We start from the raw sequence: 48,047 nt of genomic DNA, 5'->3' as shown, positions 1-48,047 counted from the left end.
GGTCAGTGCTGGTTTGATAGCGAGTTTTGAGTTCCTCACTACTGAGATGTTTTTCCAGTGTCAGTGTACGTGCCATGCTCCTATTTTATAGTGTTACTGCTTAGCCGGATTTCGTATGAAGCAGATGGCATTTTTGGTTAAAGCTTTTCTGACGCTGTTTGTGGTGATTGATCCGGTCGGGCTAACGCCGATCTTTATTACGCTGGCTGGCAAGTATTCGGCGGCTCAGCAAGTTCGGATTGCCCGTCAAGCAGTGTTAGTCGCTGGGGTAATTCTGCTCGTGTTTGCGCTGGTTGGCAACTGGCTACTGCGCTATCTGGGGATCACGATCGAGGCATTTCAGGTAGCGGCGGGGCTGCTGCTGCTCAAGATTGCGCTAGACATGGTATTTGCCCATCGGGAGCGCGAGACGGAAGAGGAAGAGCAGGAGGCACAGCTCAGGGAAGATATCAGCGTTTTTCCGCTGGCGATTCCGCTGTTGGCAGGACCGGGAACTCTGGCAAGCGTTTTGATTTTAACGAACGATCGGAGTGTGCAAAATCATAGTTTTGGTGTGGTAGTGATTCTGGCGATCGCCGCCTTTGTGCTTTTCATTGCCTACACGCTCTTTTGTCTATCAAAGCAGCTTGCTAAAATGCTAGGGCAAACCGGGGTTAATGTCGTAACCCGCGTCCTAGGAATTTTGCTTGCTGCTTTAGCGGTGCAATACATTACTGACGGCGCAACGGCTGCAATCAAAATGGCAATGGTTCGTTAAAGATTAGGCATCCCTATGTTTATTACCCTCATTGCGGACTACGGAACCGGAGATCCTGCCTTTGCAGAAGTTAAGCAGCGGTTGCTGATGGCACTGCCTCAAGCGCAAATACACGATCTTTCCGTGCCGCCCTTTAGCACCCTGGCGACCGGATTTTGGATTGCTCAGCTTGGACTCAATCCTGGCTCAGCGAATCGCCTGATTTATCACAACTGCGCTCCCCGGCAGGATGATCCCGAAGCCCGACGCGACAACGAAGGCGAAGGCTTAACCTATGCGTTGCTGCCCAACGGGGTGAAAGTGGTCGGCGTGAATGCGGGGTATACACTGTCGTTTATCAAGTCGCAGGCAAAGGGATTACATACGGTAGATGTGTCGCGGGGCGGTTCTCAGTTTCGATCGCGGGATGTGTTTCCGCCTGCGGCTGCGGCAATTGCTCAGGATGATTTGAGCGTGTTAGGCGATGTGCTGAAACCCGATCAAATTCCCGATGTGCCGTTCGATCGCATTGCCTGGATTGACGGCTACGGCAACATTAAAACCACGATCCCCGCAGACACAATTTCGCTACCCACCGAGACCAAAATTGCGATTCGACTTGGCGATGTGGTGAGCGATGCAATCTATTCAGACGGCAGTTTCCGCGTTCCCGAAGGTACGCTTGCGTTTGCACCAGGTAGCTCTGGCTGGAAAACAGTAGAGGGTAGAACGCTGCGCTGGATGGAGCTGTTCCTGCGGGGTGGAAGTGCCTGGGAGCGGTTTGGCAGACCAAGAGTAAATCAGAAGATCGCGCTGTTGGGTTGACCCTCCTCATCTCCCAGCCCCTTTTCGCTTCTACCGGGTTTTCTCTTTTACAGCGAGACGAAGGAGAGCCGGAGCCGTTTAGCGTTTTGTAAGCACCATTTGTGAGCACCAGGAGTTTGGACTGACCAAGGAGTTTGTACAAGCAATTTGTGCTCACTTCAATCTCTTGCGCTTACCTTATGCTTATGTGCCTACCTTGTGCTTACAAGGATTCAATCAGGATAAATCACATCAATCTCGCGCTGTACCGAGAGCCGCTGCCGATCGACTGCCGACAAAATTGCATTAGTGACGCGATCGGACGAAAGGCACCGACAAACCAGCTCTGCCACGTCTCCGCGGGTGATTGACCCAGCGATCGTGTGATCCGGGGTTAAAATGCCCGACCCTGAAGGTGGCTCGGAGAGCAGTCCGCCCGGTCGAATAATTGTGTAGGTTAAACCGCTTTTGAGCAGGTGCTGTTCTGCCTGGTCTTTTTCGGCAAGCACAGGTCCGAGTGCCTCCAGCACATGAGGCGGCAGAGCTACTTTGCTTTTACCTGCGCCGATCGACGTAATCAGAATAAATTTTTGAACGTTAGCTTTGATGGCAGCATCAATCAAGTTTTTGTTGCCTAAATAGTCCGATCGCTGTCCTTCCGGGGGTTGACCGCCGATCGTGCTAATTACGGCACTGATGGGCTGATTCAGCATCGCGGCTTCTATCTCTGCCGGATTGAGGGCATCTCCCATGACCGTCTTGATCCCCAAAGCTTCAAGCTGAACCTGAGCGGCAGATGATCGCAACAGGGCGACGACAGGTTGGGATTGCTTCGCTAATCGTTGGGCAACTTCCCGCCCGACTCCTCGACTTGCCCCCGCCAAAAACACAGCACCAGACGTAGCACCAGACATCGTTTAATCTCCTCGCGACTCACACTATCCCTAATCTACCGAATTTTTACCGTTAAATCGGCAATGTAAACTCCGGGTAAACCCCTTGCGCTGCCTTTTTTCTCTCTCTTTAGATGGATTAAGCGATCGTAAGGATATGGATACCCTCCAAGCAGGGGCTTAAGGGACTAAAACACTAGGCTCTTATTGGTTATTCAAAACTAAACCCCGTTCTGACCTCTGCTGCATCAGGCAATTGTGAGATCCCGTGTTTAACTACCTTCCACCGCTCAACGAGCATAACCTCCCTTATCCTGATCCCATCCATCCGATCGTCATCCATTTTGTGATCGCGATGGTGTACTTTGCTGTTCTTTGCGATTTCATCGCTTATTTCAACAAAAACTCTCGCTTGTATGAAGTGAGTTGGTGGAATTTAGCCTTTGCAACCGTCTCTATTTTTATTGCCGTTATTTTTGGTTCGATCGAGGCAGGTTTGGCAGAACCCTATGCCGCATCTGCTTCAACGCTCAACGCTCACACTGTTTTGGGATGGACGCTTCCGGCGATTTTGTCAGGAATTACTGGATGGCGTTATGTGCTGCGGCTGCAAAATAAACCCAAATTGCCTGTTGCTTATATGGGAGCAAGCGTCGTGCTGTTTGCCCTAGTCACGGTTCAGGCTTACCTGGGAACGCTGCTCGCCTGGGTGTATGGCTTGCACTCGGTTCCTGTTGTGGATGCGATTCGAGGAGGGCTAACATGAATCCCGAACTGCTTCAACAGTGGGGCGATCGGATTGGCATCAACGGTTTGCCCTACCCCGTTCCACTTCATCCGCTGTTTGTTCACCTGACGCTGGGGCTGTTTATAGTAGCGATCGCTTTTGATATTGTCGCTGCGCTATTTCCGGTGGAAAAGCCTGTGTTTAAGTGGCTCGCAATTCCGGCAACGCGATCGGGCTTGTTTGATGTCGGCTGGTACAACATGATCGCTGCTGCAATTATCACCTTCTTTACCGTGACTGCAGGCTTTTTTGAAATTTCCCTGGCAGTGCCGCTCGCCGACGTGAAAAGCACCTGGGGCTTTCAGGCGCTCGAAACCATGATCGCCCACGGGTTTGGTGGGGTCACAATCCTATCATTGATTGTTGGCATGACTGTTTGGCGGGGCTTTCAACGTTTCCGCTGGCGCAAAGATATGGCTCGACAGGTGCAGTGGAGCTATTTGCTAGTGGGGCTACTGGTCTTTGGCTTGATGTTTATTCAGGGAACGCTGGGCGCGCACTTGGGCGGTGAATTTGGGATTCACGTTACGGCAGATCAAATGCTGCACCTGGGAATCGATCCCAACAACATTGAACCCTCTGAGCTACTGGGTCTCTAGTTGGTTTTCTAACCGGTTCTCTGATTGGTTTTCTAATTGCTTTTCTAACTGGCTCTTTAAATTGTCTAAGTCGGTTTCGGTTTTCTTTTGCGATCGATTGCCCACGGGTAGGAAGATATGAAACTCCGCGCAGTGATTACCATCACGATTTACTCCATTCTAGTTATCCTGTTTAGCTTCTGGATGGCAAAGCAGTCCTATTCCTGGTTGCCGCCCGAAGCTTCGGCAGAGTCGAAACTGACAGACGATTTGTTCAGCCTGTTTACCGGACTGGGAACCGCCGTTTATTTCGGCACAATGGGACCGTTCCTTTACTCGCTGATTTTCCACCGGGCGGGTAAGTATGACATGGAAGATGGTCCGCACATTGAGGGTAATAACATTCTGGAGATTACCTGGACGGCAACGCCCCTGCTGATCGTGCTCATGCTCGCAGCCATTAGCTATCGCACCTACGAGAAGATGGCGATCGGTGGTCCAATGGAGCTGGTGCATTTGCATGTGCCACAAGTTGTCGAGCCTGCCTACGCGGAACCCTTCGATAGCACCCCACAGCAGCAAATTCAGGAAGCCGTTGAAACCGAACCCATTGAAAATATTGAAGTGACGGCGCGGCAGTGGTCTTGGACTTTCTATTACCCGAAAGAGAAGGTCACCAGCACCGAGCTTCACCTTCCGGTCGATCGACGGGCAAAATTTACGCTGCGCTCTGAAGATGTGCTGCACGGCTTTTATATTCCGGCGTTTCGGGTGGGGCAATACGTGGTTCCCAATCAAGAAATTGAGTACGAATTGACTCCCATCAAAACCGGAACCTATCGCCTGCGAGACTCGATGCACAGCGGCACTTACTTTGCCTCAAACCAGGCAGATGTTGTCGTCCAGCCTCTGGATGAATACAAGCGATGGCTTGCCGATGCAGCTGCCCAAACCCCCAGCTCAGCCTTTAACCAGGCGGTCTACGAGTACAGCCAATCTAACGAGCCGGGCGCAGGCAACACGAAAGATAAAGTTGCCATTCGCGGCTGGGAAACGATTCCCCCTGCCCCACCCCCCGTTGTCAACTTCTCCCCCAAACACTCCCCAGATAGCCCTGCCACCGGAGGCAATGCTGCGATCGGACAGACGACTCAATCGGCCTCTCGCCAAGTCCCTGATCCCTCTACCCGCAACTAACCCGCGATCGCAATCCGAAGCGACTGATCCACAGAAACGCGAGCGAAACCCTCCCCAACTTCTTCCCACCCCCTGTTATCCACAGAACCCATGACCAACATCTCCATTGACCCCACTGAGCTGACCCGTGGACAGCCCTACCCTGGCGCACCGGATAACTGGAAGCGATTTTTTACCTTTAGCACCGATCACAAAGTCATTGGCATTCAGTACATCGTCACGTCCTTCTTTTTCTTTTTGGTGGGCGGCGCGTTTGCGATGATTATGCGAAGTGAGCTGATCACGCCAGAAGCCGATCTGGTTGATCGCACCGTATATAACGCGCTATTTACGATGCACGGTTCGCTAATGATCTTTTTCTGGACGTTTCCGGTCCTGGTGGGGCTGGGAAATTATCTGGTGCCGCTGATGATTGGGGCGCGAGACATGGCATTCCCCCGACTGAACGCCGTTTCCTTTTGGATGGTGCCAATCGCCGGATTTTTGATGCTGGCAAGCTTTCTGATTCCCGGAGGTCCGGCTCAGTCGGGCTGGTGGTCTTATCCGCCGGTGAGCTTGCAGAATCCGACCGGGAATTTGATCAACGGACAGGTGATCTGGATTCTGGCGGTGGCGATTAACGGCGTGTCCTCGATTATGGGCGCGGTGAATTTCGTTACGACGATTTTCAAAATGCGTGCCCCTGGCATGACCTGGTTTAGAATGCCTGCGTTTTGCTGGGCAGTGCTGGCGGCACAGTTGATTCAGCTTTATGGACTGCCTGCTTTGACCGGGGGTGCGGTGATGCTGCTGCTGGATCTAACGATCGGCACGAGTTTCTTTACGCCAGAGCGCGGGGGAAATCCGATCGTCTATCAGCACTTCTTCTGGTTTTATTCCCATCCGGCAGTGTATGTGATGGTGCTTCCCGCCTTTGGGATGTTTTCAGAAATTCTGCCGGTTCATGCCAGGAAACCGCTGTTTGGTTATCGGGTGATTGCGGCTTCGTCGATCGTCATTACCCTGATTAGCGGCTGCGTCTGGGTCCATCATATGTTTGCCAGCGCAACGCCCCCCTGGATGCGGATGTTTTTCATGGTGACCACGATGCTGGTTGCAGTGCCGTCTGGAATCAAGGTGTTTGGCTGGGTGGCAACGATCTGGGGCGGCAAGATCCGATTCACGACACCAATGCTGTTTGCGCTGGGTGGCATTAGCAACTGGGTCTTCGCAGGCATCACTGGAATCTTCCTCGGATCAGTTCCGATCGATCTCCACGTTCACAATACCTATTTTGTTGTCGGTCACTTTCACTATGTGTTGTACGGAACGATCGTCATGGGTATCTACGCAGGTATCTATCACTGGTTCCCCAAAATGACCGGACGAATGTATTACGAAGGGCTTGGAAAGCTGCACTTTGCCCTCACCTACATTGGAACTCAGCTTATCTTTTTGCCGATGCACCCGCTCGGACTCCAGGGAATGCCGCGCCGCGTTGCGTCCTATGATCCAGAGTTTGCCTTCTGGAATGTGGTAGCAAGCATTGGCGGATTTATTTTGGGAATGTCAGTGTTGCCCTTCCTGCTTAACATTGTGAGTGCCTGGATTCGGGGCGAAAAGGCGGGAAATAATCCCTGGCGGGCATACGGTTTAGAGTGGCTAACGACCTCGCCGCCCCCCGTCGAGAACTTTGAGGAAATTCCGGTGGTGGTGTCTGGTCCTTACGGCTACGGCAGAAATCAGCCGCTCGTGGCAAATCAGTCTTTGTTAGGGACGATCGAATCTCCAGAGCCAGCGCAGTAGGTATAGCTGTAGGTATAAGCAATAGGTCAAATCGGTTGAGCGGGTCGAGCAGGTCGAACACGGAGAGCAAACAATGACAGCAGAACGAGCCATTGCACAGGATATCGAATCAGAAGTCCGGCATGAGCAGGAGCATGACGAAGCAGGCAATAGTAAATTCGGCTTCATTGTGTTTCTGCTGTCGGAAAGCGTAATTTTCATCAGCTTTTTTGTCGGCTACGCGATTTTCAAAACCACTCCTGTCGGGGATTGGTATCCCCCTGGCGTGACGGGAATCGAAACCAGAGAGCCGCTAATTAACACGATCGTCCTAGTCTCCAGCAGTTTCGTCATTTATGTCGCAGAACGATATTTACACGATAAAAAGCTGTGGGGCTTTCGCATCTTTATGCTGATCACGATGCTGATGGGCGGCTATTTTCTCTATGGTCAGGCAGTGGAATGGAGCGGGTTGCCCTTTACTGTTCAGTCGGGCATCTTTGGCGGTATGTTCTACATGCTCACCGGGTTTCACGGCTTACACGTTCTCACAGGCATCATTCTACAAACCACAATGCTGCGGCGATCGTTTGTCCCTGGCAATTACGACAATGGTTATTTTGGTGTAGAAGCAACGTCGCTGTTTTGGCACTTTGTCGATGTGATTTGGATTGTGTTGTACATCCTGATTTATGTGTGGCAGTAGGGAGAAATCATGATTATTGACGATCAGGTTTATGACGTAATTATTATTGGCACAGGTGCGGGTGGCGGAACACTGGCGCGAAAGCTAGCTCCCACGGGAAAGAAGATTCTCATCCTGGAGCGGGGTGAACTGATTTATCGGGAAAGCTCGGAGCTAACCGGTACAGAGGTGTTTAAGAAAGAGCAATATCACGCCCCGGAACCCTGGTTTGACAAAGCCGGAGAGCCGTTTTATCCGCAGACGAAATACGGAGTGGGTGGCAATACCAAGCTTTGGTACGGCGTGCTGATGCGAATGCGCGAACGCGACTTTGAAGCCGTTCCCCATCAAGACGGGCTTTCGCCAGAGTGGGCACTGAAATACGCGGATTTTGAGCCTTACTACACCGAAGCCGAAAAGCTGTATCAGGTTCACGGGCGATCGGGCGAAGACCCCACCGAACCGCACCACAGCGAAGCCTATCCCTGTGCAGAAGTGGCCCATGAGCCGTTCCTTCAGCCCCTATTCGATACGCTTTCCAAGCAGGGATTGCATCCGGCGCATTTGCCGATCGGATTAGGCGATCAGGGCAGAACGGACTCAGAAGATACAGGTGTTACGCCCGCCCTCAAATCGGACAATGTGACGCTAAAAACCTCGGCGAACGTCCTCTGGCTTCATACCAATCCGTCTGGGACGGAAATTAAGGCAGTTCAGGCGAAGATTGGCGATCAAACGTTTCTGTTTATGGGTCATCTTGTGGTGCTTGCCTGCGGCGCGATTAATTCAGCGGCACTGCTGCTGCGATCGGCAAACGAAAAGCATCCCAAAGGCATTGCCAACGGCTCAGATCAGGTGGGGCGCAATCTGATGAAGCAGCTTTTGTCGGTGGTGGTGCAGGTGACTTCAACCGCAAACTCAGGAATGTTTCCCCGCACGATCGGCATCAACGATTTTTACGGGGGTGACGATAACTTTCACTATCCGATGGGGCACATTCAAAACTCCGGCGGCATCTTCCAGGACGTGCTGTTCTCCGAAGCTCCACCGATTTTATCGGGACTGTCCCGTTTCTTCCCCAACTTTGGCTTGCGGCAGCTCGCCACGCACTCGATCGGCTGGTGGATGCAAACAGAGGATTTGCCGAATTCCAACAATCGCATTTACTACCTTAACGATCGAATGCGGGTAGAATACGAGCCGAATAACGTGGAAGCACACGATCGCCTGGTGTACAAATGGTTTGATGTGCTCAAGAGCGTGGAATCTGCCCAGCCTTCTATGTTTAATCGTGGCGCAACTCATCCCCGCAGCGATATGCCGATGTCGGTCGTTGCCCATCAGTGTGGAACTTGTCGCTTTGGCACTGATCCAGAGACTTCGGTGCTGGATCTCAACTGCCGCGCCCATGAGGTCGATAATCTCTATGTCGTAGACAGCAGCTTTTTCCCGTCCAACACCAGCGTCAGTCCGGCGTTAACCGTGATGGCAAATGCGCTGCGCGTCGGGGAGCATCTGATCGATCGATTGGGATAGGGCTTGAGCTTGAGGATTTGCTGACGAGCCTGCGGAGGATGGGTTAGGCATCGCCGGAATGCATCCCCTTGATCTGCCGGATTGATGTGCTACGCTGCGTTAGCTCATCCTTCAACTCCTATCTTGCTGGGGATTACAAACTCGTAGAAATCGGTAAAATCTCTTTATCTAGCCCTGATCAATCCTCATTTATCTATCTGCGAGTCTGAAGCCATGCCCGGTATGCCCCTTTTGCCTGACCATGCTCAAGCGCAATTCTTTCGTCAGCTTCAGTTGCAGCTTCGCGATCGATGGCAGGCGATCGAGCATTCCGAAGAAGGCGACTGCGACATCTTGGTGATTCCGTCGCTCAGTCTAGATCAGCAAGAGCTGCACAAGATCAAAGGCGTGTATCACTACGAAGAGCGGCTGCTGTTTTCTCTGATTCGGCTGCGCCATCCCCGTACCCGACTGATCTACGTCACCTCTCAGCCGATTCACCCCAGCGTCATCGAATACTATTTGCAGCTTCTCCCCGGCATTCCCTTTTCCCACGCCCGCGAACGGCTGGTGCTGCTCTGCACCTACGATGCTTCCCCTAAACCCCTAACCCAAAAAATTCTGGAGCGTCCCCGCCTGCTGGCTCGACTTCAGGGCGCGATTCGGCGCGATCGGGCCTATATGACGTGCTTTAACTCCACAAATCTGGAGCGTGAGTTGTCGGTCAAGCTGGGTGTGCCGTTGCTGGCAGTCGATCCCGATTTGCTTTACTGGGGCACGAAAAGCGGTAGCCGCGAAATTTTCAAAGAGGCAGAAATTCCTTTCCCAGACGGCAGCGATCTGGTCTGGAGTAGCGAAGACTTAGCTGCCGCCGCCGCCGACCTTTGGGAACGCCAGTCCCACCTGAAGCGAATTGTGGTCAAGCTGAACGAAGGCTTTTCCGGCGGGGGAAACGCGCTACTCGATTTGCGTCCCTTAGAAAACATGGCTCCTGGCTCGGCTTCAACCCGTGAGCGCACTCAGGCGATCGCCGATCGGTTGCCCAAACTCAGCTTTCAGTGCGAAACCGACTGGGAAAACTACAGCCGCCAAATTCCCGAACTGGGAGCGATCGTCGAAGCGTTTGTGGAAGGCAACGAAAAGCGATCGCCCAGCGTCCAGGGACGAATCACCCCCCACGCCGAAGTCGAAATTCTTTCCACTCACGATCAAATTCTGGGCGGACCCGATGGGCAAGTGTTTCTCGGCTGTAGTTTTCCCGCGGATGATGCCTATCGCCTACAGCTTCAGGAATACGGCATGCGCGTCGGTGAGGTTCTCGCCCGCAAAGGCGCACTGGAGCGATACGGCCTCGACTTTATCGCCGTGCATCAGCCCGAAAATGTTCAGCAGCCCTGGGACTTGCAGGCGATCGAAATTAACCTGCGCAAAGGCGGCACGACTCACCCCTTTATGACGCTCAAGCTGCTGACCTACGGCGTTTACGACGAAAAAACCGGACTCTTTTTCAGTCAGCAGGGCAAACCCAAATACTACATCGCCACCGACAACCTCTATAGCAAGCAATACCACGGACTGCTGCCCCGTGACCTGATGGACATCATCGCCCAGCACCATCTCCACTTCAACAGCACCACGGAGACTGGAACCGTTTTTCACCTGATCGGCTGCCTCTCGGAATTCGGCAAACTTGGCGTGACCAGTATTGGCAACTCGCCGGAAGAAGCACAGGAGATTTACGATCGGGTGATTGATGCGCTGGATAAGGAAACGCAGTGTGGGGATGAGGGGTAATCCGTTTTCAAAAAATCCTGATCGCCCGGAACCTTTCTTGAAAACTGATCGTCAGAGCTGTCGGGTGTGCGGTAATTGCTCCCCCTAGTTCGTGTATGGCAGTTCAAACGCAGGTTTGAATTTCCGGCGGGACAAGTCCTTTCGCGAGGGCTGCTCTGGCGAGATTGTCCTGCACTGACCGAATCTGTGGAGGAAGGAAAGATGCTAATTCGTGAGCTGGTTCATCAGGCTTTGGCAACGGGTTATCTGAGCGTGATGGCAGAAAATAAGCTGCGATCGCTGCTGCAAAGCAAGTATGAGCATGAAGATTTGTGTGCTTTCATGCAGCTTCAGAAGGCGGCGATGGAGGGTTTGGTCAAGCAGGAATCTCGCGATCGAATTCAGGCTTGTGACTAGTTGCCAATAGGTCGAAGGTCATTTGTCTGTAGGATAACGGCATCACCCCGGCGAACGGTCAGGGTAGTCGCTTTCGTTTGCCGTGCAGTGCTGTCTACAGCTTCGATCGGGCTTTGCAAGCTGTAGAAATAATCTCCGTTTTGCCAGCCGATCGCGCAGATTCCATCGCGGCAGCTCATGCGTCCGCCCTGAAGTTGCAGGCATTCGTTCTGGCGGTTGCAGCCATTGTAGGTGAGATCGCCCGTGTTGTTCACGCCTGACCAGGACTGAATATTGCCTACCGTAATGGTCCATTCGCCGTTCGTGAGGGTGTAACGATCAGCGGATTGGGCGGGAGGTGTGCCGGAGGTGGCATCTGGATCAATGCGCTCCATCCGGCTGATTAACAGGGCGGGGCGGCTGTTGCCACAGGGTTCTGCACTCTCGCAATCGCTGACTGAAACAGGTTCATAGAAAAACCGCACGCGCTGGTTTAAAAAGCTGGTTTGCTCACACACTTCAAAGGTTGCACCCAGCCGACGGGTCGTGCCGCGATCGTCTTGCATTGTCAGATAACACATTAAGTCGCCTGCGACCATTTCTTGAACCGTGCCCGTGCTGGGTAGCGTTGAAGTTTGAAAGATGTCTACGGTTTGCGGAGTGGCTTGAGCCACAGGTGAAGGGGCAGAAGCTGCGGTCGGCTCAGGTTTTGTGGAAGGCGCAGAAGGGGCACTCGCCCCAGCAGATAAGGTCTGGACAGGTTGTGAGGTGACTGGCTCAGTCGATCGTCCGTGGGATTGTAGCCCGACTGCCAGACTAATTAATCCTCCACTAAAGATTGACGCTCCCAGAAGAACTGGCATAAACCGCTTTGAAGACGACTCAGGATGGTGTGACATAAGATGCTGTGACGATGCCTTAACAAGTTTGAACAGGAGTAGTGCAGCTCAGCATGGCTACCGATTCGCAGCGATCAATTCCAGAATTCTACTAGGGTCAGCGATAAAGCAGCTGAAGCAGCAAGGGCTGGTTTAACCAGATGTTTGGTTTGACTAGATGTTTAGAGAGTCCTAACGCTTACCCAAACCCCCTTTTGCATGAGAAGCCATAGGAAGTGAATCGACCATTGGCAATACCTCTTTAGGCTGAGTCTGAGCGTACCCATCAAGTGATATATCTACCCTGTATCGATCAGTTTATTTTTGCCGTATTTTGCCTATGAAAAGTCAATTTCTCCAAAGTACTACCGTAGAAGGGGCACAAGTTGTTCTTCCAGGTTTAATTCGCCAAACTCGGCAGTGTTTAGGGCTAACTCAGACTCAATTTGCTGCAAAGTTAGGCGTTTCATTTTTGAGCGTCAATCGCTGGGAGAACGGACATCATCAGCCGTTGCCGATCGTCCTAAAACAAATTGAGGCATTGCTGCATGAAATGGGGGCAGAAGGGCAGGATCTGCTGAAGCAGTATTACGCGAGAATTGCGGGTCTCAATATCAGTGATTAGCATGGAAAAAAGTTGGGCATTGAAGCGATCCCAGCATTCTTTCAGCTCTTCACTTTCGGTGCTCTAGTTCGTGCCTGTTTTCGCTGCGGCTTGAAACGCTGTGCAGCCTTCAGACTCAGCTACAGCTCTTATTGAAAAATAATTCTTCAAAAATAGTTTAGTTTCAACACTCCTCATCGCATTCAACTCTATATCAACTTTATAAATCTAAATTTTAGAGACTTTGATCTTGCCCAAGTGCGACCAGCATGACTGATTCCCTGAACAATTCTGCCAGACAAACCGCTATTCAAGCATCGCTCCAGCCGCCAACAGAATCGTTGACCGATGTTGGAATCGTTTTGCAGTGGGCAGATGGTCTTTGTTTTCCGACTGGGCACTGGAGCCGATTCAATGTTGGTTCTGAGCTTTTGTTTGCAGCCAGTCAGCTTCAGGAAAATCAAGCTGTTCCTTATGCGATCGTCACGACGTTGGCCCCGATTTATCCGATCAATCAACTAACTAATCAATCAACTAATCAATCAACTAATCAACAGATTGATCAGCTCATTGATCAGCTCATCGATCGCTCAATCCATCAGCAAGCTCTCCAAGCCAGGTTCCAGCGACCCATCCCCAAATCCATCGACGCCAGAGCCGTCATCCCCCCCATCCTTGACCTCATCTGCTCCTCGCCACTCCCGCAAAGCAACTAACTCCACCCTCAACCCCTCAACCCCTCAACCCCTCAACCCCTCCTCCAAAATGCTGCAAACCCGTCAGGGCAACAACTCCTTTTACGCCACGATCGCGCTTGCCCTTGCCATTTCAGCCACGCTGCTCTACCCGGGACTGGCGCAAAATTTATTGAATGCGACTGGATTCATTCCGCACGGTCACTGCTATCTGTGGAAGCCGGAGCTGGTTTGGCTGCACGTTAGCACAGACACAATCATTGGCGTGTGCTATGTGTCAATTTCCTCGACGCTAGCTTACCTGGTTTATCGAACGCGGAAGGAAATCCCTTTTCACTGGATGTTTCTGGTGTTTGGGGCGTTTATTATTGCCTGTGGCACAACGCACTTTGTGGAGGTCATCACGCTCTGGCATCCTATCTACTGGCTATCGGGTGACGTGAAGCTGATTACTGCGCTGGCTTCGGTCTCTGCTGCGCTAACGCTGCCGCCACTGGTTCCCAAGGTGGAGGGTTTGCTGGCAACACTGAAGCTGGCAGAAGAACGTCGTCAGCAGCTTGAACTGGCAAAACAGAGCGACGAAGAGCAAACCTGGCTCAAGACCAACGTGGCAGACCTGACCCGAATGCTGCAAGGACAGCGCAATCTAACCAACGCTGCTTCCCTGATCCTGACGCGGATCTGTTCGCTCTTAGAGGCTCAGCAGGGCGTGTTTTATTGGCTTGATCGCAGTGCCAACCCTCCGATGCTGGAGCAACTCAGCCAATATGCAACGCCAGAATCAGCTCAGTTAAAGCCTCGCTTGCATTTAGGGGAAGGCTTGATCGGGCAATGCGCGATCGATCAAAAACCGTATTTGCTCAGCAATGTGCCCAGCGAGTATGTGCGAATCGGGTCGGGCTTGGGCGATGCGGCTCCGCGTCATTTGATCGTGCTGCCAATTTTGTTTGAAACGCAGGTGGTGGCAGTGATCGAGCTGGCTTCGCTAAAGCCGTTTAGCGAATTGTCGTTCCAGTTTCTGAATGAATCCTGTGATTTGCTCGGTGTGGTGCTGACAACGATCGCCGCAACGGCTCGCACCACAGACTTACTGATGCAATCCCAGTCGTTAACCGAGGAACTTCAGCAGCAGCAAGCTGAACTCCAGGAAACCAACTGCCGCCTAGAAGAACAGGCAAACGAACTCCAGCGATCGGAGGCACAGCTTCGAGAACAGCAGGAAGAATTGCAGCAAACCAACGAGCAGTTGCAGCAGCTCAATCTGGAGCTAGAAGAGAAAGCCAATCAGCTTAAGGAACGCAATCGCGAAGTCGAGCGCAAAAATCGGGAGGTGGAACACGCGCGGCAGGCACTCGAAGAAAAAGCTACCCAGCTTGCTCTGAGTTCGCGCTATAAGTCAGAATTTCTGGCGAATATGTCGCATGAACTGCGAACCCCACTCAACAGCTTGTTGATTCTTGCCAATTTGCTGAGCCAGAACCGCGATCGAAATTTGACGGAAAAGCAAATCGAATACAGTCAAACTATCTATGCGGCGGGGAATGATTTGCTGGATCTGATTAATGATATTCTCGATCTCGCCAAAATTGAATCGGGCAAACTGTCGATCGAGCCGCAGATCGTTCTGTTTACCGAGCTAAAAACCTCGCTGGAAAACATCTTTAATCAGGTAGCGCATACCAAAGGACTGGATTTCGCGATCGCCCTCGATCCCCAATTGCCGACCTCCTTCATCACCGATTCAAAACGGCTACAACAAATTCTCAGAAACCTGCTGTCGAATGCGTTTAAGTTCACGGCAAGCGGCAGCGTCACCCTGAGCATGATCCCGGTTACACCCGATCCCAGCTTGAACGAACGATCGCTTGTCGTTGCGTTTTCAGTCACCGATACGGGAATCGGCATTTCCCCAGAGAAACAGGTGGCAATCTTTGAGGCATTTCAGCAGGCAGATGGAACCACCAGCCGTAAATATGGCGGTACCGGACTAGGACTCTCGATCAGTCGGGAACTCGCGCATCTGCTAGGCGGACAGCTCACCGTCAAAAGCCAGGAAGGACAGGGCAGCACGTTCACGGTATATTTGCCCAGCTACGACACGCTTTATTCTGCTGCGATCGAAGTATCATCAAAAACTACATCAGAATCATCAGAAAACTCATCAGAGCTGCCATCAAGAGATGTATTTCAGGAATCATCCCAGGAATCCTCGATAACGAAACAAATGTTGATCGATCGCATGAGCGATCCGATCGCTCCAAATCGTTCGGAATACGCTGTAAATGGCTCAGCAAATGTTGTGAATCGTTCTGATTATTTCAGCGGCAATAACAACGGCAATATTAATGGGGATATCAATGGGAATAACAACGGCAATATTAATGGGAGTATCAAAGGTTATACGAACGGCGATTCTCTAGCTGATCATGCCATTGAGGACGATCGGGCGGATCTTCAGTCTGGAGATAACGTGTTGCTGATCATTGAAGACGATTTAAACTTTGCCCATAGCCTGCTTCAGATCGCGCACCAGCAGGGCTTTAAGGGCTTGGTTTCAACGCGCAGCGATACCGGACTGGAGCTAGTGCGGCATATTCAGCCTGTGGCAATTATGCTGAATATTCGTTTGGCAGATGGCTGGGGCTGGCAATTGCTGGAGCAGCTCAAAAGCAATGCCCAAACCAGAGGCATTCCCGTTTATGTGCTTTCAGTAGATGATCATCTAGAGCGCAGTTTGCAGCTTGGAGCCGTTGCCTATTTGCAAAAACCTGTCACACCAGAGTCACTGAATGACACCTTTTCAGCCTTGCGGCAGTTTATGGAACAGCAGGTTAAACAGCTTCTTGTGGTTGAAGACGATCGCACTCAGGCACAAACCATTTGCGAGCTGCTCGGGCAAAACAGCCTGCAGCCCACGATCGCCGCATCAGGGGCGCAGGCACTCGACTTCCTGCAGTCGGGCGAGTTTGACTGTGCCGTGCTGGATCTCATCCTGCCGGACATGAATGGATTTGATTTGCTGGAGCAGATCAAAGAGGCTTATCCTACTCTGCCGATCGTGGTTTATACCGGAAAGGAACTCACGCTAGAAGAAGAAACCCACCTGAAGCGATTCACCGAAACGATCATCATTAAAGACGTTCGATCGCTAGAGCGGTTATTCGATGAGATAATGCTCTTTCTGTATCAGGTGCAAACGCGATCGTCTCAACAAACATCACCAATTTCATCACCATTGTTACCGTCGCCATCATTAGCATCGCCACTGTCAATGTCAGTACCGTCTCCGTCAATTCAGACGAACGCTGCAAGTCGTGCTTCTGAAGGTAATCCAAACCGCTTGGCTGCTAGGGATGCAGTGTTGGCAGGCAAAAAAGTGCTGATTATCGATGATGATGTGCGCAATATTTTTGCAATTACCAGTTTGCTAGAAGAATACGACGTGGAAGTGTTGTACGCGGAAAATGGTCAGGCTGGTCTGCATGTGCTGAATCAGCATCCGGAAATTCATCTGGTCCTGATGGATGTGATGATGCCCAAAATGGATGGTTATGAGGCAACCCGCGCAATTCGATCGCAAAATGCCTTTCGATCACTGCCGATTATTGCCCTGACCGCCAAAGCCATGCAAGGCGATCGAGAAAAATGTCTGGAAGTGGGAGCATCAGACTACATCACAAAGCCTGTGAATCCTGACCAGCTCATTTCGCTGCTGCGGGTTTGGCTTTATGGTTGATATTAAGGTTAATATTTAGGGTTGATGGAAGGGGTTAGAGCATGGTTTAGAAGCTCTGCGAAGAGTAGCTTAATCGGGTTCAATCCTCCTCAATCCCTCTTGAAAAGCAGAACTAAGAATGGTTCGGTTCCCGCCTTTCGCAGGGGGCTAGGGGAGATCAAAAGCATTTGAAACATGCTCTGGGGAAAAGCGATCGCGTTTTGCGGAAAACCTTATGCAGTCAGATTTTACGGTCAATATTCTTCTTGTAGACGATCACCCGGAGAACCTGCTGTCGCTGGAGGCTATTCTGGAACCGCTAGGCGCGAATTTAGTGCGATCGAATTCGGGTGAGGAGGCTCTGCGGGTTTTGCTCGAACGAGACTTTGCCCTGATTTTGCTCGATGTGCAAATGCCAAGAATGGATGGGTTTGAGACGGCAAGCCTGATTCGCCAACGTCGGCGATCGCGCCAAACGCCGATTATTTTTCTGACGGCATTTAGTGCCACTTCTGAGATGCTGTCGAAAGGCTATTCGCTGGGAGCGGTGGACTATTTACACAAACCGATCGATCCGGTCATGCTTTTATCGAAGGCAACGGTATTCGTCGATCTGTTCAAAAAAACGCAGGCAATTCAGCAGCAAAGCCTTGTGCTCGAACGCCAGGCTGCCCAACTCGCAACGGCAAACACCCAGCTTAGACAAAGCGAAGAACAGTTTCGGCTGCTGAGCGAAGGTTCACCGATTGGCATTTTCTTAACGAACCCCGCTGGAACATTGACCTACACCAATCCGCGCTTCGATGCGATCTGCGGCATCAGTGCCCCTGCTTCGCTGCAAGTCGATTTGCTGCAAACGATCCACCCTGAAGATCGATCGCCCATGACAGCACAATGGATGGCTTACCTGAGCGGCGAGCAGGAATTGTCAGCCGAATTCCGATTGCTCAATCCAGACCTGCACTGGATTAATCTTCGATCGCGCCCTCTGTATTCAAAGCAGCATTCAGAGCAGCGTTCAGGGCAGTCATTTTCAGAACAGCGTGAACTGCTCGGACATTTAGGCACGATCGAAGACATCACCGAGCGCAAACAGGCAGAAGCGATACGCGCCGAAATGATTCGAGCACAAATTGCCCGCCAGGAAGCCGAAGCCATTAACCGCATGAAAGACGAATTTCTGGCAGTGCTGTCCCACGAGCTTCGCACGCCGCTCAACGCCATGCTAGGCTGGGCAAAAATCCTGAGCGATAGCTTTGTTCCACAGAGCGTTCGTCGTCTAGATGAAGCAACCGTCGCTCGTGGCTTAAGCATTATCCAGCGCAACGCCCAGTCCCAAACCCAGCTCATTGAAGATTTGCTCGATGTTTCGCGCATTATTCAGGGCAAATTCTCCCTGAAAATGGCCCCAATCCAGCTTCCGCCCGTGATTGAAGCGGCGATCGAATCTGTGCGTCCGCAGGCACAAGCCAAAGCCATACATCTCCCGGTTCACCTCACGCTTGACGAAATTCAAGTGATGGGGGATGCCGTCCGCTTACAGCAGGTCGTTCTAAACCTCCTCTCCAACGCGATCAAATTTACGCCCGATGGCGGCAAAGTCAAGGTGGAATTAGAACGAGTCGAGGAGGAAGATTGGGAGATCGGGAGATCGGGAGATCGGGAGGTGGAAAGTCATGAACTTGGCTCAACCGCTGACCCAATTTTCTCTCACCCCTCACCCCCTCCACTCCTTTGCCCTTACGCTCAAATCACCATCACCGATACAGGCATCGGCATTGCCCCCGACTTCCTGCCCCACGTCTTCGATCGCTTTAGGCAGGCAGATAGCTCCACGACGCGATCTTATACGGGGTTGGGGCTAGGGTTGGCGATCGTGCGACATTTGGTTGAGCTGCATGGCGGGGTGGTGCAGGTAGAAAGTGAAGGCATCGATCGAGGAGCGGTGTTTACGGTTGGGCTGCCGCTGCATCAGGCGATCGATTATCAAAAGGACACTTTAGAAGCAGTTTCACCGATCGAAGCGGGAATTGCCGGACAAAAAATTTTGCTGGTCGATGACGAAGCCGATAGCCGCGAGTTGCTGGCGTTTATGCTGGAGCAGCAGGGCGCAGTGGTAACAGTTGCTGAGAGTGCCGCGCAAGCGATTGCGGCTTTAGAAGTTCAGCCATTCAACGGTTTGATCAGCGATATCAGTATGCCGAACTTAGATGGCTATAATCTGATCCAGAAAGTTCGATCGCTTCAGGACAATCTGAATGCAGGCATTCCCGCAATTGCGCTTACTGCCCACGCCAGCGAAGCCGATCAACAGCGTGTTCTTGCGGCTGGATTTCAGGCTCACGTTGCAAAACCGATCGAGCCAGAACAATTTTTGGAAACCCTTGTGGATCTCCTTCGTCCTCAATCCGGAAATTGCGGTCGCTAACTTATTACTCAAGGAATATTAGCGACTCATCCTTAGGGTGTATTCTCATCTTAGAAGAATGATTGTTCCGCTGTTTTAGGAACCGATGGGATGAGTAGAACTAGGATTGACAGAATGATGAATTAGATGATGAATTCGCGAAATCTACATCAATTCGCATAGTTTACTAAATTAACAGCTCAGTTGCTGAATGGGTTTTGTCGCTGTCTTCCCGATCGCCGCCAAGGAGTCCTGTGTCCTGATTTCGACCCGCCTTAAACCACCCGTGGCAGATGCTTTAGACCCATCGTGACTTAATCTTTTCCCGGAAAATCTCTATGGCAGTCCCCCCCTGCACCGTCCTCATTGTTGAAAACTTTCTGCCAGACCGAGAACTCTATCGCCGCTCTCTGCTTACCGATACAAGCTGCGGTTATCGTTTGCTAGAAGTGGATACGGCAATGGAGGGGCTGGAGCTGTGCCGCACCGAATCAATCGACGCAATTTTGCTGGACTATTTGCTGCCCGATTGCGATGGGCTGGAGTTTCTGCAAGCCCTGCATGCCCAAAATAGCGAAGACAGTCCGCCTGTGGTGATCGTCACCGGACAAGGCGATGAAAGTATTGCGGTGCAGGCACTCAAGCTGGGGGCGGAAGATTATCTGGTGAAGCGTCGGCTCACGCCCGATCTGCTGCGGCTCACGGTGCGAAGCGCGATCGAAAATGCCCGACTGCGGCTCCAACTGCGCGAGAGTGACGATCGGTTTCGGGTGTCGATCGAAAATATGCTCGACTGCTTTGGCATCTTTTCAGCCATTCGAGACAGCGGGGGGCAGATCCTTGATTTTCAGATTAGTTATCTGAATGCCGCTGCTTTGCAAAACCATCAAATGACTACCGCAGGCATCAATGTAAAACTGGGTGAAGTGCTGCCCGCCACTCGAGAAACGGGGCAGTTTGACCAGTATTGTCGCGTCGTGGAAACCGGAGAACCGCTCGTCAAAGAAGAACTGACCTACATCGATGGCTTTGGCACACCGTTGCTGTATCGTGCCTTTGATATCCGTGCCAGCAAATTTAATGATGGCTTTGTTGCCTCCTGGCGCGATGTCACTGCTCGAAAACAGGCAGAACTGGAGCGGCAGCAGCAGCTTGAGCGAGAGCAAATTGTCCATCAAATCACGCAGCAAATTCGCCAATCGCTGGATCTGAAGGACGTGCTGCATACGGCGGTTACTGAAGTTCGCGAGTTTCTCAGCACCGATCGCGCCTTTATTTATCGCTTTAACCCCGACTTTAGTGGCACGATCGTGGTGGAGTCGGTCAGCAATGGGCTGCCTGCGGCGATCGGTGCCCGCGTACAAGATACCTACTTCCTCGAAACCCACGGTGAAGACTATCGCCAGGGCAGAATTCAGGTGGTCGAAGATATCTACACCGCAGGGCTAACAGACTGTCATGTTGAAATGCTGGTGCAGTTTCAGATCCGGGCAAATCTGATTGTGCCAATTTTACAGGGAGAGCAGCTCTGGGGCTTGCTGGTGTTGAGTCAGTGCGCCTGTCCGCGTCAATGGCAACCCGTCGAAATCGATCTGCTCCGGCAAATTGCCGCTCAGCTTGGCATTGCGCTAAAACAGGCAGAGCTGTACGAGCAGGCACGGGCAGAACTGACAGAACGCCAGCGAGCAGAATCTGCCCTTCAGCAAAGCCACGATCGCTTTGAGCTAGCGGCGGCGGCGGTCAATTGCCTGATTTATGACTGGGATTTACAGTGCAATCGCGTCGAGCGTACCCAGGGACTCTACGAAGTCACCGGATATCTGCTGGAAGAGGCTGATCCGTCTCCTGAGTGGTGGCTTGACCTGATCCACCCGGACGATCGCCCCAAGAAAAACGATGAAAGCGTGTTTTCAGACCTGGCAAAGCTCGGTCGCTACTGCAATGAATACCGTGTCCTGCACAAAAACGGGCGTTATCTCTGGGTCGAGGACTGGGGCACGGTTCTCAAAGACGATTCTGGGCAACCCGTTCGGATCGTCGGCAGCACCAGAGCGATTCACAAACGCAAACTCACCGAACAACGTCTGCACCAGTCTGAGGAGCAGTTACAGCTCGGGGTGCAGGTGGCAGGGGTTGCCCTCGTTCGATTTGACTACGCGACCGATCGCGCCAGGCTCTCTTCCGAAGCATCAGCCATGTTTGGCATTCCTGCTGAAGAGACTCTAATCGCCGACGACCTCGTAGTGAGTATCGATCGGCTGTATGCCGTCTTCCACCCCAGAGAACGCAGAGAACTGCTGGAAATGATACAGCAAGTGCTTGATCCGGCAGGGAAAGGCTATCTCGCCCACGAGCATCGTGTCCTTTGGCAAACCGGGGAAGTGCGCTGGCTGAGCATTCGCAAACAGGTCTTCTTTGATCGATCGACTCAGCCTCCTCGTCCTGATTACGGCATTCTGGCAGCGATCGACATCACCGAACGCAAACGGGCTGAAGCAACCGTTCAAGCGCAGCTCGCCCAGATTGAAGCCATTTATGCGACTGCCCCGATCGGACTGTGCTTTTTAGACCGGGAGCGGCGGTTTGTGCAGCTTAATGAGCGATTGGCAGAAATGAATGGGCTGTCGGTTTCTGACCATTTGGGACGAACTATTCGAGAACTTTTACCAGAATTGGCAGAAGTTCAGGAGCCAATTTTTGAACAAGTGCTGCAAACGGGTGTCCCGGTTCTAGATGTTGAAGTTCAGGGCACAACCCCAGCACAGCCAGGAATCGAGCGCCATTGGCTGGTCAGCTACTACCCGCTAATCGCAGCAGCAGGGCGAGTGCTCGGCATCAACATCATGGTGCAGGAAATTACCGGGCGCAAGCGCGTCGAGGATGAACGCAAACGAGCTGAACTTGAACGCGATCGACTGCTGGCAGAAGCCGAAGCCGCAAACCGCAGCAAAGACGAATTTGTCGCCCTCGTTGCCCACGAACTGCGATCGCCGCTCAATGCAATTTTAGGCTGGGCAAAACTAATGCAAACGCGCCGTCTCGACCCCGCAACAACCGCTAAAGCCTTGGAGACGATCGCCCGCAATACGCAGGCGCAAGTCCAACTTGTCGAAGACCTGCTCGATGTCTCCCGCATGGTGCGCGGCACACTCAAACTAACGCTGGCATCGGTCAATCTGCTCGAAGTGATGGAAGCTGCGATCGAAACCGTCCGCCCCCTGGCTGAAACCAAACCGCTCCAGCTCAAAATGCAGCTCGACAAAACTGCCCCCATCTCCGGCGACTTCAACCGCCTCCAGCAAATTGTCCTCAACCTGTTAACTAACGCGATCAAATTCACTCCACAAGGAGGCAGCGTTGAGGTGAGATTAGAGCAGGTTGGGAAGAGGCATGAAGAGATAAGCAGTCGTGCAGCAAGCAACATTGCCGATCAAACCTCTGCTAACGCCTTACCCCTCACCCCCTCGCTTCCTCACTCCTACGCCCAAATCACCATCACTGACACAGGCATTGGCATCGCCCCCGACTTCCTGCCTCAAGTGTTTCAGCGATTCTGTCAGGATTCGCAGAATGTGAACGCGAAAGAAGGGCTAGGCTTGGGCTTGGCGATCGTCAAATATCTGGTTGAGCTGCACGGTGGTACGGTCACGGTCGCCAGCGGTGGAAAAGGGCAGGGGACAACGTTTGTTGTGAGGCTGCCGCTTCTGAAACGTGAGAACGATCTAGGAGCAGAAGAAAACTTGGAGCAAGTCCCTCTTGCTTCTGATGGGTCGCTGGCAGGTGTGCGGGTGCTGCTGGTGGATGACCAGCCCGATATGCTGGACTTAACCACCTTTGCCCTAGAGGAGTATGGCGCGATTGTGGAAACAGCAAGCAGTGCGACGACAGCACTTGAGAAACTGCCGCAGTTTAAACCGCAGATTTTGCTCAGCGATATTGCTATGCCCCAACAAGATGGTTACGGGCTACTGCAACAGGTGCGATCGATCTATCCCGAAGGACAAATTCCGGCGATCGCCCTGACTGCTTATGCCAGCTACACGCGGCGCGAGGCAGCCTTTCGGGCGGGTTTTCAGGAGTATCTCACCAAACCCCTCGAGCCTGAGCAATTAGTCAGCACCATTCAGGCTTTAATCAAGCATTCTGGGTTCAATTCATGACGTAGGCAAGGCAGCCTCAGCCAGAGCAACCCCTTCCGGCGATCGTTCTGAGTGCCTTTGCCTACCACCAAAGATCAGCAGTGGGCGATCGAATCTGACGACTCAAAACGCATAGCTCAAAACCTGAATCTCGGTTCCTTCTGCGGGTAAATTGCCCGATCGCAGCGTCACGCTGTCACTGCCGACCCGTCGCACCGTTGCACCCTGAACCAAGTTCAGGAAATTGTCGATCGGCAGAATATCGCAGTTTGCCGCATCCGCTGCCTGCGTCCGATACTGGGTGGGAATCACAATTTTGGGGTTAAGCCGCTGAATCGCCGCCTGCGCCTCTTCGGGGGTAAACACTTTAGGACCATTGCCGATCGGAACCATTGCCACATCGGGACGACCCATAAGAATTTGCTGCTCGGTGGTAATCGGAGCCGCCGCGCCGCCCAAGTGCAGCACATTTACCCCGCCCTGTCGCCATCGCCACACCACGTTCGTGCCAAAGCGTCTGCCGCCTAAATCATCGTGCGGTGTCCGAATGCCCTGAAGCTGAAGTCCGCGAAACTCAAATACGCCCGGTTCAAACAGCACACGCGGGTTTCCGGGCAGCCCATCGACGACCCCTTCATCTAGCAGACGGCTACTAATCAGCACCAGATCCGCCTCCACTTGCGGAGCACGGTAGCCCGCCGTACAACCGATCGGACGAAATGGATTGACCAGAATTCGCAGCCCGGTCCCGCTGAACAAAAAGCAGCTATGGCCCAGCCACCGAACCGATAAACTCTCTGCCCCCTGAGCTAGCCCCGGTGAAACTTTCCCGATCGCCCCCAGCCCTGCCGTCGCCAACCCTGCAGCCGCAGACTGTATAAACTGTCGTCGCTTCATAAATTCCTCACTCCAAAACGCGCTGGGGCTGCTGACGGGCAAATCCCTGCAAGCCATTTAACCACAGCGAGCTCCCAGACGGAAACCGATGTGAACCAGTTTCCGCGATAGCGGAATTGCTATACCCCCACCGCGACCCGATCGATCGATTTGAGGAAATTCTTTAGCAGAGCCTTGCCCGATCCAGTCAGCACGCTTTCCGGGTGAAACTGCACGCCTTGCAGATGAGGATAGTCACGATGGCGCACTCCCATGATCGTTCCGTCTTCGACCCATGCAGTGATTTCTAGCTCTGGCGGGCAGGTGGTGCGATCGATAATCAGGCTGTGGTAGCGCGTAGCGGTAAAGGGATTCTCCAGTCCCTCAAACACGCCAACGCCCGTGTGATAGACCGGGGAGGTTTTGCCATGCATCAGTTCCGGGGCAGCGGTAATCTTGCCATGATGCACATAGCCAATCCCCTGATGACCCAGGCACACGCCCAGCACAGGCAGCTTAGAACCCAAAACCCGAATCACCTCTAGCGATACGCCTGAGTCTTCAGGGCGACCCGGACCCGGCGAAATCACAATGCCGTCTGGCTGAAGCTGCTCGATTTCTGCCAGGGAAATTTTGTCGTTGCGATACACCCGAATGTCTGCGGCGACCAGATGTTCTGCCCCCAGTTCTCCCAGATACTGCACCAGGTTGTAGGTAAAGCTGTCGTAATTATCGATTACAAGAAGCATGGTAGATCGAGAAGCGAGGGGGAATAGGGAATTAGAAAATTAATTAGGGAATTCGGGGAGGGAGATGGTCGATCGCACCACTTCCAGCAGCGGGGGCAACAGCAGCGATCCTGCCACAATGACTGCCGCAAGCGCGGAAACTAGAACTGCACCTGCCGCACAGTCTTTAGCAATCTTAGCGAGTTCGTGATAGGTCTGTCTGACAGTGAGATCTACCACGGATTCGATCGCTGTATTCAGCAGCTCCATCGTCAACACCACACCGCTCGTCAAGCCAATGATTGCAATTTCAACCCGGCTCAAACCCAGGAGAATGCTGAGCAGGAGCGCGACCGTGCCCATTGCCAGGTGAATCCGAAAGTTGCGCTGCGTTTGAAAGGTATAGCTCAAGCCCGCCCAGGCATAGCGAAAACTCACAAACAAGTTGGATGCCACCCGCCAGGAAAGCGATCGGTTCGGGGAAGGTTTCACCGATTGACGGGGTGGAGCTTCGGTAGATAGGTTTTGAGTCATAAAGGCGGCTGGGCAATGAGCGTGTCAAGAATAGCGTAGGTCAGAAGAAGCATTTGCAGTGTAATCAGGGACGCATATCCACAAGTTTTCCTATGCATGGGCTGAGCGAATGGTTTGACGGTAATCGATCTCGCTGCAGGATGGCATCCCCCCAACTGGGCTTGAGCTAAATCTTCACGATCGGGCTGTTTTTTCCTGGGCTTTTCCCTGCCACTCTGGGGTAATCTGCACCCTTTGAAGCAGAGTGTCCTGCTGGTCGAGCATTTGCTGAAGGCTTTCCTCATCGGGGTGATCCCACCCTACTAGATGCAACAGCCCGTGAGCGGCTAGCCACGACAATTCGTAAGCAAGAGAATGTCCTCGCTCTTGTGCTTGTGCGGCTGCCGTCTCGACTGAAATAATAATGTCCCCAAGGTAGAGCGGCATCGCTGCCTGCATCTCTTCTGATTGGGGATAGTCTACCTCCAGCGCAGCAAATGCCAGTACATCAGTCGGCTGATCTTTCTGGCGATATTGCGCGTTTAAGGTCTGAATTTCGGCATCATCCGTCAGGCGCAGGCTCAGCTCATAGGCAAACCGGGGCGGTAGATCTGCCTGGAGGCAACTGAGCCACTGCGAAAACCATTTCTCCCAAGTTAATTCGGCAATGGGAGCCGTTTCATCGTCAAAATAAGCATCCTGAACGCTCACTTCGATCGCCATCTCCCCTCCCATGCTTCCTAAAACTGCTTCATCTGGGGAGCTGCTGGATAAATTTTCCGTCATGCGCTGCTCCTAGCGCGTTAGATAGGCAAGACCGACCAGCACGGTCAGTAAGCCGACCGTTGTCAGGGCAAAGTGATAAATCGATGTGCCCCGCTTTCGCACCATGTTTCGCATTGCCAGCTTCACATAGCTTGGCTGTGGCTTTATTGCCGGAACTGCTGCCGCGCTATCTTCGGTGTTAGCGGGGGAATGAACGCTGGCATTAACTTCAGAAGGCTGATTCATAACTCAAGCCGCTTTGTCGGCATCGACAGGTTTATTGTCTCGTTGCTGCTTACCGCTTTGCAGGTAGGCTAGTCGCTCCTTCGCAGACCGGAAGATAGGGTCATCCGTTACGAGTAGAGGCTTTATTACTGGAAGTGGCTTCCTGCGTGAATTATAGCTTACCGACGATCGCTGCTTCATGCCGATCGCTTTGCGGTCAAACCTGCTGAAACCAGAGCCGTGGGAGAACGAGTTAAACCCGGTTTGCTGGCTTGAGTCACTTGGCGACATCAGCGATCGCTTGAGGATTAGGGTCGCCCCAATTTACGCTGCATCTGTCGGAGACACTGCTTGAGATAAGGCAAATTAGGAGTTTCTCCACCGTATCGCCAGCACACATAAGCCTCGGTAATTTCTTCGATCGCTTTTGCCCGGTCGAGCGAATAGCGGCTGTGGCAGGCGTGAGCATATTCTAGGGGCGTTTGGGCGATCGGCTTGCGAAATCCCTGATGGTCGAGCCAGCGCAGCATTTGCTGATAAATTGCTTCCATCGGCGGCAAACGCTTGAGCCAGCGTTGATATCGCCACTGCTGCCAGCCCTGCCAGAGTAGCCAACCCAGAAAACCAAGTCCGGTCAGGAGTCCTGCACCCAGCAATAACCCAAGCCAGCCTTGCGTAAATAGTCCCATCATCCAGCCGATCGCCCATCCAGCAATTCTCATGAACCATTCAAAAACACCGTTGAGCCAGCCTGTGAGCGGCGAAGGTAGCCATCCGGCGATCCAGTTCCAGAACTGCTGCAACACGCCAAACACGCTGGATTCTTCGATCGATGGCGGAACCAGCGGATGTCCGGGAATCGGGTCAAAGCTGAACCAGCCGAATTTGTGAAAATACACTTCGGTCATGGCGTGAGCATCGGTGTTGCGAACCACATAGTATCCGGTCAAGGGATTGAATTTTCCCGGAGAAAAGCCCACCACTAATCGAGCCGGAATGCCGATCGATCGCAGCATCACTGTTAGCGTTGTCGCAAAGTGATCGGGATAGCCGCCCTCGTACTTGAATAAAAAGGCTTCTGCTAGATCTTCCCCATCCGCCAGAAACGGCAAATCCGGCTGAATGCGGTAGTTTTGCTTGAGATACTGCGTCAGGAACAGCGTCTTTTCGTAGGAAGCGGTTAAGGGTTTTGGCGATCGTGCCAGAATTGCCTCTGTTTTTTGACGAATTTGCCTGGCTACAGCCGCAGGGAGCTGCATATAGTTTTCTAGTTCGCCGGGATAGTTCCCAGGTGCCGACTGCAGCCGAGTTCGATCGCGATAAGGCACGGCTGAAATAACGGTGTAAGTCAGCCCTTCAGATAAGGGAACGGGCGATCGCAGTCCACTTTCTCGATCGATCGCAACTTGATTGGTCGGAAAGTACAGTTCTTTCACTTCATACAGTGCCGGAATCAAATTGGGCAGATCGGCAACCACCGTGTAGGACTGCACCACTTCCCGAGTCCGATTTAGCGTCACTGACCACGGCAAGTTAAAACGAAACGTCCAGCTCGGACGCTCGACCTGCTGGATGTCTGCGTCTTGATTGCGCGAAATTTCCCAGCCCTGCCCGCTATAGCGATCAAACGCCAGCACCCGCCAGAAGCCCGGAGCCTGCGATCGAATTCGCATTACCACCTGCGGCTGCATCATGCCGCGCAGATTTTGATTGATTTTGGAATTGAAGCCGTAATAAGACTGGGGGTTAACTGTGCCTGCGCCTTCGGTGGGAGCCAGTCCGCCTGACCCGTTATTTCCTTTTTCTTCTCCTGCTTCTGGCGATCGTCCGGGCTGCACATAGCCGGAATTGATAATTTGGCTCTGCTTGAACTCTTCTTGAAGCGAGATCGGCGCACTCACCGGAAATGTGCGAATTTGATAGCCGGGAAAGCGCGGCAGCAACAGAAAAATTCCCAGTCCCAAACCCAGTACTGCCAGCAGCACCCATCCCATGCGTTTTGGAGCCAGATCCGCCCGAACTCGATTCAGCGTGGGAGTTACCAAGCCGATTTGCGATCGATAGTTGAGGATCAGCACCGGAACCGCCAGCCCCAGAAACAGCAGCAGCACAGGCGCAAATGCCAGCGTTTGGCTCAGGGTCGCCGCGACCCCAATCAAAATCAGTCCGATCACTGCTGAATAGCCCAAATCCTTCCGACGGGGCGTATCAAAGCTGTGAAACACCTGGAGATGAATCAGCAGCGTTGCCAGCGCGATCCGCGTATCGTTGCGCTCCACCCAGATCCGCATAAAAAAGATCGCTAGAGCCACCAGCATCCCGATCGCAATACAAAACTTCACCGGAATATTGCGTTTTCGGCGGTGATAGTGGCTCCAAACCGCTCCCACCACACTGACCGGAACTGCCCACAGGCTCAAACCCTGAGCATCGGTACTGTCTGCAGCAGCCACATCGATCGCCACAATACCCACCGTAACAAGCCCCTGGATCAGCACCCGCAGCGGAATTGAATCTTCTGGTTCCGGTAAAGGCTGAGACTCGATCCGCTGCCAAATCTGACGGAGCAGCGGCAGCTTCAGAATCGGATTGAGAGAGGCTTGAGATTTCCGGGCAGGAGAAGACATAAACCGCGATCGCAATTTTCGCTTCTATGCTAACCAGACCTGCCCATGGAACGGGAGAGCGATCAACAAAATTCGGTAGATTCCGCAAACTTTCAGAACCCGAACTGTAATGCCATTGGAACTATGGCTCAAGCGGCAAACGCACGGCAAACACCAGCGGCGCATCGGATTTTGCTAACTCAATCGTGAGCGTCATAGACTGCTCTATGCAGATCGGGCTGAGACTAACGCTCAAATTGCCCGCCTGCGTGCAGGAAGCGATCGATTCAAGGGCGGCTTGCTGAAACCGCACCGTGCCACCTGTGGGAAGCTGGGCATCGATTCGCACCGTACCGGATTCTGGATGGTACTGCACCTCCAGCATGATTGCTCCTGCATCGGTCAGCCAGGAGCGACGAATAGCGGCACGGGGCGAAAGCGTGAGCGTCATTGCCTCAAACATCTCGCGGGCTGCTAGCAGCGACAGCACCATTTGCTGCGGACGAGATGCCTGATTGTAATCGGTGAGAAAGCCTGGGTTGGCGATCGCTGGCTTTGGCTCAGTCGAGGTTCCGCCCCGAACTGGGGAAGCGAGAACCATCCCTGCCAGCTCATTCAGCACTGCTCCTTCTTCGGGAAACAGCGATTCGACTGCCTGGACGAGTCGCCGCCCTTCACGGAGAGAAGACTGCATTAAATGGCAGCACTGCTCAAACAAGGATTGCAGCACCGAGTCGGGTAGGGCGATCGGCAAATTGAGTGTCTTGAGGTGAGCAGCCCAGATCGGGACAGGTTCTTGAACAGGGAAGCTTAATCGCTCTCCCGTGTGAGGCTGCTCAGCGTCAGGGTAGGCGTAGGATTCAGAATCGTATGGAGAGTCGTAGTGGTAATCGTGCTGCTCAGTTTCCCAGGGGAATCGCGGCGGATTGCGCTCAATTTCTGTTTTGAGCTTGTTCTTCAGCAGCGCGTGAAAACGATGTTGCACAGCAGGTATGTCTCCGAATGCAAGTTGCGAAGGGTCCTCATCAAGCGGCATACTCGTGTTCTCTGGGTTGGAAGTCGGTTGACCTGTTCGATCGATTCGATCGCTGGGGTCATTAGCATTCCTCAGAATGCCCTCCGCGCCAGCAGAACTGAGTGGCTCAGCAGAAAATTGCAGGTTCACTGACCCGGTTTGTTCAGGCTCCGCTGCCTGATTCCAATCCCCTGATGGCGCACCACTTGCCGGGTCTAGTGTTTGCAACAGCCACACAACGAACTGCTGTATGGCTTCTGCTTCATTATTCATTGGTAGAAGTCCCTGCTCCGGATATTAAATTGTTGCGAATTTCCCAGGCTTGTTCAAGTAATTTAGACCATTGTTTTTGCAGTTGGGTCGGGGTAATGCTGAGAGCCTGGGCGATCGACGCGTCTGCCATGCCTGCCTGCTTACGGCTCAGGAGTTCCTGCTGGCGGGGCGTGAGGCGATCAGCAAACTGCTGCCACTGCTGCGGCGTTAGCCCGAAATTGCGCTCCAGGTCGGCTTCCAGCCATTGATGCACAAGTTCCCACTGGTGGGACAGCGCAAAGCGAATCAGGTGATATTTAAATCGCTGCTGCAAATAGTCTCGCTGACGGGCAGTAAGTCCCAAAATCGCCTCGATCTCACTGGTGGGTAAATCTTTTAGCCGCAGCGCGAAATAGTCGGCGCAGTCTTGCTGCTGTCGCTCCTCTAGGTAATTCATCAGCTCGGCGATCACCGTATTTCGCAGCGTATCTTCCTGCAATTCTGGCTCTTGCGCCACCATTTGTTCCCTGACCTGAGGCATGGAAACGGTGCTGCGCGAAGTATCGCTTTCGTTGAGCGTGCCCTCGGCTGCTTGCTCCATGTCCACCATTGTTTCAGGCGGCTGCTGCTGCGAGAAAGTTTGTGCTCGCAGAATAATGAGCTGCTGGCTGCGGCGACCTGGAAGGGGAATGCGACGTTTGCCGTACCGTTCTGTGAAAGCCATATACTCTGCCAACTCCAGCAAGGTGCGGGGACGATAGGTGGCAGGTAACTGGTTTTCGCGCCGGAAGGCATTCAGCGATTCGATATAAAATCCCTGCAAAAAGTCTTCGATCAGGGTCAGACGTGCCTGATAGCTGGACTGTACCTGAGGGGGGGTGATGTAGCGGTAAACTACCGCGCTCAACGTGCTGTGTAACTCGATCCTGCCCCGGTGTGACCCCAAGTCATAGTATTTGAGACACTGTTTCAGGCGATGCTTTGCCAGTGTGGTAGACCAGGTTTCGACTTCACCCGACGCCTGAATCCGCTGGCTTTCTGAGCAGATGCGGGAAACTTCTTCGGTCAGCCGATCGGCAACTGCTCGACATTGAGCTGCGGGCGATCGAGTTGACTGCTGAAGTTCCTGGAACAGAATCTTAAAGATTGCTTCCACACAACTACTAGGCTTTTCCCGCTGGAAGATCGACACAACGTTCGCACACTGAAGCTTGTGCATAAGGCAGTAATGAGATGCGATAAACAGGTATCCGTTTCCAAGGCAGTTTTGGGAGCATACAAAACTCCTAACTGCCAGGAATCAGCCCTGATGGACAAGATAATAAGGTCTTAAAGCCGAGCTTGAAATTTTCGTTTCGAGCTTTTCGTTTCGAGCTTTTTATTGGGGTCTCCCGGATATTGTCTTGCCGCTTGGAAGAATGCGGTAGTTGCGTCGCCTGATTGTGTCGCCTTGTGGTAGAGCGGTCTAGACTGGGAGGACACCCTTCAATAAGATTGCTACACCCCGATCCAGTATGAAGCTTGACGAACAGATTCAGGTACTAATTGATGAAGCTCCTCGCTATGGAGCAGAGCCAACCGATGTAAATTATGTTGCACCTGTCCTGAAAGCCATCGCCGAACGGTTAAAGCACCCTCAGTATTATATTTTACAGAACCTTGAGCAGGAGTGGCTCACGATAACCATTGCCGACCAGACTCAGCCAGAAGTGACCAAGACGGTCGTATATGCTTTTCCCAGCCTGGAGGCTGCTAAAGCCAACACCAGTACACTCCATGATCCGCAGCTCGTTGCTTTACCGATTCCAGTGATTCATTTGCTATTCCAGATGCTAGCAATGAAGCCGATCGATAGCATCGTCTTTTTTGAGACTTCAGCAAATCTGCAATCTGGAATGGAGTTAAGCAGACAAAATCTTCAAATTTTAATTGAACAGCACCTACAGAGTCTAAGAGGTGCTAACATACCACCCGACATCGCGTGAATCTAGCGTAATTTCACACAGGGCAATAAAGTTTCGATTAAAGCAGTGCGTGGAATCACCCAGAAGGATTGGAGCTGAGGTGAGTCTGGAGGGCAAAAAATGCTTCCTGGGCTGCCGCCTGTTCTGCCGTCTTTTTGGATTGTCCGCGACCTTGCCCCCAGCATTGACCGTTGATCCAGACTTCGGCGGCGAATCGCTCGCTGTCGCCATGCACCGGGTTTAGCTCCGTCACGCGATACTCCGGTAAGCCCTGATGCTGGCTTTGGGTCATGGTTTGCAGTGCCCCTTTATAGTTGTGCAGGGCAGGGTCGCTGCGAATCACTTCCCCAAGCTGATGGAGATGGCTGTCCAGCCAGGGATGAATCAAACTCAAATTCTGGGTGCTGAGATACAGGGCGGCAAGAATTGCTTCCAGGGCAGCCGCCAAGCGGGTATCCAGTCCGATGCGATCGATCGAGGCACTGTGGGAAAGGATCAGATAGCGATCGATCCCGTAGCTTTTGGCAATCTGGGCAAGCAGACGATCGCTCACTAGAATGCTGCGAATGGCAGACAGTTCGCCTTCGGAAACGTCAGGATATTGCCTGTACAAAAACTCGCCTGCTGCCAGTTTCACCACCGCGTCGCCTACAAACTCCAGCCGCTCATAGTTTGCTGTGGCAGAAGCAGTCGGATCGGTAAGGGCCAGATCGAGCAGTACCCAATTGACGGGACTCTCTGCGGGTAGTCCGAGTTTGAGAATAAGCTGCTGAAGCTGTTTCTGGCGGCGGGGGTCAGCAAGCATCGCACCGAGGCAGTTTTTTCAAAATTAATCGGGAAGAGGCGGTCATAAGCCGGGTTCTGTCTCTTGGAACGATTCGCCCCAAGGAGCAGTTATCTATCTGGGATGCCTGTTACCAGACACCTCTAGCGGATTTCGCAGCGTCCAAGAACGCTACCCGGAGCGGGAAAAAGACCAACCCTTGCTCCTTCAACCTTGCTTCCGACCGGGGTTTACCGAGCCAACGCCTCTCGACGTTGCTGGTGCGCTCTTACCGCACCTTTGCACCCTTACCAGGAATAATCCAGAATTTTGAGTTCTAAACTGTCCTGGCGGTATGTTTCTGTGGCACTCTCCTCACGCTTGCGCGCACTGGGCGTTACCCAGCAAGTCTGGTCTTTCGGAAGCCCGGACTTTCCTCAGGCAAAATGCCCGCAACTGCCTCGCCTCCTCTTCCCTTGATTCCAGTCTATTACTTGTTGTGGCTTGTCACTGGGATAGGTTAGTCGGGGAGCCAGGGAAAATATTCCATCAGCGACGCTTTTTCAATAATGAATTGGCAGGGCACATAAGCCCAATATTCGCGCTTCGCCCCGTCGGCAATGTTAACAATTTGAAACAATAGCCGCGCTGTGAATTTGAGTGAGGCTTGGCGTTCACTAAATAGGGCAAACTGTCCGGCATTTGCTTTCTCGACCTGCGCCAGATCGATGATCGCCCCCTTTGCCACCAGCGTTGTGCGATCGTCATTGGGTTTTACCAGATCTTCGGGTGTGAGAACGGCTTGCAGACTGCGACCGGGGGGAATCGTGCTTTTAATTTGCGGTTCAGAGAGGCTATCGGGCGTGAGGTCAGGAATGAGGTGAATGACGCGCCGGACTTTTCCTGCAAAATTTGTCATGGAGCTGCTGTCCCAGTCGATCGCGATCGTTGCTGTAGCAGACTTATTTTGAATAATGCCTGTCACGGTGGCGGGTTGATCTGAAAAGTTATAGCGACCTTTGAAGCTAAAGTTGATGTCGAGAAACTGGCTGAGCGGTGTATCAGCAATTCGCTGTTCGCTGAGCTCCTGGGCTAAAGCTGCTTTATCGAACAGGATGATCGTTTGCTCTTCCAGCGAGTCGATCGCCCTGTAAATCACATAGGCGATGCTAATTAGATAAACCGCCAAAATAATCAGATCGGTCTGGTTCATGACGAAGCCAGGTGAAATTCGCGCAGGGCGGGCAAAAAGTTTTTATTTTCGTGCTGCGATCGACTGAGCTTAATCAGGGCAAATCGCTGGAGCGGCGTTAAACTTGCCCATTGTTCTGGGGCGAGCAGCACTCCCACAGACTCACCTTGAGCTTTCACACTTTCGGGAATTTGCGTCACATTTTGCCAGTCGGGATGGGGATCGATCGCCAGATCCGAAGGGGTTTCGCCGGAGTGCGCCTGAACCATCTGCTGGAGATGCGACCGATAGGTCTGAATTTCTGTGGGGGTTTCGCAGGGCAATTCGACCAGTGTTTGGCGATCGGTCTGGGAGAGCTGATTCCAGTGGGGCAGCTTCAATTTCACCCCGCAGGTATCAAGCTTGTAGCGCACACACATGGGAATGCAGCGCAGCGAATCGACAAAATCAGACTCAAACTGGAAAAAGTCGGATATAGAGTCGGGCATGGCGCAGAGCATGAAGAGGGGAATGAAGGGGGATGACAGGTAAGTTTGACGTACTCCCCCCGCTAAATCAAGGGGCTTCTGACACTCCGCTCATTTGCTCATCCACCCCTCAACTCATTTCCTCGTTCCCTCAAACCTCGACCGTGCCCAAGTTCCAATCGACGATCGCCAGTTTCGGGGCTTTGCTATCGTCAAACCAGCTCACCAGTTTAGCAAGATCGGTTTTGTTGAGAATGCCGATACAGCCTGCCGTTCCGGGCATTCCGACGGGGGCGTTGTTGTCGAGGTGGAAGCCTATGCCAGTGCGTTCTGTAGTAAACAAAGGATTCATCGTGATCCAGACTGGACCCAAGCCGTCGTTTGGATCTGCCCAACTGCGCGTGTAGTCGCCTTTGGTGCCGCTTGCCCACTCCACAACACCGAGCGACCAATAGCCTTCGGGCAGCGGTTCCATTGAGCCAGATTTACTGAGTTCCCCTGTGCGGAATGCCTGTCGGCTGCCTACGCCAGAAATCGCAGGCAGTTGATCGACGATCGCCCCGTTTCGCGTCAAAGCCACCTGAAGTTCGACCAAGCCGTTTGCGCTGGTTTTGCTGGTGCGGTTAATTCGCACAACGGACTCGCTGTTTCCGGCAGCGTTGAAGTTAGTTTTCAGGCTGTAATTAATAGTTTGAGCACCATCGCCTGCGACCTGCAAGAAATAAGTTCCGCGATCGAGATAGCGTCTCACGCTCGCAGATAAATTGGTTTTGGTCGAAAGCACCTCCCCAGCATCGATCGTCCCATTGTTGTTGGCATCGCGGATCAGGCGCATTCCTGTTTGATTGGCGGCTCCGGTTAAGTCTGCGGAAAAGATGCCCGCCTGGGTCAGGTTGAACTGAAATAAGTCATCGCGGTCGGTTGCGGAAACCTGGTCACTGCGGGAAAAGATGGGGGAAGCGATCGTTTCTGCACCGCTTAAACTTCCAGTTACAGAGCTGTTACTGGAGCCATTGCCAGAATTACTGCCGGAACCGTTTGCAAAATCCCCTCCACTGCCATTTCCAGAGCTTGCCACGACTTCAGTAGACATTCCTAGCGAATAGCGCGTCAGTCCTTCATCAAACGCATTCACTTTAACGTAATAGGTTCCAGCACTAAGCTGTTGCCGGATGGATTCGTTGGTACGTCCGTGTCGGCTTGATTCTGCAATTTCATCTCCGGCTGCATTCAGCAATAGGATATCAGCATCATTACTCAGACGATTCAGCGTGAAATTCACCCTTGCTGTTTCTGTGATATTCACGCGATACATATCTACTGCATCAAAGCTCGAAATGCGGTTGCGATAGGTGCGTTTCATCTGGTTGAGGTTGCCCGCATCCAGAGCCGTTCTCATTGCGTCGCCACCGTCTGCAGTGCTGCCTTTGCCGTTCAGATTGAGCGAGTAGTTGACGCTGGTATTTCCATCAGTGGACACCTGGATGTAATAGGTCCCGGCACTGAGACGCTGATTGATCGACTCACTGCTGAGATTTGCCCGCAGCGATCGACCCAGTTCTTTACTGTCAATATTAAGCAGCCTTAGATCAGCATTGCCCGAAAGCTGACCCAGCTCTAACTTAATCTGGCTGCTGCGCGACAGGTCAAACCGAAAGAAGCGATTTTTGCTGCTGCCGCCCACAGCATCCGACCATTTAAATTGCGTATTGCCGCTCAAGTTTCCTAAATTTGCTGCATTGCTGGTTGCAGTTCCAACCGAAGCGGGTAAACCATTACGGCGGGAAGTATCCACAGGCTCAATATTCAGTCCGCTTTCCAGTCCACCCAGCCGAATAAATCGAAAGCCATTGCTCGATCGTGACTGGGTTCGGTGAGCCAATCGCAAAGATTCCGAATGAAGCGCATCCTGAGCCAGTACCGCAGCAGACGATAAACGAGACGACAAAGACCCTTCGCGCAGCCGGGAAGGTTGAGCAGCAAAATTCGATCGCATATCTTTCTCTGAATTACCTAAGCAGCAAGCAGCACCTCGCTTTCACCAGCCCGGAAATCTCAAAGATTTCGCTCTTAGGAAAGCAAGTCTGCGGTTTGAAAGTAATGACTGGCGATCGAGCAGAGAGTTCCGCTCAGAGTAAATCTCGATCGGGGATAGTTTCGATCGGGGATGGTTTCGATTGAGAAAGAATTCGCTGACCCTAAATCAATGCCCTATGCCAAAATGTATGGGTTATGCATGGCGATCAGCTTCAGCAGCAAGGCTTTAACAGGCGGTAATTCAGCAGACCTATGACGAAATTTGTATTTGTAACGGGCGGAGTCGTTTCGAGCATCGGCAAAGGCATTGTGGCGGCGAGTCTGGGACGCCTCTTGAAGTCACGCGACTACTCGGTGTCGATTTTGAAGCTTGATCCCTATATCAACGTAGACCCCGGCACGATGAGCCCATTTCAGCACGGTGAAGTGTTTGTGACGCGAGACGGCGCAGAAACCGACCTGGATCTGGGACACTACGAGCGATTTACCGATACCTCTATGTCGCGGCTCAACAGCGTGACCACCGGTTCGATCTATCAGGCAGTCATCAACAAAGAGCGGCGCGGTGACTACAATGGCGGCACGGTGCAGGTGATTCCCCACATCACCAACGAGATTAAAGAGCGAGTGATGCGCGTTGCCAACGATACAAATCCTGATGTAGTCATCACAGAAATCGGCGGCACGGTCGGCGATATTGAGTCGCTGCCCTTTTTGGAGGCCATCCGGCAGCTTCGTAAAGAAGTGGGGCGCAAAAATATTCTCTATATTCATGTGACGCTGGTTCCCTGGATTCCGTCAGCGGGTGAGATGAAAACCAAGCCGACTCAGCATTCGGTCAAGGAACTGCGATCGATTGGGATACAGCCCGATATTCTAGTGTGTCGCTGCGATCGTCCCTTGCCGAAGGGATTGAAGGAAAAGATGTCTGAGTTCTGCGATGTGCCTGTGGAGTGCGTGATTACGTCCCCGGATGCCAGCAGCATTTATGAAGTGCCTCTAATTCTGGAACGGGAAGGTTTGGCCCAGCAGGCGATTGATATCCTCCAGCTAGAGCAGCGTCGGCCGGATCTGCGCCAGTGGCAAACGCTGGTCGATCGGCTTCATCATCCCAAGCAGCCGTTTGAGATTGCGATCGTCGGGAAATATGTGCAGCTCAACGATGCCTACCTGTCGGTGAGTGAAGCCCTGCGTCATGCGGCATTGGCATTGGGTGGTGACCTGAATCTGCGCTGGATTAACTCTGAAGAAGTCGATGAAAATTCAGTCGATCGCTTGCTGGGCGGCGTACAGGGCATCTTGGTTCCGGGTGGGTTTGGCTCTCGCGGCATCGACGGCAAAATTACGGCGATTCAGTACGCTCGTGAACACAAGCTTCCGTTCCTTGGTCTTTGCTTGGGAATGCAGTGTTCGGTGATAGAGTGGGCGCGGCATGTGGCAAAGCTGAGTGACGCTAACAGTGCAGAGTTTGATGCCAACTGCCAGAATCCCATCATCAACTTGCTGCCCGAACAGCAGGACGTGGTGGACTTAGGCGGTACGATGCGTCTAGGACTTTACCCCTGCCGAATCACGCCAAACACCCTGACCGCCAAACTCTATGGGCAGGAGGTGGTGTACGAGCGGCATCGGCATCGCTACGAGTTTAACAACACCTATCGGACGCTGTTCCTGGAGTCGGGCTATCAGGTGAGCGGTACGTCGCCCGATGGTCGCTTAGTGGAAATTGTGGAGTTACCGGGGCATCCGTTCTTTGTTGCCACTCAGTTTCACCCAGAGTTTCAGTCGCGCCCCAGCCAACCTCACCCGTTGTTTCAGGGCTTGGTGCAGGCAGCATTGGATCTATTGAAGCCGTCGATCGATCGCGTAGAATCCCTGAGCATGGAAATGACGAGCTAGCATCATTAGAAACAATAAGAAGAAACAATAAAAACCCCCAAACACTGGTGCTGAGGGCTGGAGTTCCTGAAAATCGTCACTGGAAATATCATGGCAAGCGATCGAGAGGGGCACAAGAGGGGCGATACCCTTCATCTAAAAAAAATGTACCCCTGTATTCCTACGCGGGTAATATTACACAGGCTGCAAAATGCGACTGCTATATCGGCTGCTAATTGTTTGCTTCTGTAGCCTACTGCTGGGTTGCCAGCCTGCCGTTTCGGATGGTGCAATTCATCTGACGCTCTGGCATGGAGTGAATCCGCCGGAAAATCGGGAAGTGCTGCAAAAGTTAGTCGATCGCTTTAACGAAGTCCATCCTGCTATCCAGGTGGAATTGCTTTATGTGGGACAGGGCGACCAGCAGATTCCCAAAATTCTGGCTGCGGTGGTGGGCAATGCGCCGCCTAATCTCTTGTGGTACGCGCCTACTCTAACGGGACAGTTAATTGAGCTAGGGGCGATCGCGCCATTAGACCCTTGGTGGTCGAGCTTTTCAGGTAAAGCGGCAGTTGATCTAGCCCTGCGATCGTCGATGGAATGGGAAGATCATCTGTGGTCAATTCCCTTTAGCACCAATAACATCGGCATTTTCTACCGTCCCAGCCTGTTTGCCGCCGCTGGAATCACCGAACTGCCTCACACCTGGACCGAACTACGTCAGGTTGCCCAAAGGCTGACCGATCCGACAAAGGGAAAATATGGAATGCTGCTGCCTCTGGGCAAAGGCGAATGGACGGTGTTTATGTGGCTCCCTTTTCTCTGGAGCGCAGGCGGCGAAATTCAGCTTGACTCCCTGGCAAGTCCTGCTGCAATTCAGGCTCTCCAGTTCTGGCGAGATTTACTGGACGATCGCACTGCCATTTTGTCACCCCCCGAACGGGGCTATGAGCTAGAAGCGTTTTTGTCTGGCAAAGTCGCGATGCAGCTTACCGGACCCTGGACGCTCCGACCCCTCCAGCAAAGCGGTGTGGATTTTGACGTGATGCCTATTCCAGCCCAAACCACCCCTGCAACCAGCATCGGTGGCGAAAACCTGTTCTTGTTCAAAACGACCCCCGCCGAAGAACAGGCTGCCCTCACGTTCCTGGAATACGTCCTTAGCGAATCGTTTCAGACCGAATGGGCGATCGAAACAGGCTATCTGCCCGTGAATCTTGCCTCCCGCCAAAGCAAGCCCTACCAGAACTTTATTGCCCAGCAGCCCGTCATGCAGGTATTCCTCGACCAGGCACAACATGGACAATCGCGCCCGATCTTTCCCGGCTACAGCCGCTTGTCTGATGCGTTGGGGCGGGCGATCGAGTCGGTGTTACTGGGTAAAGCCACTCCAGAAGAAGCTTTGCGGAGAGCAGAGGAGCGATTGCATCGCCCTATCTTCCAACCAACTTCATGAAGAACTGTAAAATTATAGAGAAGTAATCATCCCAGGGGACGCTATGACTGCTCAAACTTCTCCGTCGATCTACGACTTTTCTGCCACCAGTATCGAGGGCAATCCGATCGCCCTAGAAACCTTCAAAGGCAAAGTGCTGCTGATTGTGAACACTGCTAGCCAGTGTGGATTTACGCCGCAGTACCAGGGGCTTCAGACCCTCCAGAGCAAATTTGCCGATCGGGAGTTTTCAGTGCTGGGGTTTCCGTGCAATCAGTTTGGCGCACAAGAGCCAGGAAGCGCGAATGAGATCCAGTCTTTCTGTGAAACCCGCTATGGCGTTTCCTTTCCGCTCTTTGAAAAAATTGACGTGAACGGCAGCAACGCCCATCCGCTCTACCAGTACCTTACCAAAGCCGCCCCTGGAATTTTAGGAACCGAAGGGATCAAGTGGAACTTTACGAAGTTTCTGATCGATCGCAACGGTAACGTGGTCAAACGCTATCCGCCGACGGCAAAGCCCGAAGACATCGAGAAAGACATCCAAAAGCTGCTCTGATCGACCTGCAATTCGCCTAGCAGTGCTTCTCAACCCATTCAAACTCCAAACTCTTCACAATCGAGCAGCAATCAAAGCGGCTCCCAGCAAGCCAACCTGCTCATTCAAAATCAGGTGAACGGGGATGCGTTCCATTAACGAGCGCATTCTGCCTTTGTCGCACATTGCCTTCAGGAAAATGCCGGACTTCATGAGTTCCAGATTTTTGGCAGCGACTCCGCCTGCAATATAAAGTCCGCCGTAGGGCAGCAGCTTCAGTGCCAGATTGCCTGCTTCTGCGCCGTAGGCGGCAACGAAGAATTCCATCGTTTCCTGGCAAAGCAAATCTCGCTTTTCAGCGGCAGCTTTACCAATCATTGCGCCCGGATCGACCGACTTTTCCGATTTTCCGGCTTCCTGCTCCCAGGTGCGAAAGGCTTGAGCAATGTCCGGCGACTCGATGCTGCCCTGCCGATCGCGCAAAAACTGATAAATTGCCGCAATGCCCATGCCCGAAACAACCCGCTCGACCGAGACGCGACCCAATTCATGCTTGTCGCGCAGATATTTCAGCAGCAAAAACTCCATCTCAGATCGCGGTGCAAAGTCGGCGTGCCCCCCTTCGGTGCCAAACACCTGATACTGGCTACCCTGCCGAATCACAAATCCCTGCCCTAATCCTGTTCCGGCTCCAATGACGGCGATCGGGGCAGCAGGATCGGGTTCTCCGGTTTGCAGGGTCAGAATATCGTCGGGTGCGAGTGCTTCGATTCCATGTCCGACAGCAGCAAAGTCGTTGAGTAGGCGAATCTGGGCGATCGATAAATCTTGCTGAAGCCGATCGGCACTCAGAATCCAGGACAAATTGGTGAGGGTGCAGGTGTTGGCGACCACCGGACCCGCGATCGAAAAGCAGGCTTTCTGGGGATTGGGTTTCGTGCCGATCGCCGCAGTTGCATTCTCAAAAAAACGGCGTACCAGTGGCGCGAGGTCATCAAACTCCCTGCTGGTAAAGCGTTCAGCATAAAGGGTTTTAAAGGCAACGCCCGTCCGAGCCGAACCGGGTTGAGCCTCCATCAGATACAAAAGGGTTTTAGTGCCGCCTGTATCGCCTGCCAGAATTTGAGTCATGGGTGTGCAAAGGATCGTGAGTAATCAAATGGGTAATCGAATCGATAATCGAATGGGTAATTGACAGAATAATTGACAATAAACAGATTCGCTGTCGAACTGCGACCCTCTAAAGTTTAAAATCTAGTTACATTAAACACCGTTTCTGTGGGTTCCTCCATGTCTGCTGCCTCTGCCGTTCAGTCCCTCGCTGGAGGGCTTGTTGTTTCTTGTCAAGCTCCTGCTGACTCTCCACTCCACGACCCTATCGTGATTGCAGCGATGGCAGAAGCCGCCGTTAATCAAGGGGCGATCGGCGTGCGGATCGATACTCCGGCACATATCAAAGCGGTGCGGCAGCGGGTCACTGTACCCATTATCGGACTCTGGAAACGGCAGATTCCTGGCTATGAGGTGTATATCACGCCTTTGTTTGAGCAGGCTCAAGCAGTGGCAACGGCAGGGGCAGACATTATTGCCATTGATGCTACCCTGCGCGATCGTCCGCAAGGCACAACGGTAGCGGAGTTGATCGATCGCATTCATCAGGAACTTGGCAAAGCTGTGATGGCAGATGTCGATACGCTGGAAGCCGCCCTGGAAGCCGTCGCTGCCGGAGCCGATCTGGTGGGCACAACGCTTTATGGCTACACCTCGGCAACAAAGCATCTAAAGCCGCCGGGGTTTGAGCTGTTGAGCCAGATGGTTAACGCGCTCTCGGTTCCGATCGTGTGTGAAGGCGGCATTGCCTCGCCGCAGATGGCACAGGAAGCGTTGAAGCTGGGAGCTTCTGCGATCGTCGTTGGCACAGCGATTACGGGTGTTGATGCGCTGGTGCAGGTTTATCAGTCCGCGATTGGCAGCAGTTCACCCGAAGAAAAGGCTCTCCGGGAATAGAGCAACGTGCAAATCAATTGCAGCAAAGTTTAGAACCTAAACCTTGAAGCATCAGACGCGCATTCTTACATGAACAAGGAATATTGGTACAAAAAAGGGAACGTTTAATAAGCCAGGCAAAGCCAGTCTTTAAACGATCGCAATTCAGTCTAGGACGAAAGATAGGGAACAATCTTTTATCGGGCTCCTATTAATTTCTTGCTTATAAAGTTCATTCCTGCCCGCTGTCTTTATTAAGCCAGGTCAGGGGTAGAAACCTGAGGGCTGTCTTCTCCCAGCTTAGGGGAGAACCCCTGCATCCCTCTTACAGTAGATTAATGGTAAATATAGAGTTCGCTTAGTTTTAATCTTTTAATTCTTTCAAAATCCCTAGGACAAAGTATCGTCGACAGGCATTCCTATGGTTAACGCTGCGATTCAAGTTCTTCTTGTCGAGGACGATGAAGATGACTACATCACTACTCGTAGCTTACTGCTCAATCTTCAAGACAAAGAGTGGGAGCTGGAGTGGGCGCAGACGTATGCCGATGCCCTGACGCACATGATCCAGCGTCGTCATGATATTTATTTGGTCAACTATCAGCTTGATACCCACAATGGGCTACATCTGCTGCGGGAAGCGATCGGCAAAGGCTGTGATGCCCCCATCATTCTGCTGGGAAAAGAGGCTGATCGGGCGATCGGTTTGGCAGCGATGCAGGCAGGCGCGGCGGATTATCTAATTAAGGCAGAGCTAAACGAGTGGGTCATTGAGCGATCTATCTGCTACGCGCTACAGCATCACCGCACCCTGGCTCAACTGCAAGCAACGCTGGCGCAAAAAGATCAGTTAGCTCAGGCAATTGCTAGTATCACAACGAGCGTGATGATCACTGATCCCAATCAGCCGGGAAATCCGGTGGTGTTTGTCAATCCTGCCTTTACTGCCCTGACTGGATATTCCAGCGAAGAAGTGTTGGGTACGGGCTGTCACTTTCTTCAGGGAACCGACACCGATCGCACCATTATCAACCAAATCCACATGGCGATCGCTGCACGTCAGTCGATTACCCGCACACTGGTCAATTACCGCAAAGATGGAACGCCTTTCTGGAACGAACTCAGCATTCATCCGGTGTTTAATGACCAGGGGAAACTGAGTCACTTTATTGGCTTCCAGACCGATGTATCTGCCCGAAAGCTGGCAGAAGCCGCCCTCTCTGAGAGCGAAGAGCGCCACACGCTAGCGATTCAGGGAGCTAACGACGGCATCTGGGACTGGAACCTGCAAACAAAACAGGTCTACTTTTCGCCGCGCTGGAAAGCCCTGCTGGGCTATGAGGAATCCGGCATCAGCGATCGGCTAGAGGAATGGTTCGATCGGGTTCATCCCGAAGACCTGTACTGGCTCAAGCGGCAAATCAAGGCTCATGTGAATGGCGTCACGTCTCATTTTGAGTACGAATACCGAATGCAGCATCAAGACGGTCGCTATCGCTGGATGTTGAGCCGAGGGCTGGCATTGCGCGATGCAGCGGGTCAGGCAACACGCATGGCGGGTTTTCAAACTGATACCACCACCTGGAAGCAAGCCGAGGAAAAGCTGGTTCACGATGCGTTTTACGATACGCTGACGGGTTTACCGAATCGAATGCTGCTTACCGAGCGAATGCGTCATGCGATTCAGCTTGCCCAGCGCAACCCTGACTTGATGTTTGCCGTCCTATTTATTGACCTCGATCGCTTTAAAGTAATCAACGACAGCCTGGGGCACATGCTGGGTGATCAGCTTTTGATTGCGATCGCCAATCGCTTTTTGCAGTGCTTACGTCCGATCGACATGGTGGCTCGGCTGGGGGGCGATGAGTTTGTGGTGCTGCTGGAAGAAGTCAAAGACACTGCTACCGTGATTGCGTTTGCCGATCGCATTCAGAGTGAGCTGGCGCAGTCGTTTGACCTAGAGGGGCATGAAGTCTACACGGCTGCCAGCATTGGAATTGCCTTTAGCACCGTTGGCTACGAGCGACCAGAGGACTTGCTGCGCGACGCAGACACAGCAATGTATCGGGCAAAGGCACAGGGACGGGGACGCTACGAGATTTTTCAGCCAGGAATGCACACGAATGCAATGGCATTGCTTCAGCTCGAAACAGACTTGCGGCGGGCGATCGAGCGACAGGAACTCTGCTTGCACTATCAGCCAATCGTCTCGCTGAGAACCTGCCAGATTGTGGGCGTTGAGGCACTGGTGCGATGGCATCATCCGCAGCGTGGGCTAATTTCTCCCAGTGAGTTTATTCCGCTTGCCGAAGAGACCGGGCTGATTGTACCGATCGGAAGCTGGGTGCTACGCGAAGCCTGTCAGCAGGTTCACGAATGGCAGTTGCAGAGCCGCCGAGAAGAGTTGCTGATTGTCCATGTCAATTTGTCCGGCAGACACTTTAGCTCCGGCATTGCTGAGGAAGTTCGTCAAGTGCTGCAAGATACCCAGCTTCTGCCGCAGCAGCTCAAGCTAGAGATTACCGAAACGGTGTTGATGGAAAACGCAGAATCGGCGATTAAAACGCTCAACCAGCTGCGACAACTCGGCGTTCAGCTTGCGATCGATGACTTTGGCACAGGCTACTCGTCGCTCAGCTACCTGCACCGCTTACCCATTGATACTTTGAAAATCGATCGCTCCTTTACCAGCAAAATCGATTTTGACGGCGAGCAGTTGGCGATCGTCCGTACCATTATTACCCTTGCTTGGAATGTAGGCATGGAAGTGATTGCAGAAGGCATCGAAACCCCAAAACAGCTTGCCCAACTCCGGGCACTGCACTGTGAATATGGACAGGGCTACTTTTTCGCAAAGCCTTTTGCCTCTTTGCTGACGGGGCTACCAACAATTGAGAACTGTAGCTGATGAAAACTGTAGCCGATTGTCCATGCCTTGAATAGGGCAGATCACCTGATCAAAGTCATTAGAAAATCTGCAAGTTCCTGAGTTGCACCGATTGGTCGTGCCAGTTTAAACCGCACCTCAGGGAACTGCTGGGAAAACCGCTGCACCTGCTGTTCGATCGCATCAGTGATGCCCCCCTCAAACAAAAAGTAGGGCAAAATCTGAATTGCTCGACAGCCCTGTTTGATCTGGCTCATCACTTGGCTTTCTAAATCGGGAGCCACTGACCAGAAAGCAGGCGTTGCCTCAATCTGAGCCGCAATCTCAACGATCGCGTGATTTGCCGCCATGCGCCGACTCCCGTGCGCCAGCAAAATTTTCCCTGCCAGGGATGCGCCAATCTCATCAACGGGATGGATCAGCAGCTTCCAGAAATCCCGGTATTGACCCGCATAGGGCAAAATTTCGATCGCCAGATTCGGCTCTTGCACCGGGTCAAAGCTCTCCCGCAGGGCTAAACGCGCCAGGTTCACTTCTGCCGGAATGTCTTCCATGACGTGAACGCCCGCCAGCAAAAACAGCGGCAGAATTTGCACACGGGTCTTTCCGCGATCGGCGGCAAGCTGGGCAAAGCGAAGAATCTGCTGATGCAGCGGATCGGGAGCAAGTTCAAGCTGACCTGTGCCAATCAGCGACGGAGATGCCGTTCCCCGATCGCCGTCATCAGCCATAAGCTTGACCAGATGATCCAGCGCAATTTGCGGACGCGGATCGCGGCTTCCGTGCGTCACCAGCAGACAGGCGGAGTCAGAGAAATCAAGCTTCACAGGTTAAAACTTGCCATCCAGCGCAGGAATACAGCGTTCGCATAGCAATGAATGCAGCGAGGATTTGCCGACCTGAAGCGAGTAGTTCCAGCAGCGATCGCACTTTTGCCCGTCTGCGTCCGTTACGCCAATCCCTAGCCCGTCGGTCTGCGACTGATATTTCAGCTCTGCCAGCGGTGCGGGTGCCTCCAGCAGTTCCACCTGGGAGGTAATCAGCAGATAGCGTAGTTCATCAACATAATTCCGGTTCTTGGATTTAGTTTGACAAGGATTAGAGCGCAGAAATTCTACGTAATTGTTCGAGAGGTGGGAGGGAAGGTGAAATTCATGCTCATTAGAAAGATACTCATCACGTAAATAGATGATCCCTCTCCTAGTAATTTGGATCAATCCATTCGTGAGTGATATCAAACCCTGGCTTGCTAAACTTTCGTAAGCTAAAGCTTCCCTTTTATCCAGTCCGGCTAGTCCTCGCGTAGGAAGTGGAAACTGATAACCGGGGTAGCCCAGCACATTAAGCAGGACTGTTATTTCCTGTTCACTAGGCTCTGCAACTGGTGGTAGTGGATTGAACTCTTCCATCTGCTGGCGTAACTCCAGGTCAGGAACGTACAGCATCACTTTGGCTTCCAGTGAGGAACCGATCGCCTTATCCGCTCGAGCCTTTTCCAGCACCCGGTTGACTTCATCGCGAATCTGGCGCAACTGCTCCCACTTGCCTGCAAGTTCTGGTCGTTTCCAGGCGTTGTCGATTTGCACCCAGCCGGACTCAAATACCGATTGGTACGGAGTTGGATAGGGAATCGCCTGCCAGATGTCTTCGGCTAAGTGAGATAGAACCGGAGCAATCGATCGGGCGAGGTTTTCCAGGGCGATCGCCAGCACGGTTTGACAGCTTTGGCGACGCGACGAATTGGCTGCGCTGATGTAGAGCCGATCTTTGGCGATGTCCAGATAAAAGTTCGACAAATCGACGACGCAGAAATTCTGCACAGTCTGGAAGAAGCGATAAAACTGATAGGTATCGTAAGCGTCGGTGACTTCGGCAAATACCTCGGTCATGCGGTGCAGCAGATAGCGATCGAGTTCGGGAAGCTGATCGTAAGGAACCGCATCCTTTGCCGGGTTGAAATCGTGCAGGTTGCCCAGCAAAAACCGCGCGGTGTTGCGGATCTTGCGGTAGACATCCGCCATTTGCTTCAGGATGTTTTTGCTCACCGCCACGTCCGAGGAATAGTCTACCGACGACACCCACAGTCGCAGCACGTCTGCGCCGTAGGGAGGCTCCTCTTTCTGGTTTTTGCCGCCCTCGATCACGATCGCCGGATCGATGACATTCCCCAGCGATTTGCTCATTTTGCGTCCCTGCTCATCGAGCGTAAAGCCGTGGGTCAGGACGGTTTTATAGGGCGCGGTGCCATTCACTGCCACGCTCGTCAGCAAACTGGACTGGAACCAGCCTCGGTGCTGGTCAGAGCCTTCCAGGTAGATATCCACCGGGTAGCCCAGTCCTCGCGCTTTTGCCAC

38 protein-coding genes, 1 other RNA gene and 1 pseudogene (1 of these 40 only partly in view) are annotated in these 48,047 nt (G+C 52.7%); 21 read left to right on the top strand and 19 right to left on the bottom strand.

Annotated features, from left to right (window positions below; translation table 11 throughout):
* Positions 1–115 precede the first annotated feature (115 nt).
* Both NDA02_RS09225 and NDA02_RS09220 read left to right on the top strand, forming a co-directional pair.
* Positions 116–757, top strand: a complete 642-nt coding sequence (locus tag NDA02_RS09225) for an NAAT family transporter (RefSeq protein ID WP_348254836.1) — start codon at positions 116–118, stop codon at positions 755–757.
* A 15-nt stretch (positions 758–772) separates the two neighbouring features.
* The gene (locus NDA02_RS09220; protein ID WP_190793304.1) at positions 773–1,561 is read left to right on the top strand and encodes an SAM-dependent chlorinase/fluorinase; all 789 of its coding nucleotides are present in this window, start codon (positions 773–775) and stop codon (positions 1,559–1,561) included.
* 212 nt (positions 1,562–1,773) lie between these two features.
* Here the strand turns inward: NDA02_RS09220 and NDA02_RS09215 are convergent, their stop codons facing one another.
* Positions 1,774–2,454, bottom strand: coding sequence for an SDR family oxidoreductase (locus NDA02_RS09215; protein WP_190793305.1), 681 nt, complete (start codon positions 2,452–2,454; stop codon positions 1,774–1,776).
* A gap of 247 nt (positions 2,455–2,701) precedes the next feature.
* Here NDA02_RS09215 and NDA02_RS09210 point away from each other — a divergent pair, with 247 nt between their 5' ends.
* The 8 genes from NDA02_RS09210 (at position 2,702) to NDA02_RS09175 (ending at position 11,149) form a co-directional block, all read left to right on the top strand.
* A complete protein-coding gene (locus NDA02_RS09210) occupies positions 2,702–3,199 on the top strand; it encodes a DUF2231 domain-containing protein (protein ID WP_190793306.1) in 498 nt (165 codons plus the stop codon).
* Positions 3,196–3,819, top strand: coding sequence for a DUF2231 domain-containing protein (locus NDA02_RS09205; protein ID WP_348254835.1), 624 nt, complete (start codon positions 3,196–3,198; stop codon positions 3,817–3,819). The genes NDA02_RS09210 and NDA02_RS09205 overlap by 4 nt, the downstream gene beginning before the upstream one ends.
* A gap of 117 nt (positions 3,820–3,936) precedes the next feature.
* Positions 3,937–4,995 (top strand): cytochrome c oxidase subunit II, encoded by a 1,059-nt coding sequence (locus tag NDA02_RS09200; RefSeq protein WP_348254833.1) that lies wholly within the window; start codon positions 3,937–3,939, stop codon positions 4,993–4,995.
* Between the two features lie 90 nt (positions 4,996–5,085).
* Positions 5,086–6,780 carry a cytochrome c oxidase subunit I gene (gene ctaD / locus NDA02_RS09195; RefSeq protein ID WP_190793309.1) on the top strand — a complete coding sequence of 565 codons (1,695 nt, stop codon included), beginning with the start codon at positions 5,086–5,088 and terminating at the stop codon, positions 6,778–6,780.
* A gap of 73 nt (positions 6,781–6,853) precedes the next feature.
* Entirely contained in the window at positions 6,854–7,465 is a 612-nt protein-coding gene (locus tag NDA02_RS09190; RefSeq protein WP_190793310.1) for a heme-copper oxidase subunit III, read from the top strand.
* A 9-nt stretch (positions 7,466–7,474) separates the two neighbouring features.
* Positions 7,475–8,980 carry a GMC family oxidoreductase gene (locus NDA02_RS09185; RefSeq protein ID WP_190793311.1) on the top strand — a complete coding sequence of 502 codons (1,506 nt, stop codon included), beginning with the start codon at positions 7,475–7,477 and terminating at the stop codon, positions 8,978–8,980.
* A 222-nt stretch (positions 8,981–9,202) separates the two neighbouring features.
* Positions 9,203–10,753, top strand: coding sequence for a peptide ligase PGM1-related protein (locus NDA02_RS09180; protein ID WP_190793316.1), 1,551 nt, complete (start codon positions 9,203–9,205; stop codon positions 10,751–10,753).
* Between the two features lie 201 nt (positions 10,754–10,954).
* Positions 10,955–11,149 (top strand): hypothetical protein, encoded by a 195-nt coding sequence (locus NDA02_RS09175; protein ID WP_190793312.1) that lies wholly within the window; start codon positions 10,955–10,957, stop codon positions 11,147–11,149.
* On the opposite strand, the gene NDA02_RS09170 is transcribed toward NDA02_RS09175, so the two are convergent.
* Positions 11,146–12,027, bottom strand: coding sequence for a hypothetical protein (locus NDA02_RS09170; RefSeq protein ID WP_190793313.1), 882 nt, complete (start codon positions 12,025–12,027; stop codon positions 11,146–11,148). The two genes, NDA02_RS09175 and NDA02_RS09170, sit on opposite strands and share 4 nt — an antisense overlap.
* A 319-nt stretch (positions 12,028–12,346) precedes the next feature.
* Between NDA02_RS09170 and NDA02_RS09165 the strand changes: the two genes are divergently transcribed.
* The 5 genes from NDA02_RS09165 (at position 12,347) to NDA02_RS09145 (ending at position 23,587) form a co-directional block, all read left to right on the top strand.
* A complete protein-coding gene (locus tag NDA02_RS09165) occupies positions 12,347–12,631 on the top strand; it encodes a helix-turn-helix transcriptional regulator (protein ID WP_190793314.1) in 285 nt (94 codons plus the stop codon).
* A 248-nt stretch (positions 12,632–12,879) separates the two neighbouring features.
* The gene (locus tag NDA02_RS09160) at positions 12,880–13,326 is read left to right on the top strand and encodes a hypothetical protein (protein ID WP_190793315.1); all 447 of its coding nucleotides are present in this window, start codon (positions 12,880–12,882) and stop codon (positions 13,324–13,326) included.
* Positions 13,286–17,041: a response regulator gene (locus NDA02_RS09155; RefSeq protein ID WP_199296704.1), complete on the top strand. Its 3,756-nt coding sequence runs from the start codon at positions 13,286–13,288 to the stop codon at positions 17,039–17,041. Before NDA02_RS09160 ends, NDA02_RS09155 begins: the two co-directional genes overlap by 41 nt.
* A 214-nt stretch (positions 17,042–17,255) precedes the next feature.
* Complete coding sequence (locus NDA02_RS09150) at positions 17,256–19,448, top strand: response regulator (protein ID WP_348254831.1); 2,193 nt, start codon at positions 17,256–17,258, stop codon at positions 19,446–19,448.
* 317 nt (positions 19,449–19,765) lie between these two features.
* Entirely contained in the window at positions 19,766–23,587 is a 3,822-nt protein-coding gene (locus NDA02_RS09145; protein WP_190789737.1) for a response regulator, read from the top strand.
* A 102-nt stretch (positions 23,588–23,689) separates the two neighbouring features.
* On the opposite strand, the gene NDA02_RS09140 is transcribed toward NDA02_RS09145, so the two are convergent.
* The 9 genes from NDA02_RS09140 to hetZ all read right to left on the bottom strand — a co-directional run bounded on the left by NDA02_RS09140 (position 23,690) and on the right by hetZ (position 31,765).
* Complete coding sequence (locus NDA02_RS09140) at positions 23,690–24,463, bottom strand: MBL fold metallo-hydrolase (protein ID WP_348246951.1); 774 nt, start codon at positions 24,461–24,463, stop codon at positions 23,690–23,692.
* A gap of 119 nt (positions 24,464–24,582) precedes the next feature.
* On the bottom strand, positions 24,583–25,191 hold the full coding sequence (locus NDA02_RS09135) for an aminodeoxychorismate/anthranilate synthase component II (RefSeq protein ID WP_190791619.1): 609 nt from the start codon (positions 25,189–25,191) through the stop codon (positions 24,583–24,585).
* 39 nt (positions 25,192–25,230) lie between these two features.
* Entirely contained in the window at positions 25,231–25,704 is a 474-nt protein-coding gene (locus NDA02_RS09130; protein WP_190791618.1) for a diacylglycerol kinase family protein, read from the bottom strand.
* Positions 25,705–25,878: 174 nt separating this feature from the next.
* Positions 25,879–26,406, bottom strand: coding sequence for an rRNA maturation RNase YbeY (gene ybeY / locus NDA02_RS09125; RefSeq protein ID WP_190791622.1), 528 nt, complete (start codon positions 26,404–26,406; stop codon positions 25,879–25,881).
* Between the two features lie 72 nt (positions 26,407–26,478).
* Positions 26,479–26,694: a DUF3285 domain-containing protein gene (locus tag NDA02_RS09120; protein ID WP_190791617.1), complete on the bottom strand. Its 216-nt coding sequence runs from the start codon at positions 26,692–26,694 to the stop codon at positions 26,479–26,481.
* A gap of 3 nt (positions 26,695–26,697) precedes the next feature.
* Positions 26,698–26,964, bottom strand: coding sequence for a hypothetical protein (locus NDA02_RS09115; protein WP_190791616.1), 267 nt, complete (start codon positions 26,962–26,964; stop codon positions 26,698–26,700).
* Between the two features lie 17 nt (positions 26,965–26,981).
* Positions 26,982–29,300, bottom strand: coding sequence for a transglutaminaseTgpA domain-containing protein (locus NDA02_RS09110; protein ID WP_190791615.1), 2,319 nt, complete (start codon positions 29,298–29,300; stop codon positions 26,982–26,984).
* A 121-nt stretch (positions 29,301–29,421) separates the two neighbouring features.
* The gene (locus NDA02_RS09105; protein ID WP_190791614.1) at positions 29,422–30,567 is read right to left on the bottom strand and encodes a hypothetical protein; all 1,146 of its coding nucleotides are present in this window, start codon (positions 30,565–30,567) and stop codon (positions 29,422–29,424) included.
* Positions 30,560–31,765: a heterocyst differentiation protein HetZ gene (hetZ, locus tag NDA02_RS09100; protein WP_190791613.1), complete on the bottom strand. Its 1,206-nt coding sequence runs from the start codon at positions 31,763–31,765 to the stop codon at positions 30,560–30,562. Before hetZ ends, NDA02_RS09105 begins: the two co-directional genes overlap by 8 nt.
* 295 nt (positions 31,766–32,060) lie before the next feature.
* On the opposite strand from hetZ, the gene NDA02_RS09095 reads away from it, so the two are divergent.
* Positions 32,061–32,531: a hypothetical protein gene (locus NDA02_RS09095; RefSeq protein WP_190791612.1), complete on the top strand. Its 471-nt coding sequence runs from the start codon at positions 32,061–32,063 to the stop codon at positions 32,529–32,531.
* 55 nt (positions 32,532–32,586) lie between these two features.
* Here NDA02_RS09095 and rnc read toward each other — a convergent pair whose 3' ends face one another.
* The 5 genes from rnc to NDA02_RS09070 form a co-directional block, all read right to left on the bottom strand.
* The gene (gene rnc, locus NDA02_RS09090) at positions 32,587–33,315 is read right to left on the bottom strand and encodes a ribonuclease III (RefSeq protein ID WP_190791611.1); all 729 of its coding nucleotides are present in this window, start codon (positions 33,313–33,315) and stop codon (positions 32,587–32,589) included.
* A gap of 30 nt (positions 33,316–33,345) precedes the next feature.
* An RNA gene (gene rnpB / locus NDA02_RS09085) (RNase P RNA component class A) lies at positions 33,346–33,745 on the bottom strand.
* Between the two features lie 48 nt (positions 33,746–33,793).
* Positions 33,794–34,486 carry a hypothetical protein gene (locus NDA02_RS09080; protein WP_190791610.1) on the bottom strand — a complete coding sequence of 231 codons (693 nt, stop codon included), beginning with the start codon at positions 34,484–34,486 and terminating at the stop codon, positions 33,794–33,796.
* Entirely contained in the window at positions 34,483–34,953 is a 471-nt protein-coding gene (locus tag NDA02_RS09075) for a nitrate reductase associated protein (RefSeq protein WP_199296508.1), read from the bottom strand. The genes NDA02_RS09080 and NDA02_RS09075 overlap by 4 nt, the downstream gene beginning before the upstream one ends.
* Positions 34,954–35,083: 130 nt before the next feature.
* Positions 35,084–36,928: a PPC domain-containing protein gene (locus NDA02_RS09070; protein WP_190791609.1), complete on the bottom strand. Its 1,845-nt coding sequence runs from the start codon at positions 36,926–36,928 to the stop codon at positions 35,084–35,086.
* Positions 36,929–37,221: 293 nt separating this feature from the next.
* On the opposite strand from NDA02_RS09070, the gene NDA02_RS09065 reads away from it, so the two are divergent.
* From NDA02_RS09065 to NDA02_RS09055, 3 genes are all read left to right on the top strand, one after another.
* Positions 37,222–38,868: a CTP synthase gene (locus NDA02_RS09065; RefSeq protein WP_190791608.1), complete on the top strand. Its 1,647-nt coding sequence runs from the start codon at positions 37,222–37,224 to the stop codon at positions 38,866–38,868.
* Between the two features lie 190 nt (positions 38,869–39,058).
* Positions 39,059–40,303 (top strand): ABC transporter substrate-binding protein, encoded by a 1,245-nt coding sequence (locus tag NDA02_RS09060; protein WP_348254829.1) that lies wholly within the window; start codon positions 39,059–39,061, stop codon positions 40,301–40,303.
* 43 nt (positions 40,304–40,346) lie between these two features.
* Positions 40,347–40,841 carry a glutathione peroxidase gene (locus tag NDA02_RS09055; RefSeq protein WP_190789613.1) on the top strand — a complete coding sequence of 165 codons (495 nt, stop codon included), beginning with the start codon at positions 40,347–40,349 and terminating at the stop codon, positions 40,839–40,841.
* Between the two features lie 54 nt (positions 40,842–40,895).
* Here the strand turns inward: NDA02_RS09055 and NDA02_RS09050 are convergent, their stop codons facing one another.
* Positions 40,896–41,951, bottom strand: a complete 1,056-nt coding sequence (locus NDA02_RS09050; protein WP_190789612.1) for a glucokinase — start codon at positions 41,949–41,951, stop codon at positions 40,896–40,898.
* 159 nt (positions 41,952–42,110) lie between these two features.
* Between NDA02_RS09050 and NDA02_RS09045 the strand changes: the two genes are divergently transcribed.
* The gene (locus tag NDA02_RS09045) at positions 42,111–42,827 is read left to right on the top strand and encodes an N-acetylmannosamine-6-phosphate 2-epimerase (protein WP_190789614.1); all 717 of its coding nucleotides are present in this window, start codon (positions 42,111–42,113) and stop codon (positions 42,825–42,827) included.
* A 400-nt stretch (positions 42,828–43,227) separates the two neighbouring features.
* Entirely contained in the window at positions 43,228–45,714 is a 2,487-nt protein-coding gene (locus NDA02_RS09040; protein ID WP_190791817.1) for an EAL domain-containing protein, read from the top strand.
* Between the two features lie 41 nt (positions 45,715–45,755).
* Here NDA02_RS09040 and NDA02_RS09035 read toward each other — a convergent pair whose 3' ends face one another.
* Complete coding sequence (locus NDA02_RS09035; protein WP_199296528.1) at positions 45,756–46,520, bottom strand: sirohydrochlorin chelatase; 765 nt, start codon at positions 46,518–46,520, stop codon at positions 45,756–45,758.
* A gap of 36 nt (positions 46,521–46,556) precedes the next feature.
* Positions 46,557–48,047, bottom strand: a pseudogene (ileS, locus tag NDA02_RS09030) (isoleucine--tRNA ligase) (its annotated part continues 1,653 nt past the right edge of the window); the annotation flags it as partial.

The organism is Leptolyngbya sp. ST-U4, assembly GCF_039962215.1.
Lineage (GTDB): Bacteria > Cyanobacteriota > Cyanobacteriia > Elainellales > Elainellaceae > Leptolyngbya_A.
The sequence above is the reverse complement of the archived record's forward strand: the minus strand, read 5'-3'. Positions and strand labels throughout refer to the sequence as shown.

Coding starts and splice junctions, on each gene's coding strand:
- NDA02_RS09160 (WP_190793315.1), top strand. CDS start 12,880: ATGACTGATTCCCTGAACAATTCTGCCAGACAAACCGCTATTCAAGCA.
- NDA02_RS09140 (WP_348246951.1), bottom strand. CDS start 24,463: ATGAAGCGACGACAGTTTATACAGTCTGCGGCTGCAGGGTTGGCGACG.
- ybeY (WP_190791622.1), bottom strand. CDS start 26,406: ATGGCGATCGAAGTGAGCGTTCAGGATGCTTATTTTGACGATGAAACG.
- NDA02_RS09045 (WP_190789614.1), top strand. CDS start 42,111: ATGTCTGCTGCCTCTGCCGTTCAGTCCCTCGCTGGAGGGCTTGTTGTT.
- NDA02_RS09050 (WP_190789612.1), bottom strand. CDS start 41,951: ATGACTCAAATTCTGGCAGGCGATACAGGCGGCACTAAAACCCTTTTG.
- NDA02_RS09200 (WP_348254833.1), top strand. CDS start 3,937: ATGAAACTCCGCGCAGTGATTACCATCACGATTTACTCCATTCTAGTT.
- NDA02_RS09220 (WP_190793304.1), top strand. CDS start 773: ATGTTTATTACCCTCATTGCGGACTACGGAACCGGAGATCCTGCCTTT.
- NDA02_RS09115 (WP_190791616.1), bottom strand. CDS start 26,964: ATGTCGCCAAGTGACTCAAGCCAGCAAACCGGGTTTAACTCGTTCTCC.
- NDA02_RS09060 (WP_348254829.1), top strand. CDS start 39,059: ATGCGACTGCTATATCGGCTGCTAATTGTTTGCTTCTGTAGCCTACTG.
- NDA02_RS09105 (WP_190791614.1), bottom strand. CDS start 30,567: ATGAATAATGAAGCAGAAGCCATACAGCAGTTCGTTGTGTGGCTGTTG.
- NDA02_RS09055 (WP_190789613.1), top strand. CDS start 40,347: ATGACTGCTCAAACTTCTCCGTCGATCTACGACTTTTCTGCCACCAGT.
- NDA02_RS09150 (WP_348254831.1), top strand. CDS start 17,256: ATGCAGTCAGATTTTACGGTCAATATTCTTCTTGTAGACGATCACCCG.
- NDA02_RS09145 (WP_190789737.1), top strand. CDS start 19,766: ATGGCAGTCCCCCCCTGCACCGTCCTCATTGTTGAAAACTTTCTGCCA.
- NDA02_RS09130 (WP_190791618.1), bottom strand. CDS start 25,704: ATGACTCAAAACCTATCTACCGAAGCTCCACCCCGTCAATCGGTGAAA.
- ctaD (WP_190793309.1), top strand. CDS start 5,086: ATGACCAACATCTCCATTGACCCCACTGAGCTGACCCGTGGACAGCCC.
- NDA02_RS09165 (WP_190793314.1), top strand. CDS start 12,347: ATGAAAAGTCAATTTCTCCAAAGTACTACCGTAGAAGGGGCACAAGTT.
- NDA02_RS09070 (WP_190791609.1), bottom strand. CDS start 36,928: ATGCGATCGAATTTTGCTGCTCAACCTTCCCGGCTGCGCGAAGGGTCT.
- NDA02_RS09065 (WP_190791608.1), top strand. CDS start 37,222: ATGACGAAATTTGTATTTGTAACGGGCGGAGTCGTTTCGAGCATCGGC.
- rnc (WP_190791611.1), bottom strand. CDS start 33,315: ATGCTTGCTGACCCCCGCCGCCAGAAACAGCTTCAGCAGCTTATTCTC.
- NDA02_RS09180 (WP_190793316.1), top strand. CDS start 9,203: ATGCCCCTTTTGCCTGACCATGCTCAAGCGCAATTCTTTCGTCAGCTT.
- NDA02_RS09215 (WP_190793305.1), bottom strand. CDS start 2,454: ATGTCTGGTGCTACGTCTGGTGCTGTGTTTTTGGCGGGGGCAAGTCGA.
- NDA02_RS09040 (WP_190791817.1), top strand. CDS start 43,228: ATGGTTAACGCTGCGATTCAAGTTCTTCTTGTCGAGGACGATGAAGAT.
- NDA02_RS09120 (WP_190791617.1), bottom strand. CDS start 26,694: ATGAATCAGCCTTCTGAAGTTAATGCCAGCGTTCATTCCCCCGCTAAC.
- NDA02_RS09135 (WP_190791619.1), bottom strand. CDS start 25,191: ATGCTTCTTGTAATCGATAATTACGACAGCTTTACCTACAACCTGGTG.
- NDA02_RS09110 (WP_190791615.1), bottom strand. CDS start 29,300: ATGTCTTCTCCTGCCCGGAAATCTCAAGCCTCTCTCAATCCGATTCTG.
- NDA02_RS09080 (WP_190791610.1), bottom strand. CDS start 34,486: ATGAACCAGACCGATCTGATTATTTTGGCGGTTTATCTAATTAGCATC.
- hetZ (WP_190791613.1), bottom strand. CDS start 31,765: ATGCACAAGCTTCAGTGTGCGAACGTTGTGTCGATCTTCCAGCGGGAA.
- NDA02_RS09185 (WP_190793311.1), top strand. CDS start 7,475: ATGATTATTGACGATCAGGTTTATGACGTAATTATTATTGGCACAGGT.
- NDA02_RS09205 (WP_348254835.1), top strand. CDS start 3,196: ATGAATCCCGAACTGCTTCAACAGTGGGGCGATCGGATTGGCATCAAC.
- NDA02_RS09190 (WP_190793310.1), top strand. CDS start 6,854: ATGACAGCAGAACGAGCCATTGCACAGGATATCGAATCAGAAGTCCGG.
- NDA02_RS09225 (WP_348254836.1), top strand. CDS start 116: ATGAAGCAGATGGCATTTTTGGTTAAAGCTTTTCTGACGCTGTTTGTG.
- NDA02_RS09095 (WP_190791612.1), top strand. CDS start 32,061: ATGAAGCTTGACGAACAGATTCAGGTACTAATTGATGAAGCTCCTCGC.
- NDA02_RS09175 (WP_190793312.1), top strand. CDS start 10,955: ATGCTAATTCGTGAGCTGGTTCATCAGGCTTTGGCAACGGGTTATCTG.
- NDA02_RS09170 (WP_190793313.1), bottom strand. CDS start 12,027: ATGTCACACCATCCTGAGTCGTCTTCAAAGCGGTTTATGCCAGTTCTT.
- NDA02_RS09075 (WP_199296508.1), bottom strand. CDS start 34,953: ATGCCCGACTCTATATCCGACTTTTTCCAGTTTGAGTCTGATTTTGTC.